Origin of the sequence: Longitalea luteola (genome assembly GCF_017356035.1) — a bacterium.
Taxonomy (GTDB): domain Bacteria; phylum Bacteroidota; class Bacteroidia; order Chitinophagales; family Chitinophagaceae; genus Niastella; species Niastella luteola.
On sequence record NZ_JAFIQX010000013.1, the window covers coordinates 1 to 57,671 of the forward strand.

The window sequence follows — 57,671 nt, forward strand, 5'->3', positions numbered from 1 at the left end:
GTGCAGATTTTAATCAATGGGTTTCCGGTTCCGGTGCAACTGCAATTTTTAATAAATCGGCAAATATTGATTTCAGTGTTACCGGTATTACCTATGATGCCAACGGCAATCTGCTCACCATGAATCAGAACGGCCTTAAGGGAAGCACTTCGCCTTTGATAGATCAGTTAACGTATAATTATCAGAACAATAGCAATAAGCTGAGTCATGTGGCAGATGCAGCCAGCGATCCCAATACCACGCTGGGAGATTTTAGAGATGGCAGTAACGGCGCCGGAGCTGATTATAGTTACGACGTAAACGGTAACCTTATACAGGACAACAACAAGGCGATCAGTAATATAACTTACAATTACCTGAATTTACCATCTGTTGTTACTGTTGCAGGAAAAGGAACGATCACTTATACCTATGATGCTGCCGGTATTAAATTGAAAAAAGAGATCGCTGAAAACGGCCAACCCCTTAAAACCATACTTTACACAGGGGGCGCTGTTTATGAAAACGACAAACTGCAGTTCATGATGCATGAAGAGGGAAGGATAAGACCCTTGAAGGATGCTAGTGATAATATAACCGGCTTTACTTTTGATTATTTCCTGAAAGATCATTTAGGTAATGTGCGCATGGTGCTTACCGAGGAACAAACTACCAATATGTATCCGGCTGCTACCATGGAAACTGCTTCAAGCGACGTGGAAGAAGCACTGTATAGTAATGTAAATAACACCATTAGAAGTAATAAACCGGCTGGTTATCCGGACGATACTTCTGCCAATCCAAACGAAAAAGTAGCCAGACTCCGGGGCGACGGAAAAAAAATAGGACCTGCTATGGTGTTAAAGGTAATGGCGGGTGATAAGTTTAATGTACGGGCAAATAGCTGGTATAGATTGAATGGTGCAACGCCTGGTAAACCCGTTAGTCCGCTTAATGACCTTGTAATGGCGCTTACTGCCAGCATAGGAGGAGGGCCAGGCGGTAAAATTGCCGGCCAGCAGGTAAATCCCGGAAAAATGTTTAACATTGGTGCATTAGAGTTTTTAAAAGACCAGCGTTATAATTCTTCACGGCCAAAGGCTTACCTGAACTGGATACTTTTCGACGATCAGTTAAAGTATGTAAGCGGCGGTGTTGATCAGGTAGGTAACGACCAGGAGTTGAAGAAGCATCAGTTAAGCGGAGTTCAAATTAATAAAAGTGGTTTTCTGTATATTTACGTTTCCAATGAGACTCCGAACATTGATGTGTTCTTTGATAACCTGCAGGTAACGCATATACCTGGGCCAGTATTGGAGGAAACGCATTATTATCCGTTTGGGTTGACGATGGCGGGGATAAGCTCGAAGGCATTAAATGGTGGTGGAAATGACAATAACTGCGGTTGTCCTAATAAAGTCGGTTTTAATGGTAATGAAATACAGACTAAGGAATTTAGTGATGGAAGCGGTTTAGAGGTGTATGATTTCAATGCTAGAACTTATGACCAGCAAATAGGGCGATTTGTTCAAATAGATCCTAAAGTGGAGGAAGCAGGTCAAGATGCATTAACTCCTTATCAGTTCGGCTTAAACAACCCAATACTATATAATGATCCCAACGGCGAATGTCCAATCTGTCCATTAGTGCCGTTTATCATTAAAGCCTTTATAGCCGGCGCGGCTGTTGATGCAGGCACTCAAGTTGTCACAAATAAAATACAAGGTCAATCATGGAGCGAATCTTTTAAAAATGTTGATTTAAGGCAGTCTGCTGTTAGTGGCGGGTTTAGTGTTCTAAGTGCAGGATCATCAAATTTTGTTGGAGGCACTAAAGCCGCAACTACTATAACGAAAGCATTTGTTCAAACTGGGTTGGAGGCTGGAGAATCAGCGGCAAATCAATATCTGCAAAATGGGACTATAGATACAAAACAAATGTTCTCGGATGTTCTAATGGATAAGACTGCTGGAGTGTTGACAAAGAATGTTAATGCTAACACAATAAGGGGTGCAGAAAATCAATTAGACAGGGCTCGGCGGGTGGCGGCGGGTGACCCAACAAGCGGTCCAAGACAGCAGAAGCTAATCGATGCTGGAAACAATTTAACTACGCAGCAAACCATTAATAACACAGCGTCTGCAATAACTGGCAGTGCTTTGCAGGAGATCAGTAATGGAGTAAGGAGTTCTAATGGTAACAGTAATTCGATAAAGTCGCTACAATTGCCCGATCTTCAAAAATTAATGACGCCTGTTATTGATAATACACGGGTTGTGACACCTTATTTTCCAAATAGATATAAATAAAAAATTGTATTAGAAATGAAATATTCATTTATCTGGTTAGGAGTACTTGTTTTATTAGGGGCACTATTTTTTTTAAAAGCAAAATGGGAGGTTTACAATGTAGAACGGGATGGGCAGATTGTAGAGATGGAAATTATTAAACTTCCTAATAATTGCAGCATAACCAAAAGAAAATATTATATGGATGTGACTTATCAGGGAGAGATATTTAATAAAAGAATCCCTGTAGGTTTTTGTGATAAACACAAGATCGGCGAGTTAATTAAAATGAAGTATTCAGAAGGCTATGAGACTATATTATTTCCTGAGGAAAAAGTACTGGGTGATTTTATCGCAATAGGTATTTTTATTACTGTCAGTATTGCATCTATCTTTTATGGGATTTTTAGTAAGAAAAAACAAATTTCTAGAAGATAAGTTCGTTTAAATAACTTCAGTTTGTTAACTAGGCCTTCAACTGCGGTTGAACCATGAATGGGTCTCAACAGGGTGGTAGTAGGTGTCGGAGGCCAGCTTAAGGGACAGAACACCACAGTTAAAAGCATTTCGGGTTTGTGGTTTTTATGGCAGCTGAATTATAAGTAATACTATGGTTAAAAAGAAGTCTAGTTTTTTCATTGCACTTATCTGTCCTTTACTTACATGCGGGCATCCAGCAAGAGTTAATGACTGTAATAAAGTGAAATATGGAACTTTCTATTTTTACCCGCCAAAAACAAATGATGAATTTGTTATTATTCGCGACAAACATCTTCAGAGAGAAATAGATTATAAAACGAAGGATACAACTTTTTGGCAACTTAAGTGGAAGAATGATTGTGAGTTTAGTTTAAGATTTATCCGGCAAAGCGGACCGATCTCTGATGACGAAAAGGCTTTTTACAATGCACATGTCAGTGTAGTGCAGATAGCGAAAGTTTCGAAAGAGTATTATGTTTTTAAAGGCGGGTTGGATTCTATAGAAAGTCGAAATGCCGTGAGCGATACGATTTGGTTCAAACCAAGAATCAAATAATCGATATCAAATAAAAAATCGGAGCCGCTTAGCTCCGATTTTTTTTATGGTGCTCCGGTACGGGCGGAAGGACTTAACATGGCTCCTTTATTGGTGATCCTCTAAACTCTATAATTACGATTCAAGGACAAAAAGTTCAATATAGTGCTTTTAAATTAGCAGATGGAACAATAGACATAGGACATATACATGGAGTTGAATAGAAAACCAACGGTTCAAGAGCTTAAGCTTCTTGAATTATTAGTAGCTAAGTCTACTGTTTTATTGCCACCAAATTGGAAAGAAAATCTATTAGTATGTCCAATGAAAGATGGTGGTATGGGAAGTTTATTATTATTTCCGAATAGAATGAGGAATAGTGAACGGATGATGGGTAGGCAAGTAAGTGAGATTCAGTTCACAGATCAGGATGGGGTGCAGGTAATTGCTTCATTGAATGTTGATGAGTCAGATGAGTTATTTGAACTTGATATGTGGAAAACTGATTTCAGTAAGCTTATTAAGTTTCCTGATATTGATAATGGATAATATATCCAAGTATGCACTGGGGTACAATCTCAAATGGTGCAAGCGTCCGCTTACACCATTATGACCTGCAATATGGTAGAGCTGAAAATCGAGGGGCGTTACTGAATGACGTTATCTGACCCCTGGACATACTATAAAGGGGCCTGAATCGTATCATTCCGGAGATATGCCCCCTGCTGCGCTGCAAGCTGATGCAAAGATTTTATCGGCTATTTGTATAAGCCCCCCTTGCGAGGTTTCGTCGAACTCGTTGGAGAGTAAGATGATGCCCGTTTTTGTATCGGGATAGAGAACGCAATAACTTGAGAAGCCGAACGTACCGCCCGTATGCCACAACTTATCGAACTTATTGTACACCCTGTTTATTCGCCAGAAAAAGCCAATGGCTGTACTGTCGGTATACCTTTGCGTGGGCATATGCGATAACGCAACCACTTTGTTTTCTTCCTGCAATTGCAATTTGATGTATCGTACCATATCGGCGGTAGAAGAACGGAGGCCGCCGGATGCCTTCATCAGCGCAGGCATATACGGCATAATATTTCCTTTGACATCATGTCCTTTCGCAAGCCAGGTATTCGGTGAACGGATGAAAGCGGGCGATTGTTTCATAGACAGCGGATCCGAAATATATCGTTTGACCAGCTCCTCAAAACGCGTGTTATATACCTTTTCCAGAATAAAACCCAGCGTCTGCGCCGCCGTATTGGAATAACGGTAATTGAAGCCGGGGATCGTATCAAGTGTTACATGATGCAGATCTCTAAGGAAAAGCGCTTTGGTATAAGCGGCGTGTAGTTTAGCGAGGAGGAAAGGAATGGAGTCTTTAGCATGCTGAAAAAGGTCAGGCCTATGCGGCAAAAACGGGGGCAGGCCGGACGTGTGACTCACAAGATGCCCGATTTTTATGGGCTGCCCCTGATACGACAGATTCGGATAGCGGCCATGCAGGTATTGCCGGATGTCATTATCCAGTTTTATCTTTCTGTCGATTATTGCGCGGGCAAGCAGGAAACCGGTAAAGGTTTTTGAAACAGATCCTATTTCATAGATTGTTTCATGGGTTGGAAGTTTATGGGTTCCCTTCTCCAATGTGCCATAGTTGTAAAAATATGTATTGCCGTTGTTTACAATACCTATCGACAAGCCCACACGCGATGTATCCTGCATAAAAGGCAATACGGCGTTTTGAACGATCGTATCCATCCATCCACCTAAAGTGTTATCGGTAGGTACTGCTCGCTGTGATTGGGCAAAATAAACGGTCATTACAAATAAGGTGGCGAGCATTATTTTTTTCATACCGGTTCTTTTGACGCTTCCTTTCTTTAAAGTTAATCCCAAACTATCGGATTATATCGGAGCTATTTCAAATTAATTGTATTCAGCTAAAACAGTTCTGCCATTCTACGACAGGCTTCGTGATAGTCAATCGGCTTGATCGTGGTAAAAAATTTGAGGGAATAGCTGCGTTAACACTTATTTCGGTAATTGTGACAAATTTTGATGACGGCCAATTTTTGTATTGTGACCGACAACCTATTATACGTCAAACAAGTTTGTTAATTTTGATGAGTTGGGGCTCGGGGCCGGCTGTTTTGTATAGGCGCTGCCCTATCCATCATCGTGTTAATATGGCATCCTTCTCACACCCGTTATCTTGTTGTACAGGAAATAGACTTTGAAATATCCATAAGTATCTACCCATGCTTCACTAATGATATCAAAATCCAGCGAATATTCAATCAGGTATTCAATCGGCACAAGGGGGAGCTCCAGCCAGACCGAGTTCAGCTCAAAGTCAGTAATGATGTTGTTTTCGTCCTCATTATAAAAGCCCGACTCCTGTACAAACAGCCGGATCATTCTTTTTGCCCGTTCAACCGATCCATCCAATGATTGTTCAATAAGCGCTCTGGTTTTGAGCATGTTTTCGGCACGGCCTCTTTCGCCCGGTGCTTCTGGATCAGTTCCGGCGAATCTAATAGGTATCCCGGTTCCTTTGTACTGGATTCTTGATTCCCACAGTTTTAAATCATCGTAAAATGTGAAATCTGTCATTTAACAGTTTTTTATTGATTTCTATTAACAACGACTAAAATAGCATCCTCAAAGCACTTGCGCAAATAAATGGGTAAGTACAAAACGGCGGATCAGGGTGGTTCATGCGTGTTTGCCAGCTGCCGATTCAAACATAATGAAAATGACGAATTGTAATTCCCACTTATTGTATGTTCTTTTGGAGATCCGTAAACGTGATGCCGAATTGTTTGAAAAATTTGCGGGTGAAATTGGTAGGAGCCGTAACCCACCATATACGGTTTGGCTGATGGCAGCTTTGTGATTAAGCCGGTAAGCAGGTCTCACCGATAAGACCTTACAAGTGTCTGGTTTACGATACGGCTTTGAATTCACAAGCCCAAAGAATTCGCGCGGTAAAATTCATTTTCTTAGGTCAATGATTGTCAAATAAAAATTCGTCTCTGGCGAAATTTTGAACATATTATACCAAAAATTGAACCTTTTTTTTCCCCTCCAATAATAGGTTTGACGCATAAATTCTGATTGCTGCTATGAGCGCCTGCTCGTAGAAGCGAAAGGCGCCCCCTGGCCGGCCGAAATTGCCCATGACCAAATTGTAAACCAAGAAGGTCATTTTTTGAACCTTTCCTCCCACAGTTACAGATAGATTTGAAGAACAGCTAATTAAAGATACTAACTGGCAAATTTAACTTTCACAAAAACGATTGCAGTATGAAATGTAAGTTGCTTCTCCTTACACTGATGCTATGGACTTGTAACCTGTTTGCGCAGGAACAAAAAGTATCGGGAACCGTAACTGAGAAAAGCACGGGATCAGGCCTGGCCGATGTCTCCGTGACAATTAAAGGAACAAATATTGGTACCCGCACAAATGACAAAGGTTTCTTTTCTCTCCTGGCGCCCACAGCAGGCAACATTGAACTGGAGATCAGTTTAGTGGGTTATGGTAAAAAGCTGGTGGCCGTGCGAGGCACTGAGCCGCTGAATATTACGATTGAAAAAGAAGCGGCCAGCCTGAACGAAGTGGTTGTGATTGGGTATGGTACCGTAGAAAAAAAGAACCTGACCGGTTCTGTTGCTTCGGTGAGTGGAAAAACCATTGCAACGGCGCCGGTTCCCAATATCGCCCAGGCGATGCAGGGGAAATTACCGGGGGTTAATATTATATCACAGGATGGCCGGCCGAATGCCGATGTGGCCATCCGGGTGCGGGGCGGTGGCTCCATCTCACAAAGCAATCAGCCCCTGGTGCTCATTGACGGAGTGCAGGGTTCTTTGAGTGACATTCCTGCCGACCAGGTGAAAAGCATCGATGTGCTGAAAGATGCATCTTCTACTGCTATTTACGGCGCCCGCGGCGCCAATGGGGTCGTGCTTGTTACAACAAAAGGCGCCCAGGCGGGCAAAACAACCATCAGTTATAATGGCTATAATAAATGGAATACGCCAACAGGCTACCTGGAATCGCTAAACCCATACGATTATCTAAGGTATGTATGGGCCAACGCAGCCGCCAACGGCGCTGCTTTTCAAACGCCTTTTGAAAAATTGTATGGTTTGGGCGCCAATGCCGGTAACAATACAGGCGGTATTGAAAGCTACCGCAACCTGGCATCCACCGACATTCAGAAACAGGTATATAATAGTTCAATATCCCATAATCATGACCTCACTGTTACCGGCGGTACGGAAAAAACGAAAATTTATTTATCGGCCAACTACCTCGATGAGCAGGGCATGAAGCTGAACTCTTATTTAAAACGCGCCAACCTGTCGTTCAAAGTAAGTCAAAAGCTGTTCGACAATGTTACACTCGCATTGGATACCCGTTTTATAGATGTTAAAACCCTGGGCGATGAAGGTGTAACGAATGGCAGCGGGTCTTTACTTTCCAGTTCTTATCGTTTCCGGCCCATTGCCACTTCCGATATTTTAGGCGATGTAAATGCGCTCAGGACGGGTAATATAGAACAATATGGAAAGAATTCAATGTGGGACGAGTATAACCCGGCAGCCCGCATTGCAGATTACAACCCGCTTTTACTTAGTCAAACCCTGCGCAGCATAGCATCCCTGAACTGGGAGGTTGTGAAAGGACTTACTTATCATACTGACCTGTTTTATCAAAAAGGATGGGATCAGCGAAAATATTGGTCGGGCGCTATTTACAACAACTATATGGATGATGTGAATGGTAGAAAGTTGTTTGCCGGTGCGGCTGATTATCGTAAATCTGACAGCTGGCAAATGCGTTGGTCAAATACGCTCACCTATCAATTCAAGCTCGCTGATATTCACCGGTTGAATGTAATGGGCGGTTATGAAGTATTCAATACAGGCGGCACCGGTATGTCGATACAGGCAAACCGTTTCCCCGCCAATTTTGATGAGAAAACGGCTTTTGCGCAAATTAACCAGTATGACCAGACAGTTGGTTCGGCAACATTTTCTTCAAGTGTGGCCACGCCCAACCGTATCACTTCTTATTTCGGCCGGGCAAACTATTCTTTGCTCGACAAGTACCTGCTTACACTCACGTTCCGTGCCGATGGCTCTTCGAGGTTTGCGCCCAATAAACGTTGGGGGTATTTCCCGGCTGCCGCTTTTGCCTGGAAGGTATCTGACGAAGCCTTTATGAATGACATTACCTGGTTAGATCAATTAAAACTACGCCTTGCTTACGGTGAGGTTGGTAATGACGGCATTCCTGCTAATTCCTGGTCTCAGTTGTGGACCTCGGTTACTGACCAGCGAATGCAATATGCCATTAATAACCAGCGACAGTCTGCTTATGACCTGGCCACAACAACCCTGGCCAATCGCGATCTGAAATGGGAAACAACTATTACCCGCGGCGTGGGCGTTGATTTCTCTTTATTTCAAAACCGGTTGTCAGGTACGGTTGATGCATATTGGAACTCTACCAGGGATCTGCTGATGCTGGCCACCATTCCCGGAATTACCGGTTTCACCACAACTTATCAGAACCTTGGACAAACAAGTAACAAGGGGATAGAATTATCGCTTTCCGGTACGGTGTTCGAGAACAAAGACTGGAACATTACTGTAGGCGGTAATGTCAACTTCAACAAAAGCAATGTAGACGAACTGGCTGAAAACATCTCTCTTCTTTATGGCGCAAACTGGGCCGGTAGTGCCTCTTACCCGGCTGCCGATTATACGCTGCAACAGGGACAACCGGTTGGCCTGGTTCGTGGGTTAATTTATGATGGTGTTTATACACCTGATGATTTCCAATACAATAATGGTTTGTATACTTTAAATAAGGGGACGGCAGACCTGGGTAATTTCATTGGTGTTGTGCATGGGCTTACAGCTAAGGACCGCCCTTCTACCCAATATGCCTATCCGGGACTTCCTAAGTTTAAAGACCTTGATGAGAACGGTATTATTGATGCCAGCGATGTGACCGTTATTGGCAAAATGGTCCCTGTTCATACAGGAGGGTTCAATGTAAATGCTTCTTTTAAAAACATCGATTTTGGCATGTTCTTTAACTGGAGCTATGGTAATCAGATTTACAACGCTAACAAACTGGCTTCTTTGTACGGCCCCAAAGAAGCAGGCGTTTATGAAAACAAACTGGCCATACTCAATAACTCATATAAAATATACGATGTAGTGAACGGGCAGCTGCAACGGCTTTCGACCCCGGAGCAGTTAAACGCGGCTAATAGAAATTCAACATTACCTACTGCTTATAATGAAATAGGGGTAACCTCCACCCTGGGTATTGAAGACGGTTCGTTCTTGCGCCTGAACACGCTTGTAATGGGGTATACCTTTCCAAAGCCAATAGTGTCGAAGGCGAAAATCACTAACCTTCGTGTTTATGGAAGCATCTACAATGTATTTACCATAACAGGCTATAAAGGGCTTGATCCCGAAGTAAACGTTGACGATTCGCATAACAATGCCAGGTACCCAACTACCGGGCTCGATTTTGGCGCATACCCCCGGGCACGTTCTTATGTGGTAGGAGTGAACCTTAGTTTCTAACGATTAAAAAGCGAAAAAATGAAAAAATTAACCAACTATATACTTGGAATAACATTGTGTATTGCCAGTGCACAATGCAAAAAAGATTTCCTGGATGCCACATCACCGTCGAATGTAGACGATAACTTCGTTACCTCCACACCTTCGGAAACATTCAAAACACTTGCGTGGTGTTATGCCAATTACCGTCAAAACTGTATAATGGGAGTTTACCGATGGAATGATCCTATAGGGTCCGATGCCGAAATGTATCCTGAAGAAAGTTCCAGTAACAATATGAATGCCATTTTACGATCTGATCTGTTACCGATAAATGCGGTTGCAGGAGGATTCGATAATTTGTATACCACACTGGCCCGTGCAGCCAAAGTAGCTAACGTTATTGCCGCAAAACCAGAATATCAGGCCGATGCGGCCGCCGGTAAACCTACGGAATGGACACATTTATATGGTGAAGCAATGACCATAAAGGCGCTGTGCTATTTTGACCTGGTAAAACATTTTGGGGATGTGCCTTATGGCTATGAAAACAGCTATGTGGTAGATTACTCACTCACTTCACGGTTTGCCATTTACGATAGCCTGATCGCTGCTCTTAAAAATGTAGAACCCCTGATGTTTAAAATAGGAGAGGGCGGAATAACTGCCGAGCGTTTATCAAGAACGTATTGCAACGCGCTTATCGGGCAGCTGGCGCTTTTCTCAGGCGGTTTTCAAACTATACGCACTGATGTATCGAATTTATACGGCAGCGTGACTTTTACTAAAAAAGGTGCTGAAATGTATGGCTGCGTATATGCACGGCGTACCGATTATCTCGACTACTACAGAACTGCTGAACAATATTTACAGGCAGCAATTGATAATAAAGGCAGCTCCGGTTTAATTACCTCCGATGGAAGGGCCTATGCGAACAATCCGTTCCAACGGCATTTTCAGTATTTTGCCGATCTGCAGGTTAGTCCCGAGTCTTTGTTTGAAATAGGTAACATCCAGGCGGGGCAACAGGCAACCTCCAGCGAATACCCGTATGCTTTTGGCCGGCCGTCGGATGGTGGCAGTAATAATGCCGCCCCGGCCAAAGTGTTCGCCGCTATTCGCATTATTCCAAGCTTTTACTATAGTGAATTTGAAAACGGGGATAAACGCAGAGATGCAAGTGTAACGGTTACAGGCAGTAAAGGCGATGGAAATGAAATGATCCTTTCTTTCAAACCCGGAAATAAAAATACCGGCGGTATTGCAACAAACAAATGGGATGATAATCGCATGAACCCGCCCTATGTTACAGCGCAACGGAACTCTGGTATGAACTGGACCATGTTGCGAATGGCCGATGTAATACTGATGTTAGCCGAAGTTAAAGCTGAATTGGGCAAGGACGGGGAAGCCATTACCCTGGTGAACCAGATACGGCAAAGAGCCTTTGGTAATGCAACCCATAATGTAAGCGGCATATCGGGCGATGCTTTGAAAGAAGCGATCTTACAGGAGCGTAAACTGGAACTGGTAGGTGAAGGAACACGCCGCTGGGACCTGATACGTTCGGGTAAATTTCCTGAAAAGGCCTTAGCGGTTCGGCAGGAGATGACCACTATGATCAACAACCTCCGGACAAAAGGCTACCATACCTTTGCCAACGGCAATGAAATATCCAATTATATCTGGACAAAAATGGTTCAACTAACAAACCCATTGACGTTTGATGTAGCAGATAGCACAAACCCGGCGCTGTATCCCGGCTGGCGCGGGCAATTTAATTATAGTACAATAGATGCTATAAAAAGTAAGGTCGTTGGTACCAACCATAACCTGGCAATAGAGGGCCTGTTTAAATATATCGATCCGGCAAGCGCCAAAGCTATTTCCCTGCAAAGCAGCGGATTTGTAAGAACCCCCTGGGGAATTGACATTGTAAACAGCGCAACCAGCTATGACCGGAATATTCTTTCGGGGATAACTTCACCAACTGATCCGCCAAGATATTACTGGCCAATACCATTCGAAACGATCAGTAAGTCGAAAGGACAGGTCACAAACGGTTATGGCTTGCCACAATCATAATAAGGCGCCGGTGGCAATACTGTTACTGTAACTACTGCGGCCAATTTAATAACCTATGCTACTGCTGCCAGCCCTTATATAATCAGGGTTTCAGGCACGATAACGTTAAGCAGCAGACTTGATGTTGCTGCGAATAAAACCATCGAAGGCGTTAATACCAGTTCAAAGATCAGCGGTAACATAAACATAGCAGTAAACAATGGGATTATACGAAACCTAATTATTACAAACCCATCCGGAGATGGCATATGTATTTGGGGAGGCACCATGTGTGGGTAGATCATGTGTCATTTATTGACTGCGGGGATGGCTCTCTGCGATATTAATCACCTGGCCGACTATGTAACTGTTTCATGTTGTAAATTCTCTTATCCTACGCAGGTTGACCATGTAGTAGAGCATTGCGATTGAAGAAGTCCGGATGGAAAACAGGCACTTGATTCCAATTGCGGTCGTGAGTCCTTTAATCCTGGATTGTAAATTAATGCTTTCTGCTATTCCATAGTATATGTGCTTCATTCTCAGTTACTTTATTGCGCTCTGAAATTTTTTCCGGAGCCCGCTGACTGCGCTTGCAAATTTTTCAGCTTTCTTGTCAATATTACAATTTAGGTCCTTTTTGCACAGCGTTTGTATAGTCAAAATGTAAATGAAAACAATAAAAAGGAGGTTATATGGCTAACATCATGAAAAGGAACAAAGGTAATGGTAGTGCAGTGGCTTCCAGATCCTTGATGCCTTTTGGTGGTTTAGTTGATAGCGTCTTTGGGAACACGTTGAGCCGCTTCTTTGACGATGACTTTTGGGGCTTTAATGGTTTAGTATCTTCCAGTGAGGTTCCTGTAAACATACGGGAAACTGATAAATCCTATGAAATGGAAGTGGCTGCTCCAGGTCTGAAAAAAGAAGACTTTAACGTGAATATCAGCAATAACATGCTGACCGTATCCTTTGAGCACAAATAAGAAAACAAGGAAGAAAACAAGAGTGAAGGTTACTTAAGGCAGGAGTATCGCATGCAATCTTTCTCTCGCAGCTTTACTCTTGATGACACCATCGACGCCGACAAGATCAGCGGCCAATATAAAGATGGTGTGCTTCACTTAAGTCTTCCTAAAAAAGAAGGCGCACAAAAAATCACCAGGAATATCGAGGTTAAGTAAGCTGGCTGCTACAGTTGGTTTAAGAACGTTTTTTTAACGTATTAAGTTCACCGGAGCGTGTACTTAGGATTAGCAAAACTGGCCTTGCTAATCAACATATTGCCGGAATATAGTGATAAAGTACTTAAAGGCTGCTCCAAAGAAGTTTGGAGCAGCCTTTTTTAAAAAAAATCACTTGCTTAATGCCTTTCACGATTTCAAGAAAATTTATGCGTAACCTCCTTATCGGAAGAATGGATATTATCCGTATCGGTGATATACGGAATCAGGCTGCTTCGTAAAGTTGCCATTTGAAACCACATCTTTTTGTGGGGCTTTACTAACTCGTTGCGCTGGCATTCTCTTTTCAATTGCCGGCTTTTTATTTGTGTTCCAGATTAAAATTTCTTTTACCGCGAGCATCGAAACGATTATAAAAGCCAACGGCATGAGTAGCATACCCAGGAACAGGGCTGCAGAGAATCCAACGGCGATTAGGAAAATTGCAAGAAATGAAAAACAGGCTTCCAGGATTCTTTTTTTCATAACCTTCTGTTTTTTACGGTCTCATACAAACAACATTCCTGTGCCCCTTCTGCAATTCCTGTTTGAAATTTTGGCAATCAGCAATGAAAAAATTTCGTTTGCGAATGAAAAAATTGCACTTTCTGATCAATGGTATTTCTTTTGATAACGGCGTTAAAAAAGGAGGAAGTCTATGAATTGAAGGAAGCAGGAACGTTATGCGCAATACATAATACATGCGAAGACTTAGGTAAATCCTTTGCAGACGCAGTTAGGCTAACAGTGTTTTTCCGGGCCAGAAAATGTAAGGCTTTAAGCAAATAAGCACGCTTCCATTTAGCGAAACATAAAAAAAGAAAGGATTATGAGGATAGCACAAGTACCACCACTTTATGAATCCGTTCCTCCAAAGCTCTACGGAGGTACAGAAAGAGTAGTATCTTACCTTACAGAAGAATTGGTAAAGCAGGGGCATGATGTAACTCTGTTTGGAACAGAAGATTCAATGACAAAAGCAAATCTTCACGCTGTATGCAAACAGGCCACCCGGTTAAACGAAGCATGCATAGACCCCATTGCCTGGCATATTTATCAAATGCAGATAGTAATGGAGAATGCGAATGAATTTGATATAATTCATTTTCATAATGACTATTTGCATTTTCCCCTTTCCTACCTCAATCGGTACCGGCATGTCACCACTCTTCATGGAAGATTGGACCTGGACGATATTAAGCCGATATACCAAAAATTCTATACTATACCGGTCGTTTCCATTTCAGACGGCCAGCGTAAACCTTTGCCGTTTGCCAACTGGGTGGGCACCGTGTATCATGGCCTCCCAAAAGAACTTTACAAATTAGGGGAAGGAAAGGGAGATTACCTGGCATTTCTTGGACGTATATCCCCTGAAAAACGTCCTGACCGTGCTATTCAAATTGCAAAACTTGCAGGCATCAAACTGAAAATAGCGGCAAAAGTGGATAATGCCGACAAAGAATATTTTGAAACGAAAATTAAGCCTTTGCTTGATCATCCATTGATTGATTTCATTGGAGAGATCGGAGAGGATAAGAAAGGTGAATTTTTAGGGAACGCAATGGCTCTGTTATTTCCAATTGACTGGCCGGAGCCTTTCGGAATGGTTATGATAGAAGCTATGGCAAATGGTACTCCTGTAATTGCATGGGATCAAGGCTCTGTTCCGGAAGTTGTAGAACATGGGAAAACCGGTTTTATTGTAAATGATATGGAACAGGCAGTTGAAGCGGTGGAAAGTATTCATAAGTTAAGCCGCCCATTGATCAGGAAAATATTTGAACATTCTTTTACCGCTTCAGTCATGGCGAATAAATATATGCAGCTCTATGAACGGATTTGCGAAAAAAAGAAAACTCTTTCCCGCCGACCGGAAATAGATGTTCCGTTCAGGAAAGGAAAGTTTAATTCTATTGTTAAGACCGATGCTTCTTTATCTTGAAGGGGAAGTTGAAAATCTGTCAACAAGATGAAATTATTTCAACAAAAAATGCTGAAAAGATGAAATAATTTCAGAAGTTTTATTTTTCAAGTTAATGGTATCTGTTTTGATCAGGTGGATCGGGAGGAACGATATTATGATGTTAAGTTATAATCAGGATCCATTTCAATCTAATTGGAAAAAACACTTTAGCAGCCTGTTTTGGCTTTTTGCCTTTTTAATAGCTTTGGCAACTGTCGTAAAAACCTTGACCGAACAATAAAATCTTTACTTAAAAAGGAGGTAGCTATGAAACATGTTCTCAGATGTTCTTTAGTGACCTTTATAAGCGTATTGATCTGCTCTTGTTCGCCTGTAGTACATGTTGAAAAAGATCCCACAGTTAATCTTGGCAGTTACAAGACTTATGCCTGGGTGGATACCAAAAGCTCAAAAGATGAGAATGGCACCAGCGCGTCGGAGTTTGCCAAACTCTCCATACAAAATGCCGTTAATGAACAACTTCAGCACCTGGGGTGGAAACAGGTAAACGATCACCCTGATGTATTGGTAACCTATGATATTTTAGTAGAAAGGAAAGTAGAGGAAAGAAACAATCCGGTGTTCATGCAACCGTTCACCCGCTTTTATTATAACCCTTTCTTTCACCGCTGGGCAGCTATTTATTACCCCTCACGTTTTATCGGCTATAACACATATACCGTGCCTGTAAGGGAGGCTACGGTTAGTATTAGTATAATGGATGCAAAAACAGATAAAAAGGTATGGCAGGGGTGGACTACCGAAGCTGTGGACAGCAGGTTCCTTGCAAAAGATGAAGTAAGATCGAGCGTAAACAGGATCTTTAAAAGATTTGACGCAAGTGTGTTAAAAGGAGCTGAAATAGCGAGCAAACAGGTCTAAAAAAGGTACCATATTTTTAAGCTTGTCTAACGGTAAAAAGTACAATAAAAAGTAGGGCTTGCATTGGCAAGCCCTATTTTTTCATCTGTTACTTTTTTGATTTCGGAAACGTCCGGTCTGCCTTAAAAGGCGTTTAATCTGGTGAGAATCAGCATCTCTGCAACATTTTTTGCCATGATCCGCAACATTTGAGGACCGTGTTTCAAACAATATCCCGGTAGTTTTACAGCATTCAATAAGAGAAAGATCGCCTGTTATTGAAAACAGAGGACTCGTCTGCAATACTCAATACCAACGGCATCAAGCGTAGACAAATAGTATGTACTCATGTAAAATGTAGATATGAAACTAACCAAAACTACCCGTTTCAATGGAATCGGGCTTTTAATTACTGCACTCATTTTTACAAGCTGTCAAAAAAAGGGAAACCCCATTGCTCCGGAGCTCTCCGCGGCTCCATCCCTGATTGATCTTCCCGCAGCTGGTGGAACGGCGGATTTGACAATTAATGGGAACGCACAGTGGAGTATCAGCAACGCTGCTTCCTGGCTGCTGTTAAACACAATATCAGGCAAAAGCGGCAGCAGTACCATCAAATTAACCGCAGGTTTCAATGGAACAGGTGCTTCCCGTTCTACGGTATTGACGGTAAACGCTGAGAATGGACAGGCAAGAAGAGTAACGGTTTCACAAGCTGCCGGGCTCTATCCCACATATAATACCTCTCCCAGGGCGCCTGATTCAATAGGAATGAGTACCGCCGTACAATTGGCTGCTAAATTCAAATTAGGCTGGAACATTGGGAATACATTGGAAGCTATCGGCGGAGAAACGGCCTGGGGTAATCCTCACATCACTGAATCCTATGTAAAAGCTGTAAAGCAGTTAGGTTTTACTGCTATTCGCTTACCCTGTGCCTGGAATACTCATGTCGACAACAAAGCCACTGCACACATAGATCAAAACTGGATGAATAGAATAAAAGAGGTTGTCGGCTATTGTGTCAATAACGGAATGTTTGTTATGCTGAACATTCATTGGGATGGCGGCTGGCTGGAAAATAACATCACTAAAGCAAAACAGGACTCTGTCAATGCCAGGCAAAAAGCATTGTGGGAGCAGATAGCGACCGCCATGCGCGACTTTGATGAGCACCTCATGCTTGCCAGCGCTAATGAACCGGCTGCCGATAATGCCGAGAAGATGGCTGTCTTAGCATCGTACCACCAGACATTCGTTAATGCTGTTCGTTCTACTGGTGGAAGGAACAGCCACCGCGTTCTTATTGTTCAGGGCCCAAATACAAACGCGACATTGACAGCTGACTTGATGAACACACTTCCCAACGACCCGGTGGCCAACCGCCTGATGGTTGAAGTGCATAACTATTTGCCATCGCAGTTCTGTTTTCTGAACGAAGACGTGAGCTGGGGTAAAATGGCTTACTACTGGGGCAGCGGTTATCATTCAACCGTTGAGCCTGACCGTAACGCTACGTACGGAGAAGAGAACGACCACATTGCTGACTTCAATAAAATGAAAACAAAATTTGTTGATAAAGGGATCCCGGTTCTGATGGGTGAGTATGGCGCTTACAGGCGGGATGCTTCCGCTCATGTTCCCAAAGAGCTGGCCCTGCATAATGCCTCGGTGGACTATTGGATAACCTTTGTAACAAAACAGGCACTGGCTCATGGTGTAAAACCTTTCTGGTGGGATACAGGCGGCGCTTTGGATAGAAAAACCAACACAGTAAAGGATCAGCGTACAATTGATGCGCTATTGGCAGGTGCGAAATAGATGTTTTTTGATTTAATTAAACGATTGAAACTTTATGAAAAAAAATCTACTGAAACCATTTAAGCAAAAGGGCACACTACTTTTTGTTTGCGGACTTATTATGTCCTTTGAGATCTTCTCGCAAACAACAGCCAGCTATACATGGAAGAACGTAGCTATTGGTGGTGGCGGTTTTGTTTCCGCTATTATCCCAAGTAAGACGCAGCAAAACCTGGTATATGCGCGAACGGATGTAGGGGGCGCTTACAGATGGGATACTTCAACCAACAGTTGGATCCCGCTGACAGACTGGGTAGCTGACGATCAGGTGGGCTATCTGGGCGTTGAATCACTGGCGCTGGATCCTAATAACCCCGGCAGATTATATATGCTTGTAGGCATCGGTTATTTTAATAATGGTAGAACAGCCATTCTTCGATCTACAGACTATGGCAACACATTTACCATCACAGATGTTACCACTCAATTCAGGGCGCATGGCAATGGTATGGGGCGGCAAACCGGTGAAAAGCTGGTAGTGGACCCCAACAACAGCAACATTCTCTACTGCGGCACGCGATGGAATGGGTTATTCAGAAGTATCGATGCTGGCGCCACCTGGAGCAGGTTGAGCGCCCTTGATGTAATTACAACCCCTAATGAAAACGGGATAAGCTTTGTGGTTTTAGACGGAAGCAGTGTTTCAGGCGGTGCTACCCAAAGGATCATTGTAGGCGTTTCGCGCAGCGGAAGCACAAACCTGTACCGAAGTGATAATGGCGGACAATCATTTTCTGCTGTTTCTGGTGCTACCACCACCTATATGCCGCATCGCGCTGCTTTGGCCGGTAACGGGAACCTATATGTTACGTATGGCAACGGTGCAGGGCCGCATGGTCATTGGTCACAACCAGAGCCAATGGACAATGGAGCGATCTGGAGGTACAATATTTCCACAGGTGCATGGACAAACATTACACCTGCTGGTTTCAACAGGGCATTCGGAGGCATCAGCGTTGACCCTAATAATCCTAACCGGATGGTGGCCACTACCATCAATACCTATATGAATCAAAATGGTCCCTGGGGTGACAGGATCTTCCTGAGCACTAACGGTGGTTCAAGTTGGGTGGATGTCGTAGACCGCGGATTTACGCTTGATCCCAATGGTGTGACATGGGTCGCCGGCCACGCTATACATTGGGCGGGCTCAATAGAATTCGACCCCTTCAATACGGAAAGAGTTTGGGTCACTTCGGGTAATGGTGTGTTTGTAAATGATAACATCAGCTCCAGTGGTACCTGGCGATTTACAGTAAGCGGGCTTGAAGAAACGGTGCCGCTGGGTTTGGAAAGTATCCGAAATGGCCCTGTCATTTCTGTTATTGGCGACTATGACGGATTCAGGCACACGAACCTTGAGCAATACGCACCGATCCATAATCCACAAATGGGCACCACTACCGGATTGGCAATAGCTGCTCAAAACACCAGCAAAATTGTCCGGGTCGGAAACTTCATGTATTATTCCAATGATATGGGATTAACATGGACTCAAAGTAATATGAATGGCATTAAAGGACAAGTGGCACTATCAGCTAATGGTACAATCATTTTACATTGCCCGGCGGAATCTACTGTCACATACCGCTCAACTAATAATGGATCTTCGTGGTCTGCAGTGAGTGGTTTAAGTGTTGATGAAGCACGACCGGTTGGCGATCCGGTCAATTCAGATAAATTTTATGCATACAATCCTGCAAATGGAGCGGTAATGGTGAGCACCGACGGCGGCTTGTCGTTTTCTCAGGCAGGGTCAGTTTCAAGCTGGGGCTCCAAAGTCATCAGGCTAACGCCCGGCATGGAAGGTCATGTTTGGATAGCTTTGAACAATGGAGGCCTGGCACGTTCGAGCAATTCCGGGCAATCATTTTCAACCATAACTGGTGTGAGTTATTGTGGAGCGGTTGGTTTTGGTGTCGCCGCGCCAGGAGCGAATTATCCGACGATTTACATTTGGGGCACCGTCAACAATGTCACAGGTGTTCATCGCTCAACAGATCAGGGTACTTCGTGGGTGCGAGTCAATGACGATGCGCATGAATATGGCGGCCCGGCAAATGGACAATTTGTGCAGGGAGATATGAATGTCTTTGGAAGAGTTTATATGAGTACTGCTGGTAGAGGTATTGTTTATGGAGAACCTGCCTGTACGCATACCACAATCACTCCGTATGTACAGCTTAATGGCGGAGCCTGGCAGCAGACAGCCAATGCTACTGTAGCTGCAGGTAGCAGCGTACAATTTGGTCCACAGCCTTTGCAGGGTGGATCGTGGAAATGGAACGGACCTAATAATTTCAGTGCTGTTACGCGCGAAGTGATCATTTCAAATATCCAGGTTAACCAGGCAGGGAACTATGTGGCGACCTACACCAATAGCGGCGGATGCCAAAGCACGCAGATCTTTAACTTAACGGTGACCGGTTCCATACTGAGACAATACTGGACAGGAATCAGCGGAACTGCCATTAATGTTGGTGTTGGTTTATATCCGAATCCTGCCAGTAAGGGAAAGTTCACGATCCTTCTTCCCGAGGTTACAGAAAATGCGGTCGTGCGAATTTATGATAACCAGGGCAGAATGCTTTATGAAAAAGTTGCTAAAAGCAATAACAGGATAGAGGTCGATGCGCGGTTGAAGGCAGGATTTTATCTTGTTAAAGTAAAGTCGAAAGCATTTAGTTTCACCAGGAAGCTCATCGTTAAATAACAGATCTTTCACCAGTTATTGTGAATGCTTCGCTGCAGCATTCACAATTTATTAATCATATACTTTGAAAATGAGTTTAAAAAATGCAATTCTTTCAATTTGGCTCTTCATTGGAACATTTGATCAGTTACAGGCACAGCAGGTTGCTCAATTACAAAGTCCCGACAAGTCCATTGCGCTACAGGTATTTTTATCAGCTTCAGGTGAAATTCAGTACAGGGTACAACGATCCGGCGTAAATGTCATTCATCTTTCGGCTTTAGGCGTAATGATGAAGGGGCATGATTTTACCCAAGGCATGAAGCTGGTCAGTACATCAAAACCGGAACGTGTAGCAGATCACTACAAAACGAAGAATGCAAAAAAAAGCAGCATCGTTTACCAGGCCAATCAATTGGTGTTGACTTTTGCCAATGTGGAAGAGAGAAAAATGGACATCATTTTCCGGTTATCCAATGACGGGGCGGCTTTCCGCTATTCTTTCCCCTGGATAAACGATCATGAAACGATCGTTAAAGAACTTTCCTCATTTGCATTTGACAAAGGAACAAGGGCCTGGTTGCAACCCATGAGTGAAGCAAAAACAGGTTGGCAGCAATGTCATCCGTCTTATGAAGAACATTATTTGCAGGATATTTCTGTTGGCGCCGTATCACCGTTAAAGTCGGGTTGGGTGTACCCGGCTTTGTTTAAAACAAATGATACATGGGTGTTGATCACGGAAGCAGCACTTGATGGTACTTATTGCGGCACAAGATTGATCAATGATTCTGCCTCGGCTGTTTATACGATCGGCTTTGCCGATCCCAGAGAAGTGTTTACAGGCGGTGGCTATTTGCCGGAAAGCAATAAGCCATGGCTTACACCCTGGCGTATTATAACAATGGGAAGTTTGAAAACAATTGCAGAATCAACATTGGGTACCGATCTGGCGCCGGCTTCCCTGTTAAAGGATGCTTCTTTTGTTAAACCCGGAAAAGCCAGTTGGAGCTGGATCAATAGCAAGGATGACAGCATCACTTTCAATGAGCAAAAAAAATACATAGACTATGCCTGTGACATGCACTGGCGGTATTGCCTCATAGATGCAGACTGGGATACCAGGATCGGATATGATAAAATAGCTGAACTGGCAGCGTATGCAAAACAAAAAAATGTTGGATTGATCTTATGGTACAATTCTGCAGGTGACTGGAACACGATTGCCTATCATCCTAAAGATAAATTGCTTACAAAGGAGGGAAGGGAAAAAGAATTCAGCCGTTTGCAGGCATTCGGCATTAAAGGCGTAAAGATCGATTTCTTTGGCGGAGATGGCCGGAGCATGATCCAATACTACATCGACATTTTGCATGATGCCGCAAAATATAAGCTGCTGGTAAACTTTCACGGCGCTACATTGCCAAGGGGCTGGCAAAGAACATACCCTCATCTCATGACAGCGGAAGCAATTTACGGAATGGAGATGGTGACATTTGATCAGGGTGCAGCCGATAAGCAGGCAAACCATTGTACTATGTTGCCCTTCACCAGGAACGCATTCGACCCGATGGATTTCACTCCAATGAATCTTACGGGGCTTACAACGTCTAATTGCATCAGAAGAACCACACCCGCCTTTGAACTGGCCCTTGCGGTATTGTTCCTCTCGGGCATACAACATTATGCCCAGGCGCCGGAAGGAATGGTGCAGGTACCCAATGATGTGAAAGCGTTTTTAAGAGGGCTTCCAGACAGCTGGGACGATGTAAAATTTGTGGACGGTTATCCTGGAAAATACGCTGTCATCGCCCGGCGAAGCGGTAACCGGTGGTTCATCGCGGGCATTAATGGAGATAAAAATGAGAAGAAAGTAAAAATTGACCTGGCCACATTTAAGAAAAGCAAGGTAACGTTGTTCACAGATGGAACCGGGAGTGAATTGTTTTCAAAGGCAGTTCTTAATGCTGCAAAGCAGAAAAAATGTGATATTACGTTGAATGCAAATGGTGGCTTTGTAATGGTGCTTGAATGATTTATAGTGCCGGGGAAAAAGATCGTTGGTGCCAAAGACAATCATGTAATAGGACGAAGCATAAAAGTGTTCTGGTCGTTAATTTCTATGTAAAGCTGCCTCCTGGTGAATCGGGAGGCAGCCTGGTGAGCAACGCCGATAGAGCAAAAACGTAAAAGTAACGGGCAGGGCTGATTAATTAAAAAAATCGGCCTGTTCGCGCTCCATTTGTTAACTTAATGCGCGATTTTGCAGGAATGTACTCAGCGCTTTTGCGCTGACAATGCAAAATCTCCCTAAGTTAAACTTGTTGCGATGCGTCTTCTTATTCCGATTGCTTTGCTGTTTTTATGGCTCGCTGTTTTTCCTCAAAGTGAGCGTTATAAATTTTCCAAACTAGATATTTTCTCCGGCCTGTCGCATAACCAGGTAAATGCCATTCTGAAAGATTCAGACGGTTTTTTATGGTTTGGCACACTGGCTGGCCTCAACAGGTACGATGGATATTCTTTTAAAACGTTTAGTAAAAAGTATAACGACAGCTTGTCGTTGTATGATAATAATATTCTCTCATTGTATCAATTACCCGGCGGAAAAATATGGGTGATGACCAGAAGCGGACCATCTATATATAATTCGCAAACCGAAAATTTTGACGCTGATTACAATAAATATTTGAGCACACTTGGTTTGCCTTCCGGCTCCATTGTCAGGATCGTAAAAGGAAATAACGGAAGGTACTGGTTTTTGTACGACAACCGCGATCTATACTTCTATTCAGCAGTAGAAAAAAGAGCGCAACGTTTCATGTTCAACCTTCCTGGAAAAATTACCGCTGTTCAGGAAACAAAAGACGGAAAGCTATGGCTCCTGTGTGAAAATGGATTGCTGCAACAGTATGACATAAAAGAAAACATAATTGTTTTTTCCAGCACTGCGGTGCAGGCATTGAACAAAGGGAACATCCACAATAGTATTTTTGTAGACAGCGACGGAGACGTTTGGCTATGGCATTATAATTATGGAGTGCTGCTTTTCCATCCGCAGAACAATTCGGTCAGGGCATTTAACGAAAAAACTTTTTCCTCGAGGTTGCCTTCAAACCTGGTGAGTGAGATCGTTCAGGACGATGAGGGTTTGATCTGGGTGGCGGCAGACCATGGCGGTATTGTGCTGATCAACAAAAAAAGTAACTTCCATACCAGTTATCTGACGAACGATGCCAAAGATCCCCAAACGCTTAGCCATAATAGTATCACCGCAATGTATAAAGATAATAATGGAATTATCTGGCTGGGGACTTACAAGCAGGGAGTTAACTATTTCAATGGCAACATAATAAAATTCCCACATTATTATCATCAGTCATCGAATCCCCGGAGCCTTCAGTACGATGATGTAAACCGCTTTGTAGAAGACAAACAGGGAAATATCTGGATTGGGACCAACGGCGGGGGATTGATCTGGTTCAACAGAAAGAACAATACCTTCAAGCAATACCTGCACGACCCAAACGATCCGGGCAGCCTGAGCAGTAATGTAATTGTAAGCTTGTGCCTAGATCATGAAGGCATCCTGTGGATTGGAACTTACTTCGGCGGGCTCAACAGGTTCGACGGAAAGACATTCACCCGCTACCGCCATAGTGAAGGCGACACTTCAAGTCTGGCAGACGATAAGGTGTGGGAAATTTTTGAAGACAGGGAACAACGATTATGGATAGGTACTTTGGGGGGCGGTATAGACCTTCTCGATAAAAAGACAAACCGGTTTATACATTACCGGTTTAAAGAAGGCGACCAAAGCCTCAATTATATCTCGGCCATTGCTGAAGATCGGGCAGGTAATTTGTGGATAGGCACCGTTTTCGGTATTGTCGTTTTTGAAAAGAATAAGACTGCACCTGTTTTTTACCGGCAAACAAACAATAAAAGTAGTTTAAGCAATAATAATGTTATCTGTTTTTTAGAAGACAGCAAGGGCAGAATGTGGATAGGCACCAGGGAAGGATTGAACCTTTTTGATGAGCACACAAAAAGTTTTCAAACATTCACTACAACAGACGGCCTTCCCGATAATATGATCCTGAATTTGCTGGAAGACAACCGCCAGACATTCTGGATCTCAACGCCCAAAGGATTATGTAATGCTATCCCCCGTGAAACTGAAAACGGTACTCGCTTTGCCATCATCAATTATGATGAAGTAAATAACCTGCAAAACCGGGAATTCAATGAAAATGCAGCATTCAAAACGCGTAGGGGGGAGTTGATCTTCGGAGGACCTTCCGGTTTTAACATCATCGATCCAACTCTGATTCAGCGATCGGCGCATCGGCCGAAAGTTCTTTTCACCGGTTTTCACCTGATGAATAAGAACATTGAGCCAGGTGAGCTGGTGAATGACCGTGTTCTGCTCAAACAGTCTATATCACATGTGCAAAGTATCGATCTCAAGTATATAGAAAATGTCTTCTCTATTGAATTCACCTCGCTCGATTTTGCGCATGGCGCCAGGGAAAAATACGCTTACAGGATGGAAGGGTTTAATGCCGAATGGTTGTACGCCGATGGAAACCAGCGGCGGGCCACGTATACAAACCTTAGTCCCGGTCGTTATACTTTTAAAGTAAAAGCGCTAAGCAGAGATGGTTTGTGGAGTGATATAAGAACCTTGCAGATCAATATTCAGCCGCCATTCTGGCGAACACCCTTTGCATATCTTATTTACACCCTGATGGCTGCTGGTTTATTTTTACTTGCCCGCCGCATTACCCTGGAAAGGATACATATGCGGTATGAAGTAGTGCAACAACGCAGGGAAGCGGAAAGAGCGCATGCCATGGAGCAGTTAAAAACAAAATTCTTTACGAATGTAAGTCATGAGTTTCGCACACCCCTAAGTTTGATCATTGCTCCGTTAGACAGGATCATTAAGCATACGAATGATGAAGAACAGAAAAAGCAGTTGAGCCTTGTTCAACGTAATGCAAAACGTTTATTGAACCTGGTAAACCAGTTACTCGATTTCAGGAAAATGGAGGTACAGGAGGTAAAACTGCATCCGTCCATTGGCGACATTGTGCGATTCAGTAAAGACATAAGCCAGTCGTTTATGGATATTGCAGAAAAAAAGGGTATTCAATTTACCTTCTCGACGAATATTGACAGCCTTCAAATTTACTTCGACAGGGATAAGATAGAGAAGATCCTGTTCAATCTGCTTTCCAACGCCTTTAAATATACGCACGATAATGGAATGGTGCATGTAGGATTGACGTACAACCCGCCTGCAAATAATGAAGGTGACGGGGCTTTTGCTATAGAAGTAAAAGACACGGGCATTGGAATTCCAGCAGACCAGCACGAAAAGATCTTTGAAAGGTTTTTTCAAACAGATACGCCGGAAAGCATGGTAAACCAGGGAACGGGCATCGGTCTGGCCATTACTAAAGAATTCGTAAAACTGCACAATGGGATCATTACCGTAAAAAGCGAACCAGACAAAGGCTCCTGTTTCACCGTGTTATTGCCCGCGAAAACAATATATGAATCATCAACGCGCGTCCTGAACACAGTACTGGCAGAAGAGGCGGAACAGGTAATGCTGGAGGAAAGCCAGAAAAGCGGAAAGAAAAAGACTATTGTAATTGTCGAAGACAATGAAGATCTGCGTTTTTATTTAAAAGACAATCTGCAGGCACAATACCATATCGTAGAAGCCACGAATGGCAAAGAAGGATGGGAAAAAATAAAGCAGCTGAATCCCGACCTGGTCGTGAGTGATATTATGATGCCTTTAATGGATGGCGTTGAACTGGCGCGGAAAATCAAAGCCGAAACGCTTACAGCGCATATTCCCGTGATTCTGCTAACAGCCATGGGAAGCGAGGACAAACAACTGGAGGGTTTGAAGGCAGGCGTGAATGATTACATTACCAAGCCATTTACCTTTGAAATACTCGCATCCCGCATCAGGAACCTGCTGGCCCAGCAGAAGCTGCTGCAGAAAAGGTTTCAGAAGCAGATCGAGGTTAACCCGTCGGAATTAACAGTAACATCTGTTGATGAAAAATTCCTGCAGCAGGCGCTGGAGGTTGTTGAAAGACACCTCGATGATCCCGAATTTTCTGTGGAAGATTTTAGCCGGGAGATGTTTATGAACCGGGTCACCCTGTACAGGAAGATCCATTCACTTACCGCCAAATCACCCCTGGAGTTTATCCGGTCTATCCGGCTGAAAAGAGCTGCACAATTGCTGGAAAAAAGCGGCATGGCGGTGGCCCAGGTTGCTTATGAGGTAGGATTCAATAACCCGAAGCTCTTCACCAAATTTTTTAAAGAAGAGTTTGGTGTTACGCCCTCGCAATATGTCGCCAGTAAAAAAGATAAAAACGGTTAAGGCACGCTGGTAGAATAGATGTGGTGAAAATCAATTTCTTGTAACAAATCATACCCAATTATGAAACATTCGGCTCCCCTGGTTGAAACAGGGTGGTGATAGTTTTACAGCTCAATAACCATTTTATTGCTGTATGAAGATTCGATCCTTGGCTGCTCCTTTCCGGAGTTCTTCCCGGAACAATGTTTTATTTCTTTCTACCGTCTTTTTATTCATGGCGTATGCAACCGATGCACAACATTCGGCTAAGGGCGATATGGCCACTGAACAAAAGATCCATGCGCTGATCAGCGAAATGACTTTGCCGGAAAAGGTAAGCCTGCTGCATGGAAATTCGAAGTTTAATGTGTCAGGCATAAAAAGACTCGGCATTCCTGAGTGGGCGCTGAGCGACGGGCCACATGGTGTGCGGGCTGAAGTTAACAGGCATGATTGGGCTTATGCCGGGTGGACAAATGATTTTGCCACCTGTTTTCCGCCCGGAACAGCATTGGCAGCTACCTGGAATCCGGCGTTGGCCTATAAGCAGGGACTGGTGCTTGGTGAAGAAGCCCGTTTTCGCAAAAAAGATATTTTACTTGGGCCCGGCGTCAACATCATCCGTTCACCATTGTGTGGCCGGAACTTTGAGTACATAAGTGAAGATCCTTTGCTTGTTTCAAAAATGGCCGTTGCCTATATCAAAGCGCTGCAATCAAAAGACGTGGCGGCCAGCGTAAAACACTGGCTGGCCAATAACCAGGAAGAACACCGCGACTCCATTGACGTAACCATGAGCGAAAGGGCTTTACGCGAGATTTATTTACCTGCCTTTAAAGCATCTGTTATGGAAGGTGGCGCCTATACGGTGATGGCAGCTTACAACCGGTTCAGAGGCGAGTGGTGCTCAGAAAATAATTATTTGAACCGGGAGATACTTAGAAAAGAGTTTGGATTCAAAGGGGTATTAATGACCGATTGGTCTGCTGCCCATACAACGGTAAAAGCGGCTTTAACAGGGCTCGACCTGGAAATGGGCACCGATAAAAAAGATTACAACGAATGGTATTTCGCTGATCCTTTAATAAAAGCAGTGGAAGAAGGGAAAGTACCCATGTCGGTAGTTGATGAAAAAGTGGCGAATGTATTGCGCGTCATGTTCAATACAAAGATCTTCGATGAAAAGAGACGCGAACAAGGCAGGATGAATACCCCTGAACATCAGCAGGCTGCCTATAATGCAGCTGCCGAGGCGGCGGTGTTGCTGCAGAATAATGGAAACCTGCTTCCCCTGCATTTTGATAAAATACAATCAATTGCTGTCATAGGTGACAATGCCACCCGTAAACATTGCAGCGGCGGGCTCAGTTCAGAAGTAAAGGCCCTGTATGAAATTACTCCCCTGCAGGCCCTGCAGCAAAAGTTTGGCGCCCGGGTAAAAATCAATTATGCGCGGGGGTACGAAAAGCAATCCACATTCAGGGAAGGCAATAACTCAGGCCAGTCCGGTTCATTGAATGTGAACTGGAAACTGATCGATGAGGCGGTAGCAGTGGCCAGGGAATCGGATGTGGTGCTCATCTTCGGTGGCCTAAACCATGATTTTGATACCGAGTCTGCAGATAAGCAAAATATGGATCTGCCGTACGGCCAGGAGATTTTAATCCAGGAAGTGGCGAAAGCTAATCCGAAAACAGTGGTCGTTATTATTGCCGGCTCTCCGGTACAACTGGCAGGCATTGTTCATCGCGTGCCAGCTATTGTATGGTCCTGGTTTGGTGGTATGGAAGCAGGAAATGCCGTGGTGGATGTGCTGAGTGGCAAAATAAATCCTTCTGGTAAGCTTCCGTTCACACTGCCCGTGTCACTGGCGCAATCACCTGCCCATGCGCTGGGTAATTTTCCCGGCAGCGATCTGAAAGTGAATTATGAAGAAGATATCCTGGTAGGCTACCGGTGGTTTGATACGAAGAAGATCCAGCCGCAGTTCCCTTTTGGTTACGGGCTTTCCTATACGAACTTCTCCATCAGCCAGTTTTCAACTGACAAAACAGGTTATGGAAAAAATGAAACTATCCAGGCGAAATTCACCATCAGGAATACGGGAAGCGTTTACGGCGCTGAAGTGGTGCAGTTATACGTAAGCGACCCGCTTTGTTCCGTATTGCGTCCTGAAAAAGAGTTGAAAGCTTTTCAAAAGATTTTTTTGAAGCCCGGTGAAACAAAGACCGTAGAAATGCCCGTGAAAGTGGCCGATCTGGCATTTTATGACGAATCAAAAAAAGCATGGAACACGGAAGCCGGCGATTACATCCTGCAGTTAGGTAATTCATCGCGCACTATTTTTCAAAAGGTAAAAATTTCAGTTAAGTAAGATCATCATTCAATGAACACGAATAAGGCAACCCGTATATCATTTTTTATAGGATCCATAATTTTATTCAGCGCTCATTGTTATGCTCAAATCGGTTTACCAAAAGTATTTGCTGACAGTATGGTGCTGCAAAGAGAGATGGAAATTCCTGTTTGGGGTAAGGCGGCGCCGGGATCACGGATAACGGGTGAGCTTGGAACGGTGCATACAAGCGCAACAGCCGGCAAAGATGGCAAATGGACGCTTCGTTTTCCGAAGTTTACAGCCGGTGGTCCTTACACGCTCAGGATAGAGGAAGCGGGAAAACCAAATACCGCCATTGAACTGAAAGGCATACTTATCGGAGATGTATGGCTGGCGTCGGGTCAATCGAATATGGAATGGCAGGTGCAGCAGGCCGGGGATGCACGCCGGGAAATTGAAAATGCCAATTTTCCCCAAATACGTTTTCTGGTTGTTAAGCAAGACAAAAAATTATCGCCCCAATCGGATATCAGGGCCGGTAAATGGAAGATCTGTGATACTGCAACTGTAAAGGAGTTCTCGGCCGTTGCTTATTATTTTGCGCGTAAACTGCACAGTGATCATCATATTCCGGTTGGCATAATTCAAAGCACCTGGGGTGGAACGCCGGTGGAGGCGTGGACGAGCCGAGACATGTTGCTTAGATCGTCCATTACCAGGGTACGGACACTCAGCAACGATACCCTTGGTTTTGGTCAGGAAGCGCTTGTCGCGGATAGTTTGAACTGGGTACGCATTTGGAATATAGTTTATAATCCGCAGAATAATGCTGATAAGATCTTTCCGGCTCAGGGCTATAACGATGCTGGCTGGACAAATATTGAAATGCCCAATGTGCTAAGGGATTTCGGAATAGGTCATTATGAAGGAATGGTCTGGCTGCGAAAAAAGTTATCATTGCCTGAATCCTTTGCGGGAAAAGTGCTGACGCTGAACCTGGGCCATCCGGAGATGAACTATTCTCTGTATTTCAATGGGCAGGAGATCTGTAAGAACATCTGGAGTGCCAGCCCCACCCACGTTTATACGATACCGGCATATTTAGTGCAGCGTGGAGAGAATACTATTGCTGTGCGGGTGGCCATGTTATGGGGCGGTGGCGGTTTGAATCCTCCGGCTGATGACCTTTATATTACCGATGGTGCTTCTACCATCTCTTTAGCCGGGAACTGGTTATATAAGAAAGACCTTGAAACGTCTTTTCCGAAAATACGCAATTATCAACATTATCCCTCCGTACTCTTTAATGCAATGATCAACCCGCTTATTCCTTATTGCATCAAAGGATTTATCTGGTACCAGGGCGAAGCGAACGCAGCAGCGGCTTACAATTATCGAACGTTATTTCCCATGCTGATCAAAGACTGGCGGCAACGCTGGCAGCAGGGCAATATTCCATTTCTGTTTGTTCAGTTAGCCAATTACATGAAAACAAAGCCGCTTCCTGCGGAAAGTGAATGGGCCGAATTGCGCGAAGCCCAAACATTGACATTATCACAGGCCAGCACAGGCATGGCCTGCACCATAGATATTGGAGATGCAAATGATATTCATCCAAAAAATAAGCAGGAGGTGGGCCGCCGGCTGGCATTAATTGCCAATAGAATGGTGTACAAACAAGCCGTCATTGCATCCGGTCCGGCGTATGCAGGTTATCGGAAAGAAGGGGACCGTGTCCGCATCCATTTTACCAACGCCGGTTCGGGCCTTTCAACGAAAGATGGAAAAGAAGTAACGGGTTTTGCCATTGCGGGTAAAGACAAAAGATTTTACTGGGCAAAAGCGATTATTGAAGGAAATCATGTGATCGTTTTTTCCAATGAAGTCACAGAACCGGTAGCCGTGCGTTATGCCTGGGCCGACAATCCTGAATGTAACCTGGTAAATTCAGAAGGGTTGCCTGCCATTCCGTTCAGAACGGATACATGGAAGGGAATTACTCAGAAATAAATAAGATTTTTAAAATGAATAGAAACGAAAAAACGAAACAATGGGTATTGGCACTTTTATTCATTTTTTTTATCGTCGGGATTGTCAGCGCCCAGAACGCAATGACAAACATCCAATCCAGAAGGTTAACGAGTTTAAATGGCGAATGGAGGGTTCTTATAGACCCCGTTGGTAGTGGTCAATGGCAGCAGGTTTGGTTAGAAAAACAACCGCAAAAGAAAACTGACTTTTATGAGTATTCGTTTCAAGGCGCCCCCGTATTGAAAGTGCCCGGTGACTTTAATTCCCAGTTGTGTGAATTGACTTATTATGAAGGTATAGTCTGGTACAAAAAAGAATTTAATTATACGGTTCAGATGGGAAGGAGGCTGTTTCTCCATTTCGGGGCTATTAATTATTGGGCTGATGTGTATTTGAACGGTGAAAAAATAGGAAGCCATGAAGGTGGATTTACGCCTTTTCAGTTGGAGATTACCGGCAAAGTAAAGGCAGGGCCAAATGCCATAATTGTCAAAGTAAATAATATGCGTCATAAGACCGGGCTGCCGGGCCTGGGGTACGATTGGTTAAACTATGGTGGCATAACACGTGAAGTTGATTTGATCGAAACCGGCAGCACGTATATTGAGGATTATAGCATTCAATTAAAAAAAGGCAGTTTAAATACTGTCTTGGGTTGGGTTCAATTAAATGGAAATCAACCGGTACAAAATATTAACATAAGAATTCCTGAACTAAACATCTGTTATAAAGCAGGGGCTGATAAGGATGGTCTGGCAAACGTGGAATTTTCGTCCACTTTTAAGCTATGGTCTCCTGACACTCCTAAACGCTATGAGGTTATAATCGAAAGTGAAACGGATACGGTTGTAGATCATATTGGGTTCAGGTGTATTGAAGTGAAAGGAAGTAAAATAGTACTAAACGGAAAGCAGGTCTTTTTGAAAGCGGTAAACATTCACGAAGAAAATCCATTTAAAGGCGCTCGTGCATATTCAGGAAATGATGCTAAATTATTACTGAATGCGGCTAAAGAGCTGGGATGTAATCTTGTTCGGCTGGCACACTATCCGCACAATGAGCGTATGGTCAAAGAAGCAGAAACTATGGGCCTGATGGTATGGAGCGAAATTCCGGTATACCAGCATATTGAATTTGCTGACACTTCGGTTGCACGTAAAATGGAGATAATGCTTAAAGGGATGGTACGCAGGGATAGAAATCGCTGTGCGATCGTTATTTGGAGCCTGTCCAACGAAACCTATCCGGGAACTCCGGGCCGGGATAAAGCGCTTGTTGAACTTACAAAAAAATGCAAAGCCATTGATTCTGCAAGATTGATTACGCATGTTATAAACACCCAGCGATACGAACACAATACTTTCCATGTGTGGGATACGCTTCACCGGCATGCTGATATTATTTCCATCAATGAATATATTGGATGGTATATTCCCTGGCAGGGTTTGCCTTCGGCCACAAAATGGGAATTGGTCTGCCCCGAAAAACCGGTATTTATTGCTGAGTTTGGCGGTGAAGCGTTGTCTGGCAATCAGCAGAAGCCAACGGATGAAGCTGCTTTTTGGACCGAAGCGTACCAGGCAAAAATATATACCAGCCAAATTGAAATGTTCCATACGGTTCCCAACTTATGCGGAGTATGTCCCTGGCTATTGTTTGACTATCGGTCACCGGGAAGAATGCATCCTGTTTATCAGAAAGGTTATAACCGGAAAGGGTTGTTGTCCGATAAAGGTGAAAAGAAGAAGGCCTGGTACATAATGAAAGCCTATTATAAAGGCGATGCTCAAAAATAGCACGGTAAGGCCGGGATCCGGTTCGATTAAAAGGAAATTTTCTTTAAACGATCATCCCGGTGCTGTAAGAGAGCAGTATCTTCATTTTTATAAAACGCACAACCAGCACATATGAAAAGAAGAACATTGATAAAAGGAATGGCCGCCACTTTGCCATCATTATGGTTATCGCGGGCATTGGGTAACCAGTTTTTCGAGGACCCTTTCGGGGGTGAACTTATGGCAAACGGGCCATTCAAACCTACCTGGGAATCGTTGCAGAATTATAAAACACCTGAGTGGTTCCGTGATGCCAAGTTCGGCATGTGGGCGCACTGGGGGCCACAATGCCAACCTGAAGCGGGCGACTGGTATGCAAGAGGCATGTACCAGGAAGGATCATGGCAATATAAGGTTCATCTGCAAAAATATGGTCATCCTTCAAAGTTTGGATTTAAAGACGTGATCAACGAATGGAAAGCAGCCAATTGGGATCCGGAAGAATTAGTGCGTTTGTATAAGAGTGCTGGTGCGCAGTATTTTATGGCCATGGCCAATCACCACGACAATTTTGATCTGTACGATAGCAGGTATCAGAAGCATTGGAACGCCACCAAAATCGGCCCTAAGAAGGATCTGATTGGTGGTTGGGCAAAAGCAGCCAGAAACAATGGACTTCCGTTTGGCGTGAGTGTTCATGCATCCCACGCATGGCGCTGGTATGAAGTAGCGCAACAGGCCGATAAAACAGGCCCGCTTGCAGGTATTCCGTATGACGGAAAACTTACCAGGGCAGATGGCAAAGGAAAATGGTGGGAAGGATTAAACCCGCAGGAGTTATATGCACAGGACCATCCTTTGAGCGAGGAGAGTGTAGATGATCATTCCATTCACAAACAATGGAATTGGGGCAATGGAGCTTATCCGCCCAGTAAAGCCTACATTGAAAAGTTTTACAATAGAACAATTGATCTCATAAACAAGTATGATCCCGATGTATTGTATTTCGATGATTCGCAATTGCCTTTATGGCCAGTAAGTGATGCAGGTTTGCGCATTGCAGCTCATTTGTATAATAAAAGCATTAAGGAACATGGGGAACTTCGCGCAGTGATCAATGGAAAGATTTTGGATGAGAACCAACGCAAGGCCATGGTATGGGACATTGAAAGAGGGCAGGCCAATGAGATCCAGCCGCTTCCCTGGCAAACGGATACCTGCATCGGCAACTGGCATTATGATCGTGGATTGTATGAACGCGATGGGTATAAGACCGCAAAGACGGTAATCCAAACCCTGGTAGATATTGTGAGCAAGAATGGCAATTTAATGTTGAACATACCGGTACGAGGTGACGGAACCATCGATGAAAAAGCAAGAAGAATTGTGGAGGAAACTGGCAAATGGATGAAAGTAAACAGCGAAAGTATTTATGGTACAAGACCCTGGAAAATATTTGGTGAAGGGCCGGCACAGGAGGCGGCAGCCAAATTGAGTGCACAGGGTTTTAATGAAGGAAAAGGAAAGCCGTTCACCCATGAAGACATTCGCTATAATACAAAAGGCGATGTACTTTATGCCACTGCCATGGGCTGGCCACGGGACGGGAAGCTTGTTATAAAAAGCCTGGCAAAGAACAGTCGGCATCTTCCGCAGGAAATTCAAAAAGTGGAATTGTTAACGACAAAGCAATCATTGCCTTTCGAAAGAACGGAAGACGCCTTGATGGTTACCCTGCCGGAAAGGACTTCGGAGGAGTTGACGTATGCAAATGTTATAAAGGTTCTTACATAGGCCTGAAAGGGGCTTTTATGAAAAACGGGCGCTTGGCAAACAGGCAGGTCACAAGGGTGGCCTGCCTGTTTGCTTTTACCATCAGGTCTTCGCTTTCCATACTGGTGAAAATCATTTGCTTGCAACATTTGCTGCCATAATCTGCAACAATCGGGGCCCCTGGGTTGAACAACCGGGCGATAGCTTTATGGAACATCGCCGACCGGCAATGAGACTGCTTGGCGTTGCTGATAAGTCGTGATTTTTATTTGCCGATGCCATTACATTGAACATTTATACCGGCACAGATGGGTAAGCGACCCTAAAGTATGATGGAAAACAGCTAACGATTAAATGTTGTCAAGTAAACATTTACATATGAAACTAACCAAAACGATTCGCTTGCGAAAATTGCTGCTATGGGCTTCCTGTTGCCTGATCATATTGAACAGCCAGGCCCAGGAAGGAGGCGGCCTCAAAAAGATCACCGGAAAAATAGTCGCATCCGGCGGCAACACGCCTGTTCAGGATGCCACCATTTTTATTGCGGCAACAAATTCCAGTGCCACATCCGATCAAAATGGCTTCTTTACCATTGAAGCAAAAGAAGGAGATATATTGATCATTAGCATGATCGGCTATGTGAAGAAAGAAATCAAGGTAGGTAAAAAGAATACCGTGGAAGTGAAACTGGAACAAAATGTATTGAAGCTCGATGATGTGGTGGTCATCGGTTACGGAAAAACAAAACGGAAAGACGTTACCGGCGCCATATCTTCTGTTACCGGGGAGGAGATAAGGAAAGTACAGCCTGTTACCCTCGATCAGGCGCTGCAGGGAAAGGTTCCGGGCGCTGTGGTACAACAGGTATCAGGGCAACCCGGCGGTGCAGTCTCCATTCAAATCCGCGGATTGTCTTCGTTTGGGAATAATCCACCCCTGTATGTAATAGATGGGGTCATTATCGGTGGAACCGGTGTCAGTGGCAGCGGCAGCAATCCGTTGGCCAGCATCAATCCTTCTGAAGTTGAATCGATCGACGTGTTAAAAGATGCTTCCGCTACAGCGATCTACGGTTCACAGGCCACCAACGGCGTCATTATTATAACTACCAAAAGAGGACAGGCAGGCCCGCCGAAAATAACCTATGATGTGTATGCCGGTCAGCAGCAATTGCCCAAAGATTATGCGACCATGAACCTGCGGGAATATGCGCAGTTCATGAACGAGAAATCGGCGGTCATAGGCTATGACCTCCGGCCGCAATTTACCAATCCCCAATACCTCGGCGAAGGCACCAACTGGCAGAAGGTTTTGTTCAGGAACGCCCCTATGCAAAATCATAACGTTACGGTAGCTGGTGGCGATAACAGAACGCAGTACCTGCTGTCCGGTTCTTATTTTCAGCAGGAGGGTATTGCGCTCGGATCGAATTTCACCCGTGCATCTGTTCGGTTAAACCTGGATAATAAAACCACCAACTGGCTCAAAACCGGCATCAGCCTCCAGTTGGCCCGCATTGGTGAAAAGGTGAACAGTACCAACTCGAACGTTATTCAAACTGCCCTGAGGCAAACGCCCGACGTAAATGTGCAGAACGCCGATGGAAGCTGGGGTGGCAATGATCCGAATATATACGGTGCGTATGCCCAGAACCCCTATGCCATAGCGCTTATTATAAAGGACCAGAAAAAGCGGAGCCAGATCTTTGGAAATGCCTATGCGGAAATAACATTTACGCGCGATCTAACGCTTAGGAACGAAGCATCGGGCAGTTTTGATTTTGGAACGCAGGACCATTTCACGCCCACCTATACCATGGGCAATGTTGTTAATAAAGTGAATTCCTCTACCTATAACTATGGGCAGAACTACTACACTACGCTCAGGAACTATTTAACCTTTTCCCGATTGTTTGCCACTAAGTATTATATAAACGCCTTGTTGGGGCATGAAGCACAGTTAAGCACATTCGAAAATGTTTCTGCTACCCGGAAGAACTTCCCTTCGAACAATGTACAGGCGATTAACAGCGGTGATGCCACCACGGCAACGAATACAGGCGACAAAGGGCAAAACGCCCAGGAGTCGTATTTCGGGCGGCTTAATTTCACTTATAACGACAGGTACCTGCTTACAGGTAATATCCGCTACGATGGCTCATCGAAATTTGCACCGGGCAACCGCTGGGTAGCTACATGGTCTGGCGCCCTTGCCTGGAAGATCAACAACGAAGATTTCTTCAAACAGGTAACTGCTGTAAATGAACTGAAGCTGCGGGCAGGGTATGGGCTTACCAATAACCAGAATATTGCCGATAACAGCTACGTGGCTTCGTTGAATACCATTTCCACCGGTTTGTCAGGTATTGCCCAGCTTGCGGCAAATTTACCTAACCCAATGGTACAATGGGAGAAAACAAAATATGCCAACATTGGTCTTGATGGTGCATTCTTTAACTGGAGGATCAGTTTTTCAGTTGACTATTACGACCGCCAAACGGATGGCCTTTTATTAAGCCTGCCCCTGCCATTATATTCCGGCACCGTTCCTTCTACCGGCTGGACGCCCGGTGCGCTGGCTGCTCCTTACAAGAACATAGCTGCTGTCAGCAACAAGGGGTTTGATCTGCGGATCAGTTCTGTGAATGTAAGGAACAACCATTTTACCTGGAAAACAGATGTCACCGTATCGCACAACAACAATAAGATACTGGCGCTTAATGCCGAGGGGGCGGCATTGTATGGTTATTATGGCACTACGATCGCTGCGAAATCAGTGGTAGGCCGTTCCATAGGTGAATTCTGGGGATATCAGACAGACGGGCTGTTCACCGGCGCTGAAGACTTTAAAACCCATCCTGCCATTCCGGTAAACCCTGCTACCGGTGTAAAAATACCTATAACGCCTACTACAGGTGGTGTTTGGGTAGGTGATGTAAAATTCCGCGACCTGAACGGAGATACGGTCATCGATCAGCGCGACCAAACTTATTTAGGTTCTCCTATTCCAAGGTTTCAGTTAGGGTTTAATAATACGTTCTCGTATAAGAATTTTGATCTCAATCTTTTCTTTAGCGCCAATATCGGCAATAAAGTGTTGAACACATTACGCATCACGGGCGATAACCCCAATCAGAACTTCGGTTATTTTAAATCTGTGCTCGATTATGCGCGGTTGGAAATGGTTGATCCGAACGGGTCGGCAAACGATGTGAATAATGTATATGTAGCGAATCCCTCAACAAAGATCGTAAGAATAAGCCAGAGCAGCGGCAATGATAACGAGCGTATATCTGACCGGTACATTGAAGATGGCGCATTCGTGCGGTGTAAAAATATTGCACTGGGCTATACATTACCCGGTAAACTTCTTGAAAAAGTGCATTTACATTCTTTAAGGGTATACATAAATGTCACCAATGCTTTCATTATTACCAGGTATAAAGGAATGGACCCGGAAATAGGTTCCTGGAACCCGCTGCTCGCCGGTGTAGACAACGGGTTTTATCCACAGCCGCGTGTATTTACAATAGGAGCCAACCTTGCCTTAACCAAGTAAATAAGATCAATATGAAATCAACATATAAACTGTTTATTCCGCTGTTCTTTGTGCTGGCATGTTCTGTGAGTTGCCGCAAAAGCTTTCTCGACCGCCCGTCTTTATCACAGGTTACATCGGATAATTTTTATAAAACCACTGCAGACCTACGGCTGGCAACAGCTGGTTTGTATGGCGGCCCTATCTGGTTCGACTGGATTTATTTTCCTTACCTCGGCATGGGCGACATATTAAGCGGTAATCTCCTGCAACCTTACAATGCCGATCTGGTACAGTTTACTACTTTTTCAATTACAGGCGACAACAGCCAGCTTGCCAATACATGGCGTGGTTTTTTCAAGATCGTGGCGCAATCCAATGTTACCATCAACGCCATCAATGCAAAAGCGCCTTCCACCATTCCTGCAAAAGATGTGAATGCGGCGCTGGCAGAAGCGAGGTTCATCAGGGCTACCGCCTATTTTCATTTGGTGCAGTTATGGGGTGCCGTACCGCTGATAGAAGACAACACCAAATTGATAGATTCTCCATTGGTACGACGTAATACGGTGCCTGATGTATATAAGTTTATTGCTTCCGATCTGACCTTTGCAGCACAGCATCTTCCGGCTTCAGATGCGCCAGGAAGAGTAACTACCTGGTCGGCCCAGGGCATGTTAAGCAAAGTGTATTTAACCTGGGCTGGTCTTAACCAGAATATGACCCGTAACCAGGCATTGTTAGACAGCGCTAAATTGTATGCGGGCAATGTGTGCAATAAAAGCGGCTTATCACTGTTGCCGAGTTATTATAATTTGTTCAGGACCCAGTACAATGATAATCCCGAATCCTTATTTGCATTGCAATGGCCGGCTGGGGTGGGCTATGCATATGGCAATGCGCTACAGGCGCAATTTGCGCCCAGCGGCGACCTGGTAACCGGCGGTGGCGGCTGGGGCGGTGCTATCGGCCCCACATACGATTTGTATACCCTTTATACTTCGCAGGATTCCATACGCCGCAAAGCTTCATTTATGCTCACCGGTGATTTTTATCCTGAACTCAATGCAGCCGCAGGAGGGTATAAAGCTACAGGATGCAATCTTAAAAAACATATTGTAGGCACCGCCGCCGATAACAATTCTCCTACTATGGATCTATGGTCATCTATCGAGCATAATGCCATATTGCGTTTAGCCGATGTGTATCTGATATATGCAGAAGCTGTTTTGGGTAACAATACTTCTACAACAGATGCCGAGGCCCTCAAGTTCTTCAATAAAGTAAGAACAAGGGCCGGTATAGATCCTGCACCGTTGATCACTGCGGATACCCTGTTCAGGGAAAGAAGGATTGAACTCGTTTATGAAAGCCAGTTCTGGTTCGATTTGGTGAGACTTTCATATTATAACCCGCAAAAAGCGATCGAGTCTATAAATAACCAGAAACGGCAATTGTTTACCTACAGCAATGGCATTGCTACACCTACGCCATATAATGTAGCCATTACTCCTGCCACTGTAAACACATTTACATTGCCCTTGCCCGCTACGGAGCTAACGGCGAATCCCAGATTGGCAGAGCCGCCGGTAGCGTATTATTAAGCAGGGTGCCACACCTCTTTTTCGTGGAGTACAGGTGTGGCACACCTAGGTCAGTTTTCCACCAAACAAAAAAGATAATAATGAAAAAGATATTATATAGATCTGTTCACTGCTGCTTATTGCTGTGCCTGATCATGGCATCGCTGCCCGGGTGCAAAAAAGAAACCTCGAACGCCCCGGTAATAACAGGTGTACGCAATTTTGCACTCGCTCCCGGCGACTCCATAGTCAACAGCCTGATACCCGGGCAATGGATCGTATTGCTTGGGCACAATTTAAAAGGAGCCACACAAATATATTTCAATGGCGTGGTCACATCGTTCAACAGTGCCCTGTTTTCCGATACCAGTGCCGCTGTACAGGTGCCTTCGGTGATCCCTTTTCCTTCCATTGCTGCTGATCAGCTCAATACTATACGGTATATTACCCCTCACGGATCAACGACGTTTACATTCAATATAGTAGCGCCGCCACCCACAATTGAAAGCGTTTCAAACGAAAATGCCCAGGCTGGTGATTCCGTTCGGGTATATGGCCTGAATTTCTTTTTCATAAAAAACATCACATTCGCCGGTTCGCCCGTAACCAGTTGGAAAGAAGCCGATGACGGTACTTCCTTTGGGTTCGTTGTTCCTTCACTTAGCCAAAGTGCCCCGTTGGTGATCACAACCGAATCAGGCACTGCCGCTACTGTATATAATATGAACGATGTCACCACCGGCGCCCTTTGCAATTTTGATGATGTGAATACTTATAGCTGGGGAGCTACGGGTACCAGTAACAGCAATTCGCTTTTTTCCGGTAACAGAGGCTACTATGCGATTTTACAAAACGGTAATTTAAATGCGAACGAATGGTCGTGGTGGAATACCGGCCGAAGCATCAACACCAATGGAGTTCAATGGGTTCCGGCTGATAGTTTGAATGTGCCTATAGGGGATTATGCATTGAAGTTTGAAGTGAACGCACCTGCTCCGTGGAACGGAGGATCGATCTATGTCGTAAAAGATTATAGTACAGGTTACGTAGGACGTTATGAACCCTGGAAAGATGCAGACGGAAATACATCCAACTATTCAACTGCAGGCTGGCGAACAGTTACCATCCCATTGTCGATGTTTCTTAAGAATAATGGCACCGGCACCGCAGCCTCTTCATTAACGGAACTATTAGGCAGTTCCGGTTCCGGTAGTGTGAATATTTGGCTTATCAATAATTCGCCGGCGCCCACAGCCACCGGAACTAGTTTGGCTTTTGACAATATCCGGGTAGTAAAGATCAGGTAATATAAAGACTCAATTTTTAAAAACTGTGAATGCTGAACTAAAGGAGATCATAAAGCGTCCCTGCAGATAGGGACGCTTTTAATAATTCAGCGTTTGCAATAGAAGATTCAAAGGTTTTATATGAAACAGAACAGGATCATTTTATTTGTGCTTACCAGCCTGGCCGCAAGTTGTGCTTTCGCTCAAAACAGACCGGGCAAAAAGGTGGGAATATCCGAAAGGCGTATCAATATTGATTTCAACCGGCAGAAAGGATTATTGAATACAATGTTCAATGAATGTGTGGGCGCCGGCAGAGCTAATGAAGGATTGCGGGCCGACTGGCAGCAGCAACTGGCTTATGTGAAAAAAGAATGTGGGTTCAGGTACATCCGGATGCACGGGCTGTTAACAGACGACATGGCTGTGTATAAAGAAGATAAAAATGGCAATCCCGAATACAATTTTATGTATATCGATGTCCTGTTCGATTTCCTGCAAAGTATAGGCATGAAACCGTTTGTAGAACTTGGCTTTATGCCAGGGGCGCTTGCCAGCGGTAATCAAACCATTTTCTGGTGGCGGGGAAATGTAACACCGCCTAAAGATTATGAAAAATGGGCTGGCCTGGTGCGTGCCCTTACGCAACATTTTACTGAACGTTATGGCGCCGAAGAAGTAAAGACCTGGTACTTCGAAGTTTGGAACGAACCCAATCTTTCACCCGGATTCTGGGCTGGAACGCAGGAAGATTATTTCAAATTATATAAATACACGGCGCAGGCCATTAAAAATGTGAACAGCGAATATCGGGTTGGTGGCCCGGGAACTGCCGGCGCCGCCTGGGAACCCGAATTGATAGCCTATTGCCATAAGAATAAGGTGCCCCTGGATTTTATAAGTACGCATGCCTACGGCGTGAAACAGGGGTACCTTGATGAGTTTGGTAACTCAGGTACGGTGCTCGATAAAAATCCCATGAGCGTAAGTGGTGAGGTGCTTCAGTCGCGAAAAGAGATCACTGGTTCGGCAATGCCGCAGCTGGAATTGCATTACACTGAATGGAGTGCATCTTATACGCCCGCTGATCCTATTCATGACAGCTACCACGAAGCAGCTTATGTGCTGCAAAAGCTGAAACAGGTTGGTAACGCAGCTAATTCCATGTCGTATTGGGTGTTCACCGATATTTTTGAAGAAGCCGGACCTCGATTTACCCCTTTTCATGGCGGGTTTGGCATGTTGACCATCCAGGGTATTAACAAGCCTGTATTCTATGCTTACCAGTTCCTGAACCGGTTGGGAAATATTGAATTGCTGAATACTGATTCTGCCTCCTGGGTGTGCAAAGATGCATCGGGAAATATGCAAATGCTGGTTTGGGATTTCACCAACACACATCCGGGTGATTCAGTACATAACCAGGATTATTACATTCGCGACCTGCCGGCAACATCTAAAGGAAAATTAAAGATCAATTTCGCAAATGTGCCCGGCGGCATGTATTCGCTTGAAGTGTATAAAGTGGGGTACAGAAGCAATGATGTATATTCTTCTTATTTGTCTATGGGAAGGCCCTCACAACTTAACAGGCAACAGGTGGATCAACTAAAGAAACAAAACGATGGATCTCCAATATCCAGAGAGATTATTTCAGTAAAAAGCGGAATGCCTCTTTTGAAAGAGCTGGAGTTGCGGGAAAACGATGTTTATTTTCTCAATTTAGTTAAACTGTAGAATGCGGCTGATTGCATGACGTCGGGGTATTGTGGCGTCTCGGTCGGCAGCAGTTTAAACAATTAATAAATTGAAAGTAATTGCCGTTGATATGTGCTGCACGCAGGAAGTAATGTCAAAAGCCCCTTTCGGGGCTTTGATCTGCAGTCGAAATGAATTAGTATCTATTCTTATTATAACTATTTCCATTGTTAAAACCGCTTCTTCCACTGCCACGAGATGATCTTTCTTCTCTTGGTTTGGCAACAGATACACTGATTGTTCTGTTCTCCACTGTTGCCCCATCAAGTTCTGCAATGGCTTTTTTTGAAGCCGTTTCATCCGCCATTTCAACAAAGCCGAAACCTCTTGATCTCCCGGTTTCTCTATCTGTGATAACTTTGGCAGAAGTAACCTCTCCATACGGAGCGAAAAAATCTTTTAAGTCTTCATCTTGTACGTTGAAGCTTAAATTTGAAACATAAATGTTCATTTGAAAAAAATTAATTGATAAAAAATTTCGAGGAAGGCATGCAGTAAGAAACTAACTAAAATGCAGATAAACTAGGCAATGTAATTAATGAATACTAATGCGAGGCTCAAATTAACATACCAAAGGTAAGATAAATATTTTAGATAAAAAAAAAGAAAAGGCCTGCTCTTGTTCGTGTAACCAGGCAGGCCTTTGCTTTTTAACCTAATCAGTTGATTAAATCACTTATTGGAATGGCTTCCAGATAATGGCTTATTGCATTTGTATCGGGCAGTACCCGATACTCTTCGATGGCCTTGTTAGCCAAGTTGCAATAAGCTTCAATGTAATAATTGTCAAGTTGAAAGAGAAAAATAGTAACATCCGGGTAGGTTCTTTGAGCCAATGCAACTGCATTATTCATTACAGTGCTTTTTTTATCCTCCTCATTTAACAAAATAAATTCAGAAAGCTTCATAATGTTAATTTTAAAAGTTAACTAACAAAGACTTGCTTAAACTTTAACAAAACTGATGAACGAGAATAAATCCGTAAAACGATAACTATTACTGACAAAAAGCAAAAAAATCGAGATGCAAAAACTGGCAACTAAAAAAAGTAATACGTCAGTGAGAAAAGAGGCTGATTGACGCAAAAATCGGAACATTGCAAATATAGTAAATTCAATCTTTTACACAATCAATCAGGTATATTTGTGACCGATCTTTTTCAGTCTTACAGAATAACGGTCATTTGTTATTCTTTATTTTAACTTGATCAAAATGGTCGGGGCGCCGGACCTGCAATTGAACCCTGAAATGATCTTGCGCAAAGCCAGCCTGCTGCAAATGCCGTTTGAGATCTGGTTCTTTTTCGACGTTTTTATTTTTCTTTGTACAAGCATCTTGTAGAAGTAAACGGCAGATACTATGTCAAAGTTCAAAGCGTTCATTTTTGACCTCGACGGCACAATTGCCAATACATTACCGTTATGCATCCAGGCTTTTCGAAAGGCTATCAGTCCCCTGGCACAGCGAACGATCACCGACGAGGAAATTGTGGCAACTTTCGGTCCGTCAGAAGAGGGTACAATCAGCGCATTGGTCCCTGATCAATATGATCAGGCATTGTCCAGTTATTTGGTACACTATGAGCAGCTACATCATCAATGTTCAAGACCTTTCGAGGGAATGGCGGAGTCGCTGGAGGAACTTCGAAATAACAACGTGCGATTAGCGATGGTTACAGGAAAGGGACCCCGTAGCACTGAGATTTCTCTTCGACAGTTTGGCCTCGGGGCCTGTTTTGAGTATGTAAAAACGGGCTCTGCCGCTGGACCAATAAAGCACCAATGCATCGATACGCTGTTGTCTTACTGGACAGACATCAAAAAAGAACAGGTTATTTATGTCGGCGATGCACCGAGCGATATCGTTGCATGCCGACTTGTTGGCATTCCCATAGCCGCCGCGGCCTGGGCGCCTACTGCGAGGCCTGAAGCCCTTTTGCCCCTCGCTCCCGATTTTATTTTTTATGATGTAAAAACGTTTAGGGATTGGGCCATCTCTGTTATATAGAAGCGGATTACGCCATTTAAAATTGTTTTTCTTCCATTGAGTTTGCAAATAACGCCAGTTGCCTGAACGCAATACCGAATAAAATAAGGTAGTAGCCTGAGACCGGTACTACCTTATCGATGCGATACTTGAAATATCCCATTTTATACGTTGTATTATCATACACGGCACTGGTTAAAGGCGTTATATGATCTTGATACTCAATCCTTTGATGGATTGCCAACCTTCTTTATCGGTGACCCGAATGGAAAAATGATAGTCGCCGGGATCTACGTCCGCCGGTACCTGGATTTGCTGATTAAGATCGTAGGTTTTCAGGCCGGCCGGGATATCATACGTCCTGATCAACAGAAAAGGCTTTACTGCCGTTTTTTTAGGTTCCAGGTTACAGGGCTCAATAACGGTGCTGTGCGAATGGTGATCGAAATTGTGGTGTATATCCACGCTCGAAGACCCCAACTCACGGTTGTCTGAAAAGCGCACCCGGTAGGTGAATGTTTCTCCGCGTTTGATTTCACTACATTGCTGCGGAAAGGTATTAGCCGAAATATCAATGGCAGGGTATTCGGTATCGGGCTCCTCATTAGCGTCTTTACTACAGCCAGCTATTGTCATGGCCACCAGCATACCTATCAGTGTCAATTGCTTTTTCATTAGATTCCTTGTTAAAAGAGGACAATAACTGTCCGGAGACAGCCCGCACAGTTATTTGTCCTGTTAGAGAATTACTGTCCTGCTTATTCAGCATGTATTTCAAATTTCAATTCCAGCTCGTTGGTGCCGGCAAAGGCGGTGGCATAATCAGTGCGGTTCCAGTCTAGCCTGGTAATTGTAGGTTTCACGCCTGGATTCACTTTTCTCATGACGAAGGTTACATCCTTGGCAGCCTTGTTATCGATGCCTGCGATAAAATAGGAGATAACGCCAGTTGTTTTGGTTGCGCCGCCAGTTACTGCTGTTCCGTCTGCATATGTCGTTTCACGTGTTTGAAAAATAGCACCAGTCTCACCAGTGGTATTGGGATTCAGTACGAAATTGCCGCCGATCAAAAAAGCTTTATAATTTTCCGCAGTGGCAGCGTTGGCTATGAACTTATTTTGAGTTTCGTTGCCACTCGCATCGTAAGTTTTCAGAGCGACCTTATAAATGCCAGTTGCCTCCAAATGTAAATGGCCATTGGCGATGATAGTGCCTTTGTCATCAAAAGTTACCGTATCTGAGGATCCATCGATGGCAGTACCCAATCCGTGAAAATGATCCCCGTGTGCTTCCAGTCCTTCACCAGTTACTTTCGTGAAGACGAGGGCCGCGCTGGGGTTTTGCTTTTCGATTATAAGCTCGGATTCTACGATTGTAACCTGTCCTGCCTTATCGGTTACTTTTATGAATATTCGATAAGCGCCGGGCGCTACCGTGGCCGGAATATCGATGTGCTCATGAAGATTGGCATTTTTTGTTCCTGTAATACCTTCTGTAAAAGCTTCACTGAACTGCCAGCCACCAGCACTGGTAGATGTGATCTCCACCACTACATTTTCGAGCGTACCTGCCGCGGCCAAGTCGGCTTCGAGGTGGAGATCAGAGCCGGCGAACGCCTTTTTACTGTTTGCGGTTCCTATTTCAAGGTTGTCGATGGTGGGCTTGGCCACGATGTCCTTGTCTTTTTTACAACCTATCACCCCGGCTACTACCAGGAATACGAGGCAAAGAATGCGTAAAAACTGAGTACTTTTCATAATTGACTTGTTTAGTTAATTGTATTGATTGTTTTGAAAATATTTATTCGGCTATGCCTTCATTGTTGTTATTCGCTGCTATTACCGGACGAGCGTATGCGAAAAGGGATTTTTAGTGATAATATGATGTTTCGTCCCGCTTCCGGCAGTTCGATGAGCCTGTAAAAGCTGGTATGATTAAGATAGCGCGTGTTGAAAAGGTTTTGCGCCTGCAGGCTGACCATCAACGGTTGTTTGCCTGCTGTTAAGCGTGTGCCGGCCTGTACGTTGACCACCTGGTAGCCAGGTGTTTTCTTTTCCGGAGGCACGATATTGTTTTGTGGTGCAGTTAATCGGTAGTCGACGGAGAAATAAGTGCCAGTGACACCATTGCGCAATGTCGGCGACCAGGAAAGGTTAAGCAGGCCCGACGGCGGGGGAGAGAAGGGAAGAGTGTAACCTTTCTTGTTCCCCGATAGCTGTTCTGCATACAGGTATTCGCCAAGCAGGCCCACACGCAATGCTGGTAATATGTTGTAGTTGATCTCTACTTCACCGCCGTATCGCATCACGCGGCTTTGCGCATACTCGAAGACCTGATTGCCAGCACCATAAAAATAGTCGTATTGCGAGGTTGGGTTGAGATATATATAATTGGGAAAATAGTTATAGAATGGACTCAGTTTCACTGACCAGCGGCGCGCCTTCCAGGCAAGACTGAAATCAGCTTGATACGATTGTTCCGGGTCTAAGGAGGCGTTGCCCTTTTCATAACTGAAGTAATGATAGTTGACACCGTTTGCACCCAGTTCCTTGGCGATGGGTATGCGGAAGCTTTTTCCTATGTTGGCTTTCAATTCGAATTGTTCCAGGTTGTAGTTTATACCTGCCGACCATACGAGGCTGTTGAATTTGCGGGTGAGCGGGGCAGCCCTGACGAGGTATTCAGTATCGGGGCCATCGCCGGAAGGGAACCAATCACGGTACTCCTGCAGGCGGATCTGTCCATGGTCGTAGCGCACTGCGCCGTGTAATATTACCCGGTCGTTCATGCTATATTTGTCATAGGCAAATGCGCCCAGTGTGCTTTGCCTGAAAGCTGGCACCAGGAAAGTCCATCCTGCTATGGTATTTTGCTGGTGTTCGCCATTGACCCCTATTTTCAGGCTGTGTTTTCCCAAGCTTATCTCATCACGGAAATTAATGGAATATACATGCTTGTCAAAAGCGCGCTCCAGGTAATTTGATACGCCCAATGTATCCGGACAGGAAGGAGGCATATAGCCATGATTCACATATTGGCTGTACTCTTTTCGTTTATTGTGTTGGTAGCCGATTTCTGCCTCCCAGGAATGTACACCTTTGGTATAACTGCTCCGGTTGATGACTTTAAAATGATTGACCTGTTGCCGTGGCATCAGGATATCTCTCGATGATGCATCGTGCATGGCGGCGTCCACTCGCCGTGGCTCGAGTCCATGGGCGTTGGCAAAAAAGCCGCTTTTACTATAGGTATTGCTGATATAAAACGTAGTTCGCGATTTATCGCTTACATAGCCAGTGTTCAGATGAAGGCCTGTCTCCCTTCCGGCAGTGTTCCTTAATTTGTTTTGGTGAAGTGCCACCCCGTAATCGTATACGAACACACTATCAGCAGGTACTTTGTAATCGCCATAGTTTTGGTAGGTAAAGCGTGCATCGAAAAACAGACGTTGGTTTCTGCCGTACAGGTTGGTGGAGGTGCCGTATAAGTTGTTGTTCGTCTTGCCTAAAATATCTACCGATCCTCCAAAGGTTTGCAAAGGCGGTGGCGGGGCAGGTTTTAGGTCAATAGCGCCACCAACGGCATCAGAGCCGTATACAAACGATGCGGCGCCTTTTATCAATTCCACTTCATTGGCTGCGAATTGATCGATCTCCAGACCATGGTCGGCGCCCCATTGCTGGCCTTCGTGTTTGACGCCTTTATCTATTACCACCACCCGGTTAAAGCCGAGGCCCCTGATCAATGGTTTCGATTGCCCCGAGCCGATACCAATTGTCTTAATGCCCGGAAGGCGGGAGAGTGTCTGCATCAGGCTGCCGCCCAGGTGACGCTGGATAAAGTTCTTGTTAACGATGTCGATGGTCAGGGCCTCCGTTTGGCGGCGTTCTTCCTCATGCCGGTCTTTTACGATCACTTCTTCGAGTAATTGGCCGATGGGATGCAGAACTATGCGAATAGATTTGAACTGGTTACCGGCGGCATAGGTTTTCGTGAACATGCTATATCCTTCTTTGGAGGCTGTAAGCGTATAAGTGCCTGCCTTTGCGATGACGAATACAAAGTGGCCGCTGCTGTCGGAAAGGCGGAGAATATTTCCCGGCTGCAGCGACAATTGCACGCCAGGTATCGGTTTGCGCTGTTCATCGACGACCACCCCTGGTAGCTGGTGCTCCTGAGCAAGGACCGTTTGTGCCAAACTTGCTAATAATAGAATATGAATAACCGTCCACACGACACGTGAATGCCTTTTGCGAAAGTTGAGTTCCGACATGCTGTCTTATAGTTTAATGAAATCGGTGATGGTCCTGTTTACATTTATGCAGGCTTATCTCTCTCAGGCAGTGCTGGGAAAAAGGTATTCACAGATTGGCACCTGGCTCTTTGGGTTGCCGCCGAATGCGTGAAGTTGTCACAGCCAATACCGGGATAAAAGCCATTAATAACATCGCAAAAGCAATAGCCTGAGCTAGGTTGTGTTGCTTCATAGCGTGTTAACAGGATAAACTGCCATTGAGGAACAGTTTTGTAAACTGGCGGTTGCTACAATAATGCGGGTGGTCCCCGGTCGGAAAAGCTGAGGCCTATTGAAGAGGTGAAATTGTTGGGGGAGTAAGTGAAGGCTTTGTGAATGCTGAAGGATATCGGGTCTATGGAAGGTGCTGTTATCGTGAGGTCAACATCTTGTGTGAAATGAAATTCGCAAATGGCACACTCGGTGTGGTTGCTTAATTTATCTAACTGGCTTGCAATTTTGACCTCATCTTCCTCGCTGCAGGTGTGAAAGAATTTCACGCCCGTAACCATCAGTAATAAAGCGGCCAGTAATCCGGCTATAAATTGCTTTTTTATGATGGTCATATCTTTCACGATGCAAATATAGGGATATAAATCGAAAATGAATCGTTGTTGCAAATTGTCTCCTTATTAGAATTTTGTTTTATTTGAGCTGTTTATTCTTTCAATAGTAGCTTTTATTCTCTGCTCATCAACCTGCTGGAATTTGCCTGTTTCCGCTTAAGCGCCATCGAAAGTGGCGTCGATTTTGGTCACAATATCAGGAGGTAGAGGATAGTAATTTTCGACAGGTAATAGTTGCTTCGCCTCATCGGTCTTTTCTTCAGTGCTCAATTAATATACCTTCTTGCCAGGGAATAAAAATACCCGAATGTGCATGCCGCCTTACCTATAAACGGCTTCCAGGAGCATGTAATTGAAAAAGGCAGCCGCAACGCTGCCTTGTTCAGTTATGTGAGAGGGAAGGAACTTCCTTATTGCGGATACAGGATTTGCGTAGCCAGCACATCAGCTGAAGTAAATCCATTCCAGGGAAGAACAAATGAGTTCATCACTGAATTAGGATCTGAAGTGGGCGTACCCGGAATGTGTATGCCCGAAGTTTGGTTGGTGTGGTGGAACCCAATGGTGTGACCAAACTCGTGAGTAATGGCAAACAATTTTTGGCTGGCTGCCAGACTGTTGTAATTTGAATTGATCTCAACGCTTACACCAGGCCGGCCACTGGAAGAAGGCAGATAAGCCCTGGCAATCCAATTGGCAGCCTCGTAACCCATAAATACCCGGCAATGCGCACCTGACTGACTGGATACGATAGACATGCCCAATCTCGATGATGGAACCGCGTTCCAGTTATTTACAGCACCCTGGATCGCAGTTCTCCAATTTGATGGAACGGCAGGATCGATGTAAATCGTAATGTTGCTGTTGTACGAATTGCTAACGATATAAGTGTGCCGGCGCTGTTCTGTTGCGGCGGTCTTCCAGTCGGCAATCCGTTGTTGTAACTCAGGAAAACTTAAAATAATGTCTTTTTCTACAATAACCCGGTCGTTCTCGAATACGATCTGCTGTTTGTCAAATCCCTGGCTGGCAAGATAACTGATAATTTCTTCCGTGTTCTCCTGGTAGGCGGGCTCTTCAGTGTTTACAGATTTTTTAGAACAGGCAGCGATCAATAGTAAAGTTGCGGCAAGAAAAAGGATAGAACCGGCTTTCAATTCTCTCATGTGATTTGTGATCATACTGTAAGGTTTTAAATGGTTGGCAATACATTAAAATTACCAATTTTAATGCGCAAGCCATTCACAGTATTTCACACATTTCTAAATCTTTTTTAACAGATTTTCACTTCTCGGGTACTAGTTAACGTGCATGTTGAAACGCCGATGCCTTCACTCGATGCAAAACATTGTTCCTGCAGGTTGCTGATGGTTGTGAAAGCGCCTTTGGGGTATTGTTTTAACCATTTCTTCCCATAACCGATCAGCAAAAATCGTTGAAAGCTGTGTTATGTCAGTATCAGTATATTGTCAATGCCAATCACTTGCTAATTGTATAAATAGACCCCGCGCAACCAGTTAAAAACTGACAATTCACTTTTTACTTCCAGTGGTAATTGGGTTGAAATCAGTTCTTCAATTCTTGCACCGTCGGTAAAAGTTAATTTACCAAGCGATTTACCAAAGTGATTAATAATGAACAGAACCTGGTAACCGTTGAAACGGTCAAAGATCCGCCGGTCGGGTTCATTGTTCTGTATGGAGTGGTTCAATCCACTTGTCCACTCATAGCTGTGACGTAAATGTTCTTTTAAAAATTTCATTAGCCATCGTTTAAAAGGTTGTCAATTTACATGCATTACAGTTGTTGCTGCATGACAGGATATTGTTTACCCGGTTAAAGGAACGGTAATTACTGATTGTATGTATAGATAACTCGCTCAGAAGCAGCTTATAATCTTGCCTTACTAAGTGTTATGCAGATCCAAAACAGATGCAGGGAGGAAAATTAGCGTTTAAAAATACGAATAATAAATTGGATCAATATTTTAATGTGCCAGCGCGCCCTGGCATAAGATTTTCTGTATTAGTCGATTATTCAAAAAATGCCTTCGTACATAATCAATTAATAAACAGCAGCGATACATGTCCAATCAGGCAGATGCTAGTTTGCGTTCCCATATTGGTATTCAGAGCGAATTCGCAGACTTAGCGGTTCTTATTAATTCCATTCCGGCTTTGGTTGCATATATAGATTGCAACATGGTGCTGCAATTTTGCAATCGGCCTTTTACCGATTGGTTTAACGTAGAAGATGTAGCTGGGGAAAAATTTCCACTAATTGTTGGCTCAGAGATATTTGACCAGGTACAACGCCATATGGGAAAAGTACTGGTGGGCCAAACTGCGCATTTTCAAATTACGGTTAACACGAAAAGGGGTCTTCAATACCTGGAGGCTACGATTTCTCCGTATTTTGAACAACGAAGACGGGTAAAAGGCTTTATTTTTCACTGCTCCGACGTTACGGAAAAGAACAGGACCGAAATAGCCCTTAAAGATTATTTCGAAAATGCCTCCATCTGCCTGCATTGGGTGAATGCCGACGGTATCATTATTTGGGCAAACCAGGCAGAACTCAGGCTGTTAGGTTATACAGAAGAAGAATACATTGGGCGTCACATCTCAGAATTTCATGCCAATAAGACTGCCATTGAAGATATCATGAGGCGTTTGACCAATAAGCAGCGGATCGTGAATTATGATGCCGAACTTGTATGTAAAGATGGCTCCATAAGACAGGTGACTATAAACTCTTCGGCTTTATGGGAGGGTGAAAAATTCGTTCATACGCGATGCTTTACCATAGATGTAACTGAACAGCGACTTGCCGAGAAAGTTGTCAGGGAAAGCGAAGAACGCTTCAGGCAGATGGCAAGCCTTGTTCCGCTGGTGATCTGGACTACCGATGAAAAGGGCGATTGCAACTTTTTGAGTTCGAAATGGCAGCAGTTGACCGGCAGATCCATCCAGGAGGGCCTTAAAAGTTTATGGTTCAATTTTATTCATCCCGATGACCGGGATAATGTTATCACTGCATGGACGAGTTGTTTTGATGCCCGGAAACCTTTTGAAGGAAAATTCAGACTTTTAAGCGCATCCGGAAACTACATTGTTGCCTATGCGAACGCGAGTCCTATATATGATACCGGTAAAGAACTTACAGGCTATATCGGAATACTTCAGGATATTTCGGCTGAAGAGCAAATAAAGTATTCACTGGAAAAAATTGTCTTGGATAGAACGGAAGACCTCAGGAAAAGAAACGCAGCACTCAGGCAGGCGGAAACCGTGTTGATGCAGAAAAATGAGGAACTTGAAAAGATCAACAACCAGCTGTCCTCCTTTGCACATATTGCCAGTCATGATCTGCAGGAGCCGTTACGCAAAATTCAGATAAATTTCGACAGGCTTATTGCCATTGAAGGTGATAAGTTTTCAGAAAATGGCAGGAATATCTACCATCGTATTACAGATGCAACAAGTCAGATGAGAAACCTGATCCAGGATTTGTTGACTTATGCCCGGAGTAATGACAATGAAGCGAAGCTCGAAGAAGTTGACCTGAATGTAATTCTTGAAGAAACTATCAATGCGCTCGAGTTAAAGATCAGGGAAAAGAATGCAACGATCGAGCTTGCAGAGTTGCCTACCCTGAATGTTGTAAAGTTCCAGTTTCGCCAATTATTTTTAAACTTACTGAGTAACGCACTAAAATTTGCTAAGTCAGGTGAAGATCCACACATTGTGATAAGCAGTGAATTGGTTACAGGTAACATTTTGCCGGGTAGGCCCCGTGAAGTCAATAAGGCCTATTATCACCTTAGCGTATCAGATAACGGGATCGGGTTTGAGCCTGAGCAGTGTGAGAAAATTTTTGATATGTTTTATAGATTACATGAACGCTCGAAATATGAAGGTACCGGCCTTGGCCTGGCAATCTGTAAGACAATAGTAGAAAATCACAAGGGAGTGATAACTGCGGAAGGCAGACAAAATGAAGGAGCAGTTTTTCACATATATTTGCCCGCTGAAGAACGTTGAAGTGTATTGACAAACTGATCAGGCTGGAGAAATAAAAATTATATCAATCATTTTGAAAAGGTAAGCTAATGTATTCGCTGAAAATTAATAACGGTGGATGGGCCAAAAGTTCGAGTGACGTTTTCTGGGGCGAGATCGCGCCATGTGAGCATATTGTTCAGATCTATGAGAATGATGAAAGTTTCCTTGACCTTCTCACAGGTTTTGTGAGTGGCGGCATCAATGCCGGGGAATGTGCTGTGGTTATTGCGACTACTGCTCATTTAAAAGCTTTGGATGAGCGACTCGCTGCTGCAGGCTACGCTGTTCCTTCTTTGATCTCCGAAACTCAATACATTCCACTCGATGCAGAAGAAACTTTGTCTAAATTCATGGTAAATGACTGGCCTGACGAATATCTTTTCCATAAGGTTATAAGTGAAGTAATAGTGAAGGCAAAAGGAAACAACCGTAATGTTCGGGCATTTGGTGAGATGGTCGCCATCTTATGGGCTAAAGGACAGGTTGGCGCCACGGTAAGGCTGGAACATCTTTGGAACAAATTCTGCGAAAATGAAGCTTTCTGTTTGTTTTGTGCATATCCCGAAAGTGGTTTTACCCAGGACGCTGCAGAATCGGTCATGCATATTTGTAGCGCCCATACGAAAATGATCACAGGTGCCGGGAAAGGCAATGCCGATGTTTTTTACAAAGTAGTTGAACAAAAAAGAGCAAACTGATTGGTGGCCGGAGCTGTGGCTGAACTGCATTAATTGCCGATGTTCATTCTGAATTCTTTAGGGGTCATCTTCTTAATATCTTTGAATGTTTTATTGAAGTTTGCAGGATTATTAAAACCTGAGTGGTAGCAGACGTCTGAGATGTTAAGATTTTCATTACACAATAACTTGGTGGCATGGCCTATTCTTACCTCATTGACAAAGTGTGTAAACGTTTTTTTGGTTCTTGACTTAAAATACCTGCAAAATGCAGTAGGTGTCATGTTAATGAGCGCCGCTGCTTCTTCAAGGAAAATGTTTTCAGTAAAGTTCTCCATTACATATTGATACACCTTATCAATTCGCCGTGCATCCTTTTGATTGTACGAATTTATGTAACCCGGTGAAGCGAGGCAGGTGTATTCTTCTGTTTCTGATAGTAAATCAATAATAGACAATATTTCAATAATGCACTTGAGGCCCTTCAGTTCGGGTAATCTCATAATGCTTGATATAACCCGTTGTTTTGTTTCTCCTGATATCTTCAGCCCGTGGCTACTTTTTTTAAACAATTCCTTTACCTTAAAGAGCTCGGCGAAGTTCAACAGCTTTTCATTGAGCCACTCGGGGCTGAAGTAGACAACAATGGCCTTCACTTCCTGTACGCTGCCTTGTTCATAATACGCTTTCTCATTATACCATACGTGAGGCAGGTTCGGACCTAATAAAACCAGATCGCCATCGTGAAAACTTTCAACGTTATCTCCAACGATCCTGTAGCCATTACTTTTCAAAACCAGCACCAGTTCATATGAGTTATGAAAATGAAAGGGATTGTCGAGTTTGTGGGTATTAAGAACTTTGACATCAACAGTGCACTTTAGATCCAGATTGTTTTCTATTAACAGTGGTTTCATCTTGAAACTGTTTTAGACTGAATGATGTATGTGTATGCTGAACAACGGGTAAAATGCTTCAATACGCAGCAATGAAATTACCAAATACTTTCAAAGGGCGCTTTTATTTGGGTAAAAAACTTTAACAATCGGGCAAATTACGCCCAGAAATTGCTCGTCCATTTCTTCAACTTTACTTCAACAAATGTACATGCTCCTTCTTTTAATTGTCAGGTAACCAAACAAACTGAGCGAAATGGGAAAGAAATATTTATTCCAGATCCAGCATCTTTCCGGCTTGTGGAAGACCGGAAATCTGCCGGATGATGCCGAAAGCGCATCCCGTAGTTGTAAAAAAAATGACTTCGTCTTCAGGACCTTTTTTCCCCTGATCGTTATCCTGCTGGCAACTGTATGTGCCAATGGTCAGGCAACAGTTACCGGAACTGTAAAGGACAACGGCGGAGCTGCTGTGACGGGTGTTAGTGTCACACTGAAAGGTCAGCAAACGACGGCAGCAACAGGACCTGACGGAAAGTATTCCATCCAGGTACCGAATTCAAAAGCTGTTCTCATCTTTTCCAGTATGGGATTTGTAAGTCAGGAGATCAGTGTTAATGGAAGAACGACCATTGATATAGTGTTGGAGCGGGAGGTTAAGTCCTTAGATAACATTGTGGTCATTGGATACGGAAAACAAAAACGCGTGAATTTAACAGGTGCTGTCAGTTCCGTTGACATGAGACAACGGGAGAACCGGCCAATCACAAATGCCAGTCAGGCGCTTCAGGGGGTAAGTGGATTGTGGGTGAATCAAACCGGCGGTAAACCAGGGCAGGATGAAGCTGCCATAAAGATCAGGGGTGTTGGTACTACAAATAATAGTAATCCGCTGGTATTGGTAGATGGCGTAGAATTCGATATGAATGAAATTAACCCTGCTACCATTGAAAGTATCAGCGTTTTAAAAGATGCTTCGGCTGCCATATATGGATCGAGGGCTGCCAACGGGGTTATTTTGGTAACCACGAAAGCGGGCAAGGCTGGGAAGACGCAGGTGAATTACGGTTTTTCACACGGCATTCAAAATGTAACCTATTTGCCAGATGCTGTCTGGGACCCCATTCAATACATGGAGTTGAAAAACCAGGCATCGTTGAACGAAGGCAGAGCCATACTATTTTCTGCAGCGCAGATCAATGAATATAAGGCAGGGATGACGACCAATCCCATTGCATATCCTGCTATTGACTGGCTTGAAGAGGTTACAAAAAAGGGATATCTGCAACAACATAATCTTCGTTTTTCCGGCGGATCGGAAAAAATGGTGTACAGCCTGTCGCTTGGTTTCATGGACCAGGACGGTATTTTCGTGGCAGCAAACCATGCTAACCGCTACTCTATAGACCTTAACGTTTCCGCTAATATTACTTCGCGCATAAAGATCGGAGGCACTATCAAATACAACCACAGAAAATTCAATGAACCGTCTGGTGGAACATCGTATTTTACGAACAGGTGGATGCGCAGCCTCCCGGTATTTGGAGCCTACCTGGAAGACGGCCGGTACGCGTCGCACACACTGTTAAATACCGGGCAAAACATTTCAGCAAATCCTTATATGATGTTGAAGGAAGGAACTTACACCACAACTGTAAAGGCCATCTTCACCAAGATATATGCAGATATAAAGCTGCCGTTTGATCTCAATTACAATTTTAATATAGGGGTTAACAATGCTATTGCTTCCAGGAATCAGTTCTTTCCTCACATGATCTCATACCATGCACTCACAAACGCGCCGAATATTGTAAATAATAATCCATACGCGTTCAGGAATCTAATTGATAATCTGAATTTTTCTGCTTTTCATACGCTTGGCTGGGAAACGACCTCTGATAACAAAAGCCGTTTCAGCGCTATGGTGGGAAGCAGCTATTCAAGATTCGACTCAAGTATGTTTTCTTCGCAGATCCATGGCTTCCTGGACAACTCATTAACAGATATATCTGCCGGCTCAATAAACCCCCAGGTAAGCGGAAGAACCGTTGAAGACATTTTGCAATCTTATTTCTCCCGGGTGGAGTATTCATTCAGAGAAAAGTATTTATTAGATGCTACGCTTCGGTACGATGGATCTTCACGATTTAAACAGGGAAAGAAATGGGGAT

37 protein-coding genes and 1 pseudogene (1 of these 38 running past the window's edge) are annotated in these 57,671 nt (G+C 44.1%); 26 read left to right on the forward strand and 12 right to left on the reverse strand.

Features of this window, described 5'->3' with window-relative positions; translation table 11 throughout:
• The 4 genes from JUB15_RS24260 to JUB15_RS24275 all read left to right on the forward strand — a co-directional run.
• Positions 1-2,288 (forward strand): RHS repeat domain-containing protein (locus JUB15_RS24260; protein WP_305068360.1); only part of this gene is annotated, 2,288 nt, incomplete at its 5' end.
• 15 nt (positions 2,289-2,303) lie between these two features.
• The gene (locus JUB15_RS24265; RefSeq protein ID WP_207515250.1) at positions 2,304-2,705 is read left to right on the forward strand and encodes a hypothetical protein; all 402 of its coding nucleotides are present in this window, start codon (positions 2,304-2,306) and stop codon (positions 2,703-2,705) included.
• A gap of 172 nt (positions 2,706-2,877) precedes the next feature.
• Entirely contained in the window at positions 2,878-3,303 is a 426-nt protein-coding gene (locus tag JUB15_RS24270; protein WP_207515251.1) for a hypothetical protein, read from the forward strand.
• Positions 3,304-3,492: 189 nt separating this feature from the next.
• Entirely contained in the window at positions 3,493-3,831 is a 339-nt protein-coding gene (locus tag JUB15_RS24275) for a DUF6984 family protein (RefSeq protein WP_207515252.1), read from the forward strand.
• A gap of 153 nt (positions 3,832-3,984) precedes the next feature.
• Here the strand turns inward: JUB15_RS24275 and JUB15_RS24280 are convergent, their stop codons facing one another.
• Together JUB15_RS24280 and JUB15_RS24285 are read right to left on the reverse strand one after the other, a co-directional pair.
• Positions 3,985-5,133, reverse strand: a complete 1,149-nt coding sequence (locus JUB15_RS24280; RefSeq protein WP_207515253.1) for a serine hydrolase domain-containing protein — start codon at positions 5,131-5,133, stop codon at positions 3,985-3,987.
• Between the two features lie 327 nt (positions 5,134-5,460).
• Complete coding sequence (locus JUB15_RS24285; protein WP_207515254.1) at positions 5,461-5,892, reverse strand: hypothetical protein; 432 nt, start codon at positions 5,890-5,892, stop codon at positions 5,461-5,463.
• A gap of 693 nt (positions 5,893-6,585) precedes the next feature.
• Between JUB15_RS24285 and JUB15_RS24290 the strand changes: the two genes are divergently transcribed.
• The 3 genes and pseudogenes from JUB15_RS24290 (at position 6,586) to JUB15_RS28515 (ending at position 13,121) form a co-directional block, all read left to right on the forward strand.
• Positions 6,586-9,894 (forward strand): SusC/RagA family TonB-linked outer membrane protein, encoded by a 3,309-nt coding sequence (locus JUB15_RS24290; protein WP_207515255.1) that lies wholly within the window; start codon positions 6,586-6,588, stop codon positions 9,892-9,894.
• Positions 9,895-9,912: 18 nt separating this feature from the next.
• The gene (locus tag JUB15_RS24295) at positions 9,913-11,958 is read left to right on the forward strand and encodes a RagB/SusD family nutrient uptake outer membrane protein (RefSeq protein WP_207515256.1); all 2,046 of its coding nucleotides are present in this window, start codon (positions 9,913-9,915) and stop codon (positions 11,956-11,958) included.
• A 734-nt stretch (positions 11,959-12,692) separates the two neighbouring features.
• Positions 12,693-13,121: pseudogene (locus JUB15_RS28515) on the forward strand (Hsp20/alpha crystallin family protein).
• A gap of 240 nt (positions 13,122-13,361) precedes the next feature.
• Here JUB15_RS28515 and JUB15_RS24310 read toward each other — a convergent pair.
• Positions 13,362-13,646 (reverse strand): hypothetical protein, encoded by a 285-nt coding sequence (locus JUB15_RS24310; RefSeq protein WP_207515258.1) that lies wholly within the window; start codon positions 13,644-13,646, stop codon positions 13,362-13,364.
• Between the two features lie 343 nt (positions 13,647-13,989).
• Between JUB15_RS24310 and JUB15_RS24315 the strand changes: the two genes are divergently transcribed.
• From JUB15_RS24315 to JUB15_RS24380, 14 genes are all read left to right on the forward strand, one after another.
• On the forward strand, positions 13,990-15,105 hold the full coding sequence (locus JUB15_RS24315; protein ID WP_207515259.1) for a glycosyltransferase family 4 protein: 1,116 nt from the start codon (positions 13,990-13,992) through the stop codon (positions 15,103-15,105).
• Positions 15,106-15,393: 288 nt separating this feature from the next.
• Positions 15,394-16,008, forward strand: a complete 615-nt coding sequence (locus JUB15_RS24320; protein WP_207515260.1) for a DUF4136 domain-containing protein — start codon at positions 15,394-15,396, stop codon at positions 16,006-16,008.
• 342 nt (positions 16,009-16,350) lie between these two features.
• Positions 16,351-17,808, forward strand: a complete 1,458-nt coding sequence (locus JUB15_RS24325) for a cellulase family glycosylhydrolase (protein WP_207515261.1) — start codon at positions 16,351-16,353, stop codon at positions 17,806-17,808.
• A gap of 34 nt (positions 17,809-17,842) precedes the next feature.
• Positions 17,843-20,560 (forward strand): T9SS type A sorting domain-containing protein, encoded by a 2,718-nt coding sequence (locus tag JUB15_RS24330; RefSeq protein WP_207515262.1) that lies wholly within the window; start codon positions 17,843-17,845, stop codon positions 20,558-20,560.
• A 70-nt stretch (positions 20,561-20,630) separates the two neighbouring features.
• Positions 20,631-22,574 (forward strand): glycoside hydrolase family 97 protein, encoded by a 1,944-nt coding sequence (locus tag JUB15_RS24335; protein WP_207515263.1) that lies wholly within the window; start codon positions 20,631-20,633, stop codon positions 22,572-22,574.
• Positions 22,575-22,868: 294 nt separating this feature from the next.
• The gene (locus JUB15_RS24340) at positions 22,869-26,954 is read left to right on the forward strand and encodes a two-component regulator propeller domain-containing protein (protein WP_207515264.1); all 4,086 of its coding nucleotides are present in this window, start codon (positions 22,869-22,871) and stop codon (positions 26,952-26,954) included.
• Between the two features lie 133 nt (positions 26,955-27,087).
• Entirely contained in the window at positions 27,088-29,307 is a 2,220-nt protein-coding gene (locus tag JUB15_RS24345; RefSeq protein ID WP_207515265.1) for a glycoside hydrolase family 3 C-terminal domain-containing protein, read from the forward strand.
• Positions 29,308-29,427: 120 nt separating this feature from the next.
• Entirely contained in the window at positions 29,428-31,281 is a 1,854-nt protein-coding gene (locus JUB15_RS24350; protein ID WP_242696499.1) for a sialate O-acetylesterase, read from the forward strand.
• Between the two features lie 14 nt (positions 31,282-31,295).
• Positions 31,296-33,098 (forward strand): glycoside hydrolase family 2 protein, encoded by a 1,803-nt coding sequence (locus tag JUB15_RS24355; RefSeq protein WP_242696500.1) that lies wholly within the window; start codon positions 31,296-31,298, stop codon positions 33,096-33,098.
• 111 nt (positions 33,099-33,209) lie between these two features.
• On the forward strand, positions 33,210-34,871 hold the full coding sequence (locus JUB15_RS24360; protein ID WP_207515267.1) for an alpha-L-fucosidase: 1,662 nt from the start codon (positions 33,210-33,212) through the stop codon (positions 34,869-34,871).
• A 357-nt stretch (positions 34,872-35,228) separates the two neighbouring features.
• A complete protein-coding gene (locus JUB15_RS24365) occupies positions 35,229-38,411 on the forward strand; it encodes a SusC/RagA family TonB-linked outer membrane protein (protein WP_207515268.1) in 3,183 nt (1,060 codons plus the stop codon).
• Between the two features lie 11 nt (positions 38,412-38,422).
• A complete protein-coding gene (locus tag JUB15_RS24370) occupies positions 38,423-39,994 on the forward strand; it encodes a RagB/SusD family nutrient uptake outer membrane protein (protein WP_207515269.1) in 1,572 nt (523 codons plus the stop codon).
• Between the two features lie 80 nt (positions 39,995-40,074).
• Complete coding sequence (locus JUB15_RS24375; protein WP_207515270.1) at positions 40,075-41,280, forward strand: glycan-binding surface protein; 1,206 nt, start codon at positions 40,075-40,077, stop codon at positions 41,278-41,280.
• A 120-nt stretch (positions 41,281-41,400) separates the two neighbouring features.
• Positions 41,401-42,996 (forward strand): GH39 family glycosyl hydrolase, encoded by a 1,596-nt coding sequence (locus JUB15_RS24380; protein ID WP_207515271.1) that lies wholly within the window; start codon positions 41,401-41,403, stop codon positions 42,994-42,996.
• A gap of 157 nt (positions 42,997-43,153) precedes the next feature.
• Here the strand turns inward: JUB15_RS24380 and rbp are convergent, their stop codons facing one another.
• Together rbp and JUB15_RS24390 are read right to left on the reverse strand one after the other, a co-directional pair.
• Positions 43,154-43,468, reverse strand: a complete 315-nt coding sequence (gene rbp, locus JUB15_RS24385) for an RNA-binding regulator (RefSeq protein ID WP_207515272.1) — start codon at positions 43,466-43,468, stop codon at positions 43,154-43,156.
• A gap of 208 nt (positions 43,469-43,676) precedes the next feature.
• Positions 43,677-43,925 (reverse strand): hypothetical protein, encoded by a 249-nt coding sequence (locus JUB15_RS24390; RefSeq protein WP_207515273.1) that lies wholly within the window; start codon positions 43,923-43,925, stop codon positions 43,677-43,679.
• 304 nt (positions 43,926-44,229) lie between these two features.
• Between JUB15_RS24390 and JUB15_RS28670 the strand changes: the two genes are divergently transcribed.
• Together JUB15_RS28670 and JUB15_RS24395 are read left to right on the forward strand one after the other, a co-directional pair.
• Positions 44,230-44,358 carry a hypothetical protein gene (locus JUB15_RS28670; protein ID WP_255539673.1) on the forward strand — a complete coding sequence of 43 codons (129 nt, stop codon included), beginning with the start codon at positions 44,230-44,232 and terminating at the stop codon, positions 44,356-44,358.
• Positions 44,359-44,376: 18 nt separating this feature from the next.
• Positions 44,377-45,024 carry an HAD family hydrolase gene (locus tag JUB15_RS24395; RefSeq protein WP_207515274.1) on the forward strand — a complete coding sequence of 216 codons (648 nt, stop codon included), beginning with the start codon at positions 44,377-44,379 and terminating at the stop codon, positions 45,022-45,024.
• Positions 45,025-45,207: 183 nt separating this feature from the next.
• On the opposite strand, the gene JUB15_RS24400 is transcribed toward JUB15_RS24395, so the two are convergent.
• From JUB15_RS24400 to JUB15_RS24425, 6 genes are all read right to left on the reverse strand, one after another.
• Positions 45,208-45,678: a DUF4625 domain-containing protein gene (locus JUB15_RS24400; protein ID WP_207515275.1), complete on the reverse strand. Its 471-nt coding sequence runs from the start codon at positions 45,676-45,678 to the stop codon at positions 45,208-45,210.
• Positions 45,679-45,761: 83 nt separating this feature from the next.
• On the reverse strand, positions 45,762-46,760 hold the full coding sequence (locus tag JUB15_RS24405) for a DUF4625 domain-containing protein (protein WP_207515276.1): 999 nt from the start codon (positions 46,758-46,760) through the stop codon (positions 45,762-45,764).
• Positions 46,761-46,828: 68 nt separating this feature from the next.
• Entirely contained in the window at positions 46,829-49,276 is a 2,448-nt protein-coding gene (locus JUB15_RS24410) for a TonB-dependent receptor (protein WP_207515277.1), read from the reverse strand.
• A gap of 269 nt (positions 49,277-49,545) precedes the next feature.
• Entirely contained in the window at positions 49,546-49,917 is a 372-nt protein-coding gene (locus JUB15_RS24415) for a hypothetical protein (protein ID WP_207515278.1), read from the reverse strand.
• 356 nt (positions 49,918-50,273) lie between these two features.
• Entirely contained in the window at positions 50,274-51,044 is a 771-nt protein-coding gene (locus JUB15_RS24420) for a M57 family metalloprotease (RefSeq protein ID WP_207515279.1), read from the reverse strand.
• Positions 51,045-51,349: 305 nt separating this feature from the next.
• Complete coding sequence (locus JUB15_RS24425; RefSeq protein ID WP_207515280.1) at positions 51,350-51,625, reverse strand: hypothetical protein; 276 nt, start codon at positions 51,623-51,625, stop codon at positions 51,350-51,352.
• Between the two features lie 322 nt (positions 51,626-51,947).
• On the opposite strand from JUB15_RS24425, the gene JUB15_RS24430 reads away from it, so the two are divergent.
• On the forward strand, positions 51,948-53,906 hold the full coding sequence (locus JUB15_RS24430) for a PAS domain S-box protein (protein WP_207515281.1): 1,959 nt from the start codon (positions 51,948-51,950) through the stop codon (positions 53,904-53,906).
• Between the two features lie 68 nt (positions 53,907-53,974).
• Positions 53,975-54,625 carry an MEDS domain-containing protein gene (locus JUB15_RS24435; RefSeq protein WP_207515282.1) on the forward strand — a complete coding sequence of 217 codons (651 nt, stop codon included), beginning with the start codon at positions 53,975-53,977 and terminating at the stop codon, positions 54,623-54,625.
• A 29-nt stretch (positions 54,626-54,654) separates the two neighbouring features.
• On the opposite strand, the gene JUB15_RS24440 is transcribed toward JUB15_RS24435, so the two are convergent.
• Positions 54,655-55,521: an AraC family transcriptional regulator gene (locus JUB15_RS24440; protein ID WP_207515283.1), complete on the reverse strand. Its 867-nt coding sequence runs from the start codon at positions 55,519-55,521 to the stop codon at positions 54,655-54,657.
• 235 nt (positions 55,522-55,756) lie between these two features.
• Here JUB15_RS24440 and JUB15_RS24445 point away from each other — a divergent pair, with 235 nt between their 5' ends.
• Positions 55,757-57,671: the 5' portion of a SusC/RagA family TonB-linked outer membrane protein gene (locus JUB15_RS24445; RefSeq protein ID WP_207515284.1), read on the forward strand. It continues 1,214 nt past the right edge of the window; 1,915 of the gene's 3,129 nt are visible here — the first part of the coding sequence; its start codon is at positions 55,757-55,759; its stop codon lies off the right edge, out of view.

What these genes read in the sequence shown, in the direction of transcription:
- JUB15_RS24265 (WP_207515250.1), top strand. Translation starts at nt 2,304, where the DNA reads ATGAAATATTCATTTATCTGGTTAGGAGTACTTGTTTTATTAGGGGCA.
- JUB15_RS24270 (WP_207515251.1), top strand. Translation starts at nt 2,878, where the DNA reads ATGGTTAAAAAGAAGTCTAGTTTTTTCATTGCACTTATCTGTCCTTTA.
- JUB15_RS24275 (WP_207515252.1), top strand. Translation starts at nt 3,493, where the DNA reads ATGGAGTTGAATAGAAAACCAACGGTTCAAGAGCTTAAGCTTCTTGAA.
- JUB15_RS24280 (WP_207515253.1), bottom strand. Translation starts at nt 5,133, where the DNA reads ATGAAAAAAATAATGCTCGCCACCTTATTTGTAATGACCGTTTATTTT.
- JUB15_RS24285 (WP_207515254.1), bottom strand. Translation starts at nt 5,892, where the DNA reads ATGACAGATTTCACATTTTACGATGATTTAAAACTGTGGGAATCAAGA.
- JUB15_RS24290 (WP_207515255.1), top strand. Translation starts at nt 6,586, where the DNA reads ATGAAATGTAAGTTGCTTCTCCTTACACTGATGCTATGGACTTGTAAC.
- JUB15_RS24295 (WP_207515256.1), top strand. Translation starts at nt 9,913, where the DNA reads ATGAAAAAATTAACCAACTATATACTTGGAATAACATTGTGTATTGCC.
- JUB15_RS24310 (WP_207515258.1), bottom strand. Translation starts at nt 13,646, where the DNA reads ATGAAAAAAAGAATCCTGGAAGCCTGTTTTTCATTTCTTGCAATTTTC.
- JUB15_RS24315 (WP_207515259.1), top strand. Translation starts at nt 13,990, where the DNA reads ATGAGGATAGCACAAGTACCACCACTTTATGAATCCGTTCCTCCAAAG.
- JUB15_RS24320 (WP_207515260.1), top strand. Translation starts at nt 15,394, where the DNA reads ATGAAACATGTTCTCAGATGTTCTTTAGTGACCTTTATAAGCGTATTG.
- JUB15_RS24325 (WP_207515261.1), top strand. Translation starts at nt 16,351, where the DNA reads ATGAAACTAACCAAAACTACCCGTTTCAATGGAATCGGGCTTTTAATT.
- JUB15_RS24330 (WP_207515262.1), top strand. Translation starts at nt 17,843, where the DNA reads ATGAAAAAAAATCTACTGAAACCATTTAAGCAAAAGGGCACACTACTT.
- JUB15_RS24335 (WP_207515263.1), top strand. Translation starts at nt 20,631, where the DNA reads ATGAGTTTAAAAAATGCAATTCTTTCAATTTGGCTCTTCATTGGAACA.
- JUB15_RS24340 (WP_207515264.1), top strand. Translation starts at nt 22,869, where the DNA reads ATGCGTCTTCTTATTCCGATTGCTTTGCTGTTTTTATGGCTCGCTGTT.
- JUB15_RS24345 (WP_207515265.1), top strand. Translation starts at nt 27,088, where the DNA reads ATGAAGATTCGATCCTTGGCTGCTCCTTTCCGGAGTTCTTCCCGGAAC.
- JUB15_RS24350 (WP_242696499.1), top strand. Translation starts at nt 29,428, where the DNA reads ATGGTGCTGCAAAGAGAGATGGAAATTCCTGTTTGGGGTAAGGCGGCG.
- JUB15_RS24355 (WP_242696500.1), top strand. Translation starts at nt 31,296, where the DNA reads ATGAATAGAAACGAAAAAACGAAACAATGGGTATTGGCACTTTTATTC.
- JUB15_RS24360 (WP_207515267.1), top strand. Translation starts at nt 33,210, where the DNA reads ATGAAAAGAAGAACATTGATAAAAGGAATGGCCGCCACTTTGCCATCA.
- JUB15_RS24365 (WP_207515268.1), top strand. Translation starts at nt 35,229, where the DNA reads ATGAAACTAACCAAAACGATTCGCTTGCGAAAATTGCTGCTATGGGCT.
- JUB15_RS24370 (WP_207515269.1), top strand. Translation starts at nt 38,423, where the DNA reads ATGAAATCAACATATAAACTGTTTATTCCGCTGTTCTTTGTGCTGGCA.
- JUB15_RS24375 (WP_207515270.1), top strand. Translation starts at nt 40,075, where the DNA reads ATGAAAAAGATATTATATAGATCTGTTCACTGCTGCTTATTGCTGTGC.
- JUB15_RS24380 (WP_207515271.1), top strand. Translation starts at nt 41,401, where the DNA reads ATGAAACAGAACAGGATCATTTTATTTGTGCTTACCAGCCTGGCCGCA.
- rbp (WP_207515272.1), bottom strand. Translation starts at nt 43,468, where the DNA reads ATGAACATTTATGTTTCAAATTTAAGCTTCAACGTACAAGATGAAGAC.
- JUB15_RS24390 (WP_207515273.1), bottom strand. Translation starts at nt 43,925, where the DNA reads ATGAAGCTTTCTGAATTTATTTTGTTAAATGAGGAGGATAAAAAAAGC.
- JUB15_RS28670 (WP_255539673.1), top strand. Translation starts at nt 44,230, where the DNA reads ATGGTCGGGGCGCCGGACCTGCAATTGAACCCTGAAATGATCTTGCGC.
- JUB15_RS24395 (WP_207515274.1), top strand. Translation starts at nt 44,377, where the DNA reads ATGTCAAAGTTCAAAGCGTTCATTTTTGACCTCGACGGCACAATTGCC.
- JUB15_RS24400 (WP_207515275.1), bottom strand. Translation starts at nt 45,678, where the DNA reads ATGAAAAAGCAATTGACACTGATAGGTATGCTGGTGGCCATGACAATA.
- JUB15_RS24405 (WP_207515276.1), bottom strand. Translation starts at nt 46,760, where the DNA reads ATGAAAAGTACTCAGTTTTTACGCATTCTTTGCCTCGTATTCCTGGTA.
- JUB15_RS24410 (WP_207515277.1), bottom strand. Translation starts at nt 49,276, where the DNA reads ATGTCGGAACTCAACTTTCGCAAAAGGCATTCACGTGTCGTGTGGACG.
- JUB15_RS24420 (WP_207515279.1), bottom strand. Translation starts at nt 51,044, where the DNA reads ATGATCACAAATCACATGAGAGAATTGAAAGCCGGTTCTATCCTTTTT.
- JUB15_RS24425 (WP_207515280.1), bottom strand. Translation starts at nt 51,625, where the DNA reads ATGAAATTTTTAAAAGAACATTTACGTCACAGCTATGAGTGGACAAGT.
- JUB15_RS24430 (WP_207515281.1), top strand. Translation starts at nt 51,948, where the DNA reads ATGTCCAATCAGGCAGATGCTAGTTTGCGTTCCCATATTGGTATTCAG.
- JUB15_RS24435 (WP_207515282.1), top strand. Translation starts at nt 53,975, where the DNA reads ATGTATTCGCTGAAAATTAATAACGGTGGATGGGCCAAAAGTTCGAGT.
- JUB15_RS24440 (WP_207515283.1), bottom strand. Translation starts at nt 55,521, where the DNA reads ATGAAACCACTGTTAATAGAAAACAATCTGGATCTAAAGTGCACTGTT.